59 protein-coding genes and 1 pseudogene (1 of these 60 cut by a window edge) are annotated in these 54,531 nt (G+C 71.9%); 22 read left to right on the top strand and 38 right to left on the bottom strand.

What is annotated here, in order from left to right; translation table 11 throughout:
• The 10 genes and pseudogenes from E5083_RS21905 to E5083_RS21860 form a co-directional block, all read right to left on the bottom strand.
• Positions 1-1,437: pseudogene (locus tag E5083_RS21905) on the bottom strand (putative T7SS-secreted protein); it reaches 3,276 nt to the left of the window's first position.
• Positions 1,437-2,087 (bottom strand): hypothetical protein, encoded by a 651-nt coding sequence (locus tag E5083_RS21900; RefSeq protein ID WP_135787388.1) that lies wholly within the window; start codon positions 2,085-2,087, stop codon positions 1,437-1,439. Before E5083_RS21900 ends, E5083_RS21905 begins: the two are co-directional and overlap by 1 nt.
• Entirely contained in the window at positions 2,084-2,503 is a 420-nt protein-coding gene (locus tag E5083_RS21895; RefSeq protein ID WP_135787535.1) for a hypothetical protein, read from the bottom strand. Before E5083_RS21895 ends, E5083_RS21900 begins: the two co-directional genes overlap by 4 nt.
• 86 nt (positions 2,504-2,589) lie before the next feature.
• Positions 2,590-2,985, bottom strand: coding sequence for an Imm50 family immunity protein (locus E5083_RS21890; RefSeq protein ID WP_135787387.1), 396 nt, complete (start codon positions 2,983-2,985; stop codon positions 2,590-2,592).
• Positions 2,986-2,999: 14 nt separating this feature from the next.
• A complete protein-coding gene (crcB, locus tag E5083_RS21885) occupies positions 3,000-3,374 on the bottom strand; it encodes a fluoride efflux transporter CrcB (RefSeq protein ID WP_135787386.1) in 375 nt (124 codons plus the stop codon).
• Positions 3,371-3,760 carry a DUF190 domain-containing protein gene (locus tag E5083_RS21880; RefSeq protein WP_135787385.1) on the bottom strand — a complete coding sequence of 130 codons (390 nt, stop codon included), beginning with the start codon at positions 3,758-3,760 and terminating at the stop codon, positions 3,371-3,373. The genes crcB (E5083_RS21885) and E5083_RS21880 overlap by 4 nt, the downstream gene beginning before the upstream one ends.
• Entirely contained in the window at positions 3,757-4,239 is a 483-nt protein-coding gene (crcB, locus tag E5083_RS21875; RefSeq protein WP_135787384.1) for a fluoride efflux transporter CrcB, read from the bottom strand. Before crcB (E5083_RS21875) ends, E5083_RS21880 begins: the two co-directional genes overlap by 4 nt.
• A gap of 199 nt (positions 4,240-4,438) precedes the next feature.
• Positions 4,439-5,203 carry a TIGR03943 family putative permease subunit gene (locus tag E5083_RS21870; RefSeq protein WP_135787383.1) on the bottom strand — a complete coding sequence of 255 codons (765 nt, stop codon included), beginning with the start codon at positions 5,201-5,203 and terminating at the stop codon, positions 4,439-4,441.
• On the bottom strand, positions 5,200-6,237 hold the full coding sequence (locus E5083_RS21865; protein WP_244317604.1) for a permease: 1,038 nt from the start codon (positions 6,235-6,237) through the stop codon (positions 5,200-5,202). The genes E5083_RS21870 and E5083_RS21865 overlap by 4 nt, the downstream gene beginning before the upstream one ends.
• Positions 6,238-6,350: 113 nt before the next feature.
• Positions 6,351-6,824, bottom strand: coding sequence for a carboxymuconolactone decarboxylase family protein (locus E5083_RS21860; RefSeq protein WP_135787382.1), 474 nt, complete (start codon positions 6,822-6,824; stop codon positions 6,351-6,353).
• A gap of 448 nt (positions 6,825-7,272) precedes the next feature.
• Here E5083_RS21860 and E5083_RS21855 point away from each other — a divergent pair, with 448 nt between their 5' ends.
• On the top strand, positions 7,273-8,145 hold the full coding sequence (locus E5083_RS21855) for an SCO2400 family protein (RefSeq protein ID WP_135787381.1): 873 nt from the start codon (positions 7,273-7,275) through the stop codon (positions 8,143-8,145).
• A gap of 186 nt (positions 8,146-8,331) precedes the next feature.
• Here E5083_RS21855 and E5083_RS21850 read toward each other — a convergent pair whose 3' ends face one another.
• Together E5083_RS21850 and E5083_RS21845 are read right to left on the bottom strand one after the other, a co-directional pair.
• Positions 8,332-9,030 (bottom strand): TIGR03943 family putative permease subunit, encoded by a 699-nt coding sequence (locus E5083_RS21850; protein WP_135787380.1) that lies wholly within the window; start codon positions 9,028-9,030, stop codon positions 8,332-8,334.
• The gene (locus E5083_RS21845; protein ID WP_135787379.1) at positions 9,027-10,034 is read right to left on the bottom strand and encodes a permease; all 1,008 of its coding nucleotides are present in this window, start codon (positions 10,032-10,034) and stop codon (positions 9,027-9,029) included. Before E5083_RS21845 ends, E5083_RS21850 begins: the two co-directional genes overlap by 4 nt.
• Positions 10,035-10,194: 160 nt before the next feature.
• On the opposite strand from E5083_RS21845, the gene E5083_RS21840 reads away from it, so the two are divergent.
• Entirely contained in the window at positions 10,195-11,982 is a 1,788-nt protein-coding gene (locus E5083_RS21840; RefSeq protein WP_135787533.1) for an NAD-binding protein, read from the top strand.
• Between the two features lie 24 nt (positions 11,983-12,006).
• Here the strand turns inward: E5083_RS21840 and E5083_RS21835 are convergent, their stop codons facing one another.
• Positions 12,007-13,815 carry a S9 family peptidase gene (locus E5083_RS21835; RefSeq protein ID WP_135787378.1) on the bottom strand — a complete coding sequence of 603 codons (1,809 nt, stop codon included), beginning with the start codon at positions 13,813-13,815 and terminating at the stop codon, positions 12,007-12,009.
• Between the two features lie 27 nt (positions 13,816-13,842).
• Positions 13,843-14,802, bottom strand: coding sequence for a glycoside hydrolase 5 family protein (locus E5083_RS21830; protein ID WP_135787377.1), 960 nt, complete (start codon positions 14,800-14,802; stop codon positions 13,843-13,845).
• Between the two features lie 75 nt (positions 14,803-14,877).
• Here E5083_RS21830 and E5083_RS21825 point away from each other — a divergent pair, with 75 nt between their 5' ends.
• Both E5083_RS21825 and E5083_RS21820 read left to right on the top strand, forming a co-directional pair.
• Positions 14,878-15,510, top strand: coding sequence for a TetR/AcrR family transcriptional regulator (locus E5083_RS21825; protein ID WP_135787376.1), 633 nt, complete (start codon positions 14,878-14,880; stop codon positions 15,508-15,510).
• 32 nt (positions 15,511-15,542) lie between these two features.
• Positions 15,543-16,346, top strand: a complete 804-nt coding sequence (locus E5083_RS21820) for an SURF1 family protein (protein WP_135787375.1) — start codon at positions 15,543-15,545, stop codon at positions 16,344-16,346.
• On the opposite strand, the gene E5083_RS21815 is transcribed toward E5083_RS21820, so the two are convergent.
• The 7 genes from E5083_RS21815 to E5083_RS21785 all read right to left on the bottom strand — a co-directional run bounded on the left by E5083_RS21815 (position 16,343) and on the right by E5083_RS21785 (position 22,737).
• Positions 16,343-17,572 carry a hypothetical protein gene (locus E5083_RS21815; RefSeq protein ID WP_244317603.1) on the bottom strand — a complete coding sequence of 410 codons (1,230 nt, stop codon included), beginning with the start codon at positions 17,570-17,572 and terminating at the stop codon, positions 16,343-16,345. The genes E5083_RS21820 and E5083_RS21815 overlap by 4 nt on opposite strands.
• Entirely contained in the window at positions 17,569-18,273 is a 705-nt protein-coding gene (locus tag E5083_RS21810) for a SigE family RNA polymerase sigma factor (protein ID WP_167513599.1), read from the bottom strand. Before E5083_RS21810 ends, E5083_RS21815 begins: the two co-directional genes overlap by 4 nt.
• 325 nt (positions 18,274-18,598) lie before the next feature.
• Positions 18,599-19,657 (bottom strand): aspartate-semialdehyde dehydrogenase, encoded by a 1,059-nt coding sequence (locus E5083_RS21805; RefSeq protein WP_135787374.1) that lies wholly within the window; start codon positions 19,655-19,657, stop codon positions 18,599-18,601.
• A complete protein-coding gene (locus E5083_RS21800) occupies positions 19,657-20,934 on the bottom strand; it encodes an aspartate kinase (protein WP_135787373.1) in 1,278 nt (425 codons plus the stop codon). The genes E5083_RS21805 and E5083_RS21800 overlap by 1 nt, the downstream gene beginning before the upstream one ends.
• Positions 20,935-21,091: 157 nt before the next feature.
• Positions 21,092-21,751 (bottom strand): DUF5063 domain-containing protein, encoded by a 660-nt coding sequence (locus E5083_RS21795; RefSeq protein ID WP_135787372.1) that lies wholly within the window; start codon positions 21,749-21,751, stop codon positions 21,092-21,094.
• Positions 21,744-22,343, bottom strand: a complete 600-nt coding sequence (recR, locus tag E5083_RS21790) for a recombination mediator RecR (RefSeq protein WP_135787371.1) — start codon at positions 22,341-22,343, stop codon at positions 21,744-21,746. The genes E5083_RS21795 and recR overlap by 8 nt, the downstream gene beginning before the upstream one ends.
• A 52-nt stretch (positions 22,344-22,395) precedes the next feature.
• A complete protein-coding gene (locus tag E5083_RS21785) occupies positions 22,396-22,737 on the bottom strand; it encodes a YbaB/EbfC family nucleoid-associated protein (protein ID WP_135787370.1) in 342 nt (113 codons plus the stop codon).
• Between the two features lie 241 nt (positions 22,738-22,978).
• Here E5083_RS21785 and E5083_RS21780 point away from each other — a divergent pair, with 241 nt between their 5' ends.
• The 3 genes from E5083_RS21780 to E5083_RS21770 all read left to right on the top strand — a co-directional run bounded on the left by E5083_RS21780 (position 22,979) and on the right by E5083_RS21770 (position 25,626).
• A complete protein-coding gene (locus E5083_RS21780; RefSeq protein ID WP_244317602.1) occupies positions 22,979-23,743 on the top strand; it encodes an SLATT domain-containing protein in 765 nt (254 codons plus the stop codon).
• Between the two features lie 102 nt (positions 23,744-23,845).
• Entirely contained in the window at positions 23,846-24,613 is a 768-nt protein-coding gene (locus tag E5083_RS21775) for an SDR family NAD(P)-dependent oxidoreductase (RefSeq protein WP_135787369.1), read from the top strand.
• Between the two features lie 17 nt (positions 24,614-24,630).
• Positions 24,631-25,626, top strand: a complete 996-nt coding sequence (locus E5083_RS21770) for an SDR family NAD(P)-dependent oxidoreductase (protein WP_135787368.1) — start codon at positions 24,631-24,633, stop codon at positions 25,624-25,626.
• A 30-nt stretch (positions 25,627-25,656) separates the two neighbouring features.
• On the opposite strand, the gene E5083_RS21765 is transcribed toward E5083_RS21770, so the two are convergent.
• Positions 25,657-26,022, bottom strand: coding sequence for a hypothetical protein (locus E5083_RS21765; protein WP_135787367.1), 366 nt, complete (start codon positions 26,020-26,022; stop codon positions 25,657-25,659).
• A 435-nt stretch (positions 26,023-26,457) separates the two neighbouring features.
• Here E5083_RS21765 and E5083_RS21760 point away from each other — a divergent pair, with 435 nt between their 5' ends.
• Positions 26,458-27,840 carry an aspartate aminotransferase family protein gene (locus E5083_RS21760; protein WP_135787366.1) on the top strand — a complete coding sequence of 461 codons (1,383 nt, stop codon included), beginning with the start codon at positions 26,458-26,460 and terminating at the stop codon, positions 27,838-27,840.
• Here E5083_RS21760 and E5083_RS21755 read toward each other — a convergent pair.
• Positions 27,827-29,311, bottom strand: a complete 1,485-nt coding sequence (locus E5083_RS21755) for an FAD-dependent monooxygenase (RefSeq protein WP_244317601.1) — start codon at positions 29,309-29,311, stop codon at positions 27,827-27,829. The two genes, E5083_RS21760 and E5083_RS21755, sit on opposite strands and share 14 nt — an antisense overlap.
• A 44-nt stretch (positions 29,312-29,355) precedes the next feature.
• Between E5083_RS21755 and E5083_RS21750 the strand changes: the two genes are divergently transcribed.
• Entirely contained in the window at positions 29,356-30,063 is a 708-nt protein-coding gene (locus tag E5083_RS21750; protein WP_244317600.1) for a TetR/AcrR family transcriptional regulator, read from the top strand.
• A 152-nt stretch (positions 30,064-30,215) separates the two neighbouring features.
• On the top strand, positions 30,216-30,908 hold the full coding sequence (locus E5083_RS21745; RefSeq protein ID WP_135787365.1) for a GntR family transcriptional regulator: 693 nt from the start codon (positions 30,216-30,218) through the stop codon (positions 30,906-30,908).
• On the opposite strand, the gene E5083_RS21740 is transcribed toward E5083_RS21745, so the two are convergent.
• The 4 genes from E5083_RS21740 to E5083_RS21725 all read right to left on the bottom strand — a co-directional run bounded on the left by E5083_RS21740 (position 30,905) and on the right by E5083_RS21725 (position 34,278).
• Positions 30,905-31,396 (bottom strand): SRPBCC family protein, encoded by a 492-nt coding sequence (locus tag E5083_RS21740; RefSeq protein ID WP_135787364.1) that lies wholly within the window; start codon positions 31,394-31,396, stop codon positions 30,905-30,907. The genes E5083_RS21745 and E5083_RS21740 overlap by 4 nt on opposite strands.
• Positions 31,397-31,469: 73 nt before the next feature.
• On the bottom strand, positions 31,470-32,144 hold the full coding sequence (locus E5083_RS21735) for a response regulator (protein WP_135787363.1): 675 nt from the start codon (positions 32,142-32,144) through the stop codon (positions 31,470-31,472).
• Positions 32,141-33,397: a sensor histidine kinase gene (locus E5083_RS21730; protein ID WP_135787362.1), complete on the bottom strand. Its 1,257-nt coding sequence runs from the start codon at positions 33,395-33,397 to the stop codon at positions 32,141-32,143. Before E5083_RS21730 ends, E5083_RS21735 begins: the two co-directional genes overlap by 4 nt.
• Complete coding sequence (locus E5083_RS21725) at positions 33,397-34,278, bottom strand: CPBP family intramembrane glutamic endopeptidase (RefSeq protein WP_135787361.1); 882 nt, start codon at positions 34,276-34,278, stop codon at positions 33,397-33,399. The genes E5083_RS21730 and E5083_RS21725 overlap by 1 nt, the downstream gene beginning before the upstream one ends.
• 138 nt (positions 34,279-34,416) lie before the next feature.
• On the opposite strand from E5083_RS21725, the gene E5083_RS21720 reads away from it, so the two are divergent.
• Entirely contained in the window at positions 34,417-34,914 is a 498-nt protein-coding gene (locus E5083_RS21720; protein ID WP_167513598.1) for an SRPBCC family protein, read from the top strand.
• Positions 34,911-35,786 (top strand): LysR family transcriptional regulator, encoded by an 876-nt coding sequence (locus E5083_RS21715; RefSeq protein ID WP_135787359.1) that lies wholly within the window; start codon positions 34,911-34,913, stop codon positions 35,784-35,786. The genes E5083_RS21720 and E5083_RS21715 overlap by 4 nt, the downstream gene beginning before the upstream one ends.
• Positions 35,787-35,797: 11 nt before the next feature.
• Here the strand turns inward: E5083_RS21715 and E5083_RS21710 are convergent, their stop codons facing one another.
• On the bottom strand, positions 35,798-36,547 hold the full coding sequence (locus tag E5083_RS21710; RefSeq protein ID WP_135787358.1) for an oxidoreductase: 750 nt from the start codon (positions 36,545-36,547) through the stop codon (positions 35,798-35,800).
• 199 nt (positions 36,548-36,746) lie between these two features.
• Between E5083_RS21710 and E5083_RS21705 the strand changes: the two genes are divergently transcribed.
• Positions 36,747-37,397 carry a hypothetical protein gene (locus E5083_RS21705; protein WP_135787357.1) on the top strand — a complete coding sequence of 217 codons (651 nt, stop codon included), beginning with the start codon at positions 36,747-36,749 and terminating at the stop codon, positions 37,395-37,397.
• On the opposite strand, the gene E5083_RS21700 is transcribed toward E5083_RS21705, so the two are convergent.
• On the bottom strand, positions 37,390-37,821 hold the full coding sequence (locus tag E5083_RS21700) for a hypothetical protein (RefSeq protein WP_135787356.1): 432 nt from the start codon (positions 37,819-37,821) through the stop codon (positions 37,390-37,392). The genes E5083_RS21705 and E5083_RS21700 overlap by 8 nt on opposite strands.
• A 124-nt stretch (positions 37,822-37,945) precedes the next feature.
• Here E5083_RS21700 and E5083_RS21695 point away from each other — a divergent pair, with 124 nt between their 5' ends.
• Both E5083_RS21695 and E5083_RS21690 read left to right on the top strand, forming a co-directional pair.
• The gene (locus E5083_RS21695; protein WP_135787527.1) at positions 37,946-38,824 is read left to right on the top strand and encodes a helix-turn-helix domain-containing protein; all 879 of its coding nucleotides are present in this window, start codon (positions 37,946-37,948) and stop codon (positions 38,822-38,824) included.
• Positions 38,784-39,026 (top strand): DUF397 domain-containing protein, encoded by a 243-nt coding sequence (locus E5083_RS21690; protein WP_135787355.1) that lies wholly within the window; start codon positions 38,784-38,786, stop codon positions 39,024-39,026. The genes E5083_RS21695 and E5083_RS21690 overlap by 41 nt, the downstream gene beginning before the upstream one ends.
• On the opposite strand, the gene E5083_RS21685 is transcribed toward E5083_RS21690, so the two are convergent.
• Complete coding sequence (locus E5083_RS21685; protein ID WP_135787354.1) at positions 39,004-39,195, bottom strand: hypothetical protein; 192 nt, start codon at positions 39,193-39,195, stop codon at positions 39,004-39,006. The two genes, E5083_RS21690 and E5083_RS21685, sit on opposite strands and share 23 nt — an antisense overlap.
• 91 nt (positions 39,196-39,286) lie before the next feature.
• Positions 39,287-40,570 carry an adenylosuccinate synthase gene (locus E5083_RS21680; RefSeq protein WP_135787353.1) on the bottom strand — a complete coding sequence of 428 codons (1,284 nt, stop codon included), beginning with the start codon at positions 40,568-40,570 and terminating at the stop codon, positions 39,287-39,289.
• 196 nt (positions 40,571-40,766) lie between these two features.
• Here E5083_RS21680 and E5083_RS21675 point away from each other — a divergent pair, with 196 nt between their 5' ends.
• Positions 40,767-41,558, top strand: a complete 792-nt coding sequence (locus tag E5083_RS21675) for a diacylglycerol kinase family protein (RefSeq protein WP_135787352.1) — start codon at positions 40,767-40,769, stop codon at positions 41,556-41,558.
• Position 41,559: 1 nt separating this feature from the next.
• Here the strand turns inward: E5083_RS21675 and E5083_RS21670 are convergent, their stop codons facing one another.
• Both E5083_RS21670 and E5083_RS21665 read right to left on the bottom strand, forming a co-directional pair.
• Entirely contained in the window at positions 41,560-42,168 is a 609-nt protein-coding gene (locus E5083_RS21670) for a Uma2 family endonuclease (protein WP_135787351.1), read from the bottom strand.
• 86 nt (positions 42,169-42,254) lie between these two features.
• Entirely contained in the window at positions 42,255-42,761 is a 507-nt protein-coding gene (locus tag E5083_RS21665; RefSeq protein ID WP_135787350.1) for a GbsR/MarR family transcriptional regulator, read from the bottom strand.
• Positions 42,762-42,835: 74 nt separating this feature from the next.
• Between E5083_RS21665 and E5083_RS21660 the strand changes: the two genes are divergently transcribed.
• Complete coding sequence (locus E5083_RS21660) at positions 42,836-43,732, top strand: ABC transporter ATP-binding protein (RefSeq protein WP_135787349.1); 897 nt, start codon at positions 42,836-42,838, stop codon at positions 43,730-43,732.
• On the top strand, positions 43,732-45,288 hold the full coding sequence (locus E5083_RS21655; protein ID WP_135787348.1) for an ABC transporter permease: 1,557 nt from the start codon (positions 43,732-43,734) through the stop codon (positions 45,286-45,288). The genes E5083_RS21660 and E5083_RS21655 overlap by 1 nt, the downstream gene beginning before the upstream one ends.
• 1,420 nt (positions 45,289-46,708) lie before the next feature.
• On the opposite strand, the gene E5083_RS21650 is transcribed toward E5083_RS21655, so the two are convergent.
• Positions 46,709-47,137 (bottom strand): DUF5959 family protein, encoded by a 429-nt coding sequence (locus E5083_RS21650; RefSeq protein WP_244317599.1) that lies wholly within the window; start codon positions 47,135-47,137, stop codon positions 46,709-46,711.
• A gap of 780 nt (positions 47,138-47,917) precedes the next feature.
• Here E5083_RS21650 and E5083_RS21640 point away from each other — a divergent pair.
• The 3 genes from E5083_RS21640 to E5083_RS21630 all read left to right on the top strand — a co-directional run bounded on the left by E5083_RS21640 (position 47,918) and on the right by E5083_RS21630 (position 49,831).
• Positions 47,918-48,592: a DUF4097 family beta strand repeat-containing protein gene (locus tag E5083_RS21640; RefSeq protein WP_135787345.1), complete on the top strand. Its 675-nt coding sequence runs from the start codon at positions 47,918-47,920 to the stop codon at positions 48,590-48,592.
• 45 nt (positions 48,593-48,637) lie between these two features.
• Complete coding sequence (locus tag E5083_RS21635; RefSeq protein ID WP_135787344.1) at positions 48,638-49,153, top strand: GNAT family N-acetyltransferase; 516 nt, start codon at positions 48,638-48,640, stop codon at positions 49,151-49,153.
• 123 nt (positions 49,154-49,276) lie between these two features.
• The gene (locus E5083_RS21630) at positions 49,277-49,831 is read left to right on the top strand and encodes a class I SAM-dependent methyltransferase (RefSeq protein ID WP_244317598.1); all 555 of its coding nucleotides are present in this window, start codon (positions 49,277-49,279) and stop codon (positions 49,829-49,831) included.
• Here E5083_RS21630 and E5083_RS21625 read toward each other — a convergent pair.
• Positions 49,811-51,019, bottom strand: a complete 1,209-nt coding sequence (locus E5083_RS21625) for a cytochrome P450 (protein ID WP_135787342.1) — start codon at positions 51,017-51,019, stop codon at positions 49,811-49,813. The genes E5083_RS21630 and E5083_RS21625 overlap by 21 nt on opposite strands.
• Before the next feature lie 110 nt (positions 51,020-51,129).
• On the opposite strand from E5083_RS21625, the gene E5083_RS21620 reads away from it, so the two are divergent.
• Positions 51,130-51,351: a DUF7489 domain-containing protein gene (locus tag E5083_RS21620; protein ID WP_135787341.1), complete on the top strand. Its 222-nt coding sequence runs from the start codon at positions 51,130-51,132 to the stop codon at positions 51,349-51,351.
• A 2-nt stretch (positions 51,352-51,353) separates the two neighbouring features.
• On the opposite strand, the gene E5083_RS21615 is transcribed toward E5083_RS21620, so the two are convergent.
• The 3 genes from E5083_RS21615 to E5083_RS21605 all read right to left on the bottom strand — a co-directional run bounded on the left by E5083_RS21615 (position 51,354) and on the right by E5083_RS21605 (position 54,477).
• Complete coding sequence (locus tag E5083_RS21615) at positions 51,354-52,247, bottom strand: alpha/beta hydrolase (RefSeq protein ID WP_135787340.1); 894 nt, start codon at positions 52,245-52,247, stop codon at positions 51,354-51,356.
• Positions 52,248-52,430: 183 nt separating this feature from the next.
• Entirely contained in the window at positions 52,431-53,624 is a 1,194-nt protein-coding gene (gene kynU, locus E5083_RS21610; RefSeq protein ID WP_135787339.1) for a kynureninase, read from the bottom strand.
• Positions 53,617-54,477 (bottom strand): tryptophan 2,3-dioxygenase family protein, encoded by an 861-nt coding sequence (locus tag E5083_RS21605; protein WP_135787338.1) that lies wholly within the window; start codon positions 54,475-54,477, stop codon positions 53,617-53,619. The genes kynU and E5083_RS21605 overlap by 8 nt, the downstream gene beginning before the upstream one ends.
• Positions 54,478-54,531 lie beyond the last annotated feature (54 nt).

The following is a 54,531-nucleotide window of genomic DNA, read 5'->3' as shown; positions in this document are numbered from 1 at the left end:
CAGGACGAGGCCGTCCTCGCCGACGAACACCACGCCCTCGGTGTCCGTCTCCAGCCGCTGGTCCAGCGTCGAGGACCAGGACGGCCCGAATCAGCCGCCCAGCCGGTACGACGACTCGAACTGCCGCCTGACCAGCAGCGGAAGCACGCCCGGCAGGGCCACGTCGGTCTGCGGGAGCACCATGCGGCCGGTGGCGACGTCGACCGGGTCCTTCTCGCAGACCTTCTCGCCCGGACGCCGGGCCACGTCGTCCGCGTCCTTCTCGACCACGTTGCGGGCGGTACGGCGGATGCCCTGGCTGGCGGCCTCTTCCGCGCCCTCCTTCATGGCGAGCCGGAGCCCGCCGCGCGCCAGTCCGGCGCCCTTGGTGCCGATCAGCTCCGGGATCATCCGGCCGACGAACTCCGACGGGTCCTTCTTGAAGCCGTCGATGGCCGCCTGGACCGTGCGCTCGGGGTGAGTGGCCGTGGAGACCAGGCCCGACAACGTCATGTTGACGTTCTGGAGGTAGGCCGCCGGGTGGGTCAGGTTGTAGGGGTCCGTGGGGTTGAGGCCGCGGGCGAAGTTGACCAGGCCCGCCGTGCCCTTGAGGGCGCCGCCGACGACGTGGGTGAGTTCGGTGTTGGCGGCCTGGTAGCCGTCGGTGAAGTCGTGGCCGAGGCGTTCCAGCGGCGGGGGTTCGGCGGGGGCGTGGGCGAGGGCGGCCTTGATCTTGCCCTGGGCGTCGGCGGCGGCGGTGTTGCGCTGCTTGCGGGCCTCGTTCAGCTTGTGCGCGGCAGCGTCGCGGTCGGACTTGCCCGCCTGCTTGTCCTGCACCGGCTTGGCGCCGGGGTCCTCGCCCGCGCGGGCCTTCGCGTTGTAGGCGTCGGCCTTCTTCTGATAATCGTCCGCCGCGTCGTCGAACGCCTTCGTACCCTTCTTGTACAGCTCGACGGCCTCCGCCGCCTGCTTCTGCGCCCAGGTGACCGTGTCGGCGTACCGTTCCAGCGCGTCCGCCGCCGAGCCGCAAGCCTCCGCCGCGTGGGCCCACTTGGTGGGGTGGACGCCGAACTTCTCGCGGAAGGCGTCGCCGCCCTCGCCCTTCCAGCCCGCCGAGTCGATCTTCTTCAGACCCGAGCCGACCTTGCCGAACGCCCCGTGGAAGTCCTTCAGATGCTTCGCGCTCTCGCGGATCTTCTCCGGCTTGCCGTGCACGAGTTCGTCGGCCTGCTCGGTCTGGCCGAGCTGCTGCTCGCCCGGCGTCGCGCCCAGGTCGGAGGCGACCTCGTCGCCCCAGTCCTCCACACCGTCGGCCCAGTCGTGCAGGCCGACGCGGTCCAGCCCGTCGCTGAGCTTGTCCGTGCCCTCGTCGACGAGTTCGCCGACCTTCTTCTTGCCCTTGTCGTACAGGTCCTCGGCGCCGCCCAGCAGCGAGTTGGTGAGGTCCCCCAGCCCCATCAGCCCTCACCGCCCTGCTGCTCGGCCGCCTTCGCGCGGGCCTGTGGGGACGGGCCGAAGGTGTCGTCGAGGAACTGGTCGTACTCCTGGTCCGACACGCCCACCGCGCCGTGCAGGTTCTCCGGGGTGACCGGGACCGTGCCGATCAGGGGTGCGGTCATCGCGTCCCGGCCCGCGTCCTTCCAGCCCTGCTTGCTGTTCTCCCACGCCTGCTCGAAGGACTCCTGCGAATAGTCCACCGTACGGCCCGACTTGGCGATGTCCCCCCAGCCCATCCTCTCCACCTCCTCCTCGGAGGCGTACGGGTTGCCCACCGCCGAGTTGGCCACGACCTTCACGCTGCCCTTGAGGTACTGCTCGGTCTCGTAGTACGTGCCCGCCGAGAGGTTGGTCTTCTGCGCGAACGCGTTGCCCTCCGCGATCAGGGCGCGTACGCCCCACTCCCAGCGCTCACAGAACGACTTCAGCCCGCCGGACAGGCCCTCGTGGCCCAACTCCAGCCCCGACAGCGCGATTCCGGAGAAGCCCCGGCCCGCGCCGGCCTGGCCCACCATGCCCAGCTCACCCAGTTCACCCAGCGCCTCCGTCAGCCCCTTGGCGATCTCCTCCAGGCCCTGCGCCTGGAGATCCATCCCACCCTCGCCGCTCATACCGCACCCCCGTGCCGCGCCTCGTCGTCCAGATCCACCGCCGCGCCGTCCGGCACGATCCCCGCCACCGGCGGGAACACCATCCCGTCCGACCCGTCCGCACAGTCCAACGCCACCCCGCACGGCACGCCCGCCGCGGGCACCGCCACATCCAACAGCCGTGCGCCCAGCACGCGTTGATACATCCACTCCCGCGCCGACTCCCCCCGCGCGGTCGCGTACCGGGCGAGCGCCTGCTCGTCGGAGAACGCCAGGATGAAGCGGATGCCGTTGAAGTCGGCGGTCAGCAACGCCTGTTCATCACCCAGCGGTACGAGAACCGGCGTACGGCGGAACTCCCCCAGCAGCTCCGCGAACTCCCGTCTGCGAGCCGCCACTTCCGCCGCCTGCGCGGGCGCGATACCCGAACCCGCCATCCGGTCCCCGTACTCAGACATGCCGCCATCATCACGACTACGCCGAGACCGGACAAGTTCCTACCCGTCACACCCTTGTCACGGGGTCACTCCTGGGCGTAAGCCCTCAACGCCGCCAAGTAGACGGTCTGGGCGACCGCTTCGACGGTGGTCCCGGGTGCGTCGACGCGTACGGCGACGCCGTCTCCGGCCGCCGTGAGGGCGATGTCCGCCGTGATCTCCGTACCAAAGCCGTGCAGGGTGAGGGCGCTCAGGCCGCTGAACGCCAGCTCGATCCACACGGTGTTGAAACCCTGCGCCGCCCATTTCCGGGGCGGCTCGGCGGGGTACGGCAGGTCGAGGTGGAGGGTGAGGGTGGGGCCTTCCTCGTTGAGGGTGAGCCGGCGTAGTCGTACGGCGGTGAGGGGTGGGGGTGCGGCGCCGTAAATGGCCTTCACGCCCTGGGGGTTGATGAGGTGGGCGGGCCAGGACTCAGGGGGCATCGTACGAGTCTGCCTCAGCCCCAGATCGCCTCCGCGAACGCCGTTCCCACGAACGCGGCCCCCAGGCCCGCCACCACGCTCGCCACCACGTTGGCCGCTGCCAGGAACCTCGCTCCGTCCTCCGTGAGGCGGAGGGTCTCGTAGGAGAAGGTGGAGTAGGTGGTGAGGGCGCCGCAGAGGCCGGTGCCTATGAGGAGTTGGATGTGGGAGGAGGCGGCGCCCGCTACGACCGCCCCGGTCAGCAGGCCGAGGATGAAGCAGCCGAGGACGTTGACGGTGAAGGTGCCCCAGGGGAAGACGGCGTCGTGGCGTTTCTGGACGGCGCGGTCGGTGAGGTAGCGCAGCGGGGCTCCGGCCATGCCGCCGAGGATCACGAGGAGCCAGTTCACGCCTTCTTCTCCTTGCCCGAGTGACGCCGGGAGTGGCGGCCCGAGTGGCTGCCGGCGTACCGGATGACCTGGCAGTCGTCCATGATCACCAGCCCCGACTCCACCAGCTCGTCCAGGTGCGGCAGGAACGCCCGTACGCGCTCCGGGGTGTCGACGATGACGATCGCCACCGGCAGTTCCTCGTTCATGGAGAGCAGCCGGGCGGTGTGGATCAGGGAGGACGCGCCGAAGCCCTCGATGCCCCGGAACACGCTCGCCCCTGCGAGGCCGGCCGCGTGCGCGCGGTGCACGATCTCGCTGTAGAGCGGCTTGTGGTGGTAGGTGTCGTGCTCGCCGATGAAGATGGTCACCCTGAGGGCGTCACCGGTCAGCCGTGTCGTGGTCATCGCTGCCTCCAGGCCAGGACGCGGCGCGTGAGCGCGACCGCGAGTCCTACCGAGCCGAGGGCCGCGAGCAGGGTCGCGGCCAGATAGGCGAGGGCGGTGCGCGCCTCACCGGCGTTCACCAGCCGCTCGATCTCGACGGCGTACGTGGAGAACGTGGTGAAGCCCCCCAGCACCCCCGTACCGAAGAACGGCCGGACCAGCCGGTGCGCCGTCCACACCTCGCTGATCAGCACCATGAAGACGCCGATGACCGCGCAGCCGGTCACGTTGACCAGCAGGGTCGTCCACGGGAAGCCGGGGTTCTCGACCGGCCACAGCAGCGACGCCGCGTAACGGGCCGTCGCGCCGATCGCCCCGCCGACCGCGACCACCGCCACGACCGGGCCCTGACCGCGCCACGCCTCCTGCCACTGGGCGGGAGAACGCAGATCGATGTCGGGGTCGACGGGTTCGTTCGTCGTGGGTCGTGGTGCTGTCATGGGCGTACGTCTCCTACTCGCCGGGGCCCGCGCACGCGGGCGCACTCCATCGCAAGTAGGGACTGTTGGCGGCGTCGATGCCGCGGTTCGGGTACGGCGAGCCCCACCGCCGCGCCGCGCGGGTGAGACGCGGCCGGTCACCAGGGTATCGCGGGGGCGGGGCGGGGTGCAGCGCGGGCAGTCGCGGCTACGGCTTCCGCTACGACGGCGTCAGCGGGAGGTCGTCCGTGTACGCGTTGACCGGCTGGGCGATGGGGTGGGTCTCCTGGACGTCCAGCGCGGCCTCGGCGGTCTTCGTGCCGAGACGGCCCGCGGGGTGCCAGGTGCCGGTGACCGCGAGCCAGGTGTTGGCGGGCGGGGCGTCGGGGCCGTGGACGCGGACCTTGACGGTCTGGGAGTCGGCGGCGCAGCAGGTGAAGATGATCCGGGTCAGGTACCAGCCGCCGCCCGCCCCGGCCGGGGTGACGAAGCCGGTGAGCTGGACCTGCCTGCCCTTGATCGCCCGCGTGGGGTCCTGCTGGACGCGCTGGGTGAAGCCGGTGAGGGTCAGGGGGAGCGGGGAGGTCGCGGGGAGGGCGGGGAAACGTTCCTTCGGGGTGGTGGCGACCGGTTTTCCGTTGGAGTGGGCCGCTGTGTACGCGCCGAGGGCGGGTGGGGCGTAGAGGAGGAGGCTGAGGGCGGGGAGGGCGAGGAGCCAGGCGACCTTGGGGGCGGTGGAGTGGTCGTGGGCGTGGGCGTGCTGGTGCTCGTGGTCGGGGGCGTGGGGCTCGTGGGGGTCTTCGCTTCGGCGCAGGTCGAGTACGGCGTTCACCGCGGCGAGGAGCAGCAGGACGACGCCGGACGCGATGAGGACGGGGCGCAGGCCCTCCTTGACATAGCGCAGGTAGAGGTCGGTGAAGAGGGCCGTGTGCAGCAGGCCCGCGCCGATGAGGGCGAGGAGGGCGGTCTGGGCGAGGCGTCTCACAGCAGCGCGCCTCCGATCAGGGCGCTGGCGGCGACGGCGACGACCGTGGTCGCGGCGGAGAACCGTACGGCGAAGGCGCGGCCGAAGGTGCCCGCCTGAAGGGCGATCAGCTTCAGGTCCACCATGGGGCCTACCACCATGAAAGCGAGCCGGGCTGTGGGGGAGAAGCCTGTGAGTGACGCCGCCACAAAGGCGTCCGCCTCCGAGCAGACGGCGAGCAGGACGGCGAGCCCGGCGAGGAACAGTACGGAGAGCCAGGGCGAGCCGGAGAAGGTGTCGAGCACGGTGCGCGGTACGGCGACGTTGAAGGTGGCCGCCGCCATCGCGCCCAGCACCAGGAAGCCCCCGGCGTGCAGGAAGTCGTGCTGGAAGCCCTGGCGGAACTCGGCCCAGCGGCTGTGCCCGTGCTGGTGGCCGGTGTGCCGTACGGCCGGGCGCAGCCACTTCTCCTTGCCGAAGCAGAGCCACAGCCAGCCCATCACGGCGGCGGTGGCCAGCGAGGCGGCCAGGCGGGCGGCGACCATCGCGGGGTTGCCGGGGAAGGCGACCGCCGTGGCGGTGAGCACGATCGGGTTGATCGCGGGCGCGGACAGCAGGAAGGCGAAGGCGGCGGCCGGGGTGACGCCCCGCCGGATCAGGCTGTTGGCCACCGGTACGGACGCGCACTCGCACCCCGGCAGCACCGCGCCCGCGACCCCCGCGACCGGCACGGCGAGCGCGGCCCGCTTGGGCAGCACGCGGGTGAACAGGTCGGCCGGGACGAACGCGTTGATCGCGCCGGACAGCACGGTGCCCAGGATCAGGAACGGCAGCGCCTGCACGGTGATCGCCAGACAGACCGTGCGCCACGCCTGTACGGCCGGACGGTCGAGCACGCCGGCGCGAGCGAGCAGCAGCACCGTGATCCCGACGGCCGCGGCGGCGGTGAGGGCGAGCAGGGGGCGTACGGGGCTGGGGCGGGCCGGTGGAGCGGTGGGGGTGGCGACTGTCGCCGCCCTGTCGACCACTCCCACCAGCTCATCCGTTTTTCCCATTTTCACTCCGGATGTCGGTGTTTGGCCGACGATAAGCGAGGGGCGTGTGCGGGATGGGGTGCACACGCCGTCTCGCGTCCGGATGCGTGAGGAGGTTGCGGGGCGGGTGGGGCTCAGGCCGGCCGGCCGACCTGGTAGTCGCCGGCGGGCATGCGGATCATGACGTTCATGCGGTTGTAGGCGTTGATGAGGCCGATGAGGAAGACGAGCGCGGCGAGCTGGTCCTCGTCGTAGTGCTTGGCCGCGTTCGCCCACGCCTCGTCGGTGACGGCGCCCGGGGTGTCGGCGAGGCGGGTGCCCTGCTCGGCCAGTTCGAGGGCGGCGCGCTCGGCGTCGGTGAAGACGGTGGCCTCGCGCCAGGCGGCGACCAGGTTCAGCCGGAGCGGGGTCTCGCCCGCGTGCGCGGCCTCCTTGGTGTGCATGTCGAGGCAGAAGCCGCAGCCGTTGATCTGGCTGGCGCGGATCTTCACCAGTTCCTGGGTGGCGGCGGGGAGGGTGGAGTCCGAGACCACCTTTCCGGCGGCGTTGAAGTGCTTGATGAGCTTGGCGGTGGCGGGGATGGCGAAGGCGTTGAGGCGGGCGGTCATGGGTGCGCTCCTGGGGGCCGGGTTCGGTGGGTTCGTGGTTACGACGGGTGGGGGGGCGGGGGTGTGACATGGGGGGGGTGTGAGGTGGGTCACTGGGGGTGGGGGCACGTGGGGGGGGGCACGTGGGGTGCGGGGACATGGGGTCGGGCCATATGGCGTGAGGCCACACAGGGTGCGCCGACGCTGGGTGCGCCCATGCGGGGGTGCGCCCACGTGACGTGGGCGCACCCGGCGTAGGAGCACATGGCTTCCGGTCACATGGCGTGCAGCCACACAGGGCCCGGCCACACGGGGTGCGACCACATAGCTTCCGGCCACCCATATTCCAGCCACCCGGAATCCGCTGGGAATGTGTGCAGGAGAGCCACATGGGGCGCACACACTCTGCTGATGGTCCCGTTACGGTGGCGGGCGCTCACCCGCGCCCGTCGATCCAGGAAGACCGCGAATGGACTACTGCTCCGCCTGCCGTCGGCATCTGAACGGCGCCCTGGTCTGCCCCGGCTGCGGCGTCTGCGCCTCCCCGGACCTGGCCCCGATGCCGGTCCGTACGAGTCCGTACGCCGTACGGCAGCCCGGCGACGAGGACGTACCCGCGTCCCGTCACGGCAGGTCGGTGCCCCCGCCGGCCGCCCCGCAGCGTCCGGCCGAGGTGCCCTCGGGCAGTGGCCGCGCGGCCCGGCGCCGTGAGCAGTCCCGTTGGCGGAGGACGCGTCGCCGGGCCGCCCTGGTGACCGCCGTGGCCCTGGTCGGTGGTGGCCTCACCCTGGCCGCAGCCCTGAACCACCAGCCGGCCGACCGTACTCGCCCCACCGCGGCCCAGGGTGAGCAGCCGATGGGCGGTACGGGCCCCGAGGCGACGGCCGGTCTTCCGGTACCGACGACGTCCCCGACCGGACGCCCCACCGCGGCCCCGAGCACCCCGCCCCACACGAGCGCCAAGCCCTCGGCAGCCCCCCGCTCCAGCACCACCCCCACCCCGCATAAGGCCACCCCGAAGGCCACCAAGCCGTCCCCCTCCGCGCCCCCCTCAACGCACCCCCACTCCCGCTCCCTGCTCCCCCTCCCCCACGACCCGGCCCCGGTCTCCACCACCCCCACCTCCCCCCTCACCCCACCGCAGCAGTCCCCCACCCCCACGAAGCCCACCCCCACGACGGACGCCACGACGCCCTCCCCCACCGAGCGCACCGACCCCCCGTCGACCACGCCCTCCGAGCCACAGTCCCCGACCCCCACGGACTCGCACTCCCCTACGGCAACGGCGACCCCCTCCACCTCCCCCTCCCACGTCTGCCTCCTGGTCCTCTGCCTGAGCTGACCACGCGGCGAGGTCGAACACCGCCGAGGCTGAAGCCTGAGCCGACGGTCAAGAGGCGAACGGGGCCGGCCGGGCATCAGCCGCTTCCGGTGGAGCAACCTCCGCCGAGCGCCGATCCAGCCCTCCCGGAAGACGACCCGCACCCAGGAGCCGGTCACACCCCAGCCGAGCCGGCTCCAACACCCCTCACCTATTCCACGTCTCGTCATAAGGATCGGCCGGAGTAGCCACCGGACGCGCCGACGTCACCCGGAGATACGGGATCACCCCGTTGTTCACCGGGTCCCGTGTCACGCGGGGCGCGTACACGCCCGTCACCTCCATCCACGCGTCCGGGCGTAGGACCGGCGGGAGTTGGCCGGTGAGGGCGATCTTGACCGGCTGGGCGTCGGCGGCGCAGCAGTTGAGGGCCATGCGGACGAGGTAGGGGGTGCCGTGGGCGTCGAGGGCGAGGAAGCCGGTGACGCGGACGGTGCGGCCGCGCAGGGAGTGGGTGTAGGCGGCGCGGGAGGCGTAGTCGACGACGCTCAGCCGGACGGGGTTCGAGGCGGGCAACGGGTCCAGGCCGTACGGGGGTTGGAGTGCCGTACCCGTACGGACCGCGCTGTACGAGCCGAGGGCGGGCGGGGCGATGAGGATGAGGGCGAGGACGGGCAGGACCAGGAGCCAGGCCACGCGGGGTTCGCGATGCGCACCACCAACAGCGGCCCGCTTCCGCTCGTACCAGACCGTCGCCAGCGCGGCCGCGATCAGGACCACTCCCGCCGCCAACACCAGTGGCCGCAGGCCCGACTTGACGTACCTGAGGTACAGATCCGTCGTCCCCGCGTGCAGCAGCGCGCCCCCCAGCAGGAACATCACCGCGGCCTGCGCCTGACGGTTCACAGCAGCACCGCCCCGGTGAGCAGCGCGCCCGTGATGGCCAGCGCGAACGTCGCCGGGGCGAAGCGCAGCGCGAAGCCTCGGCCGAAGGTGCCGGCCTGCATGGCGAACAGTTTGAGGTCGATCATCGGGCCCACCACCAGGAACACCAGCTTGGCCGTCGGGGAGAAGTCGGTCAGTGAGGCGGCGACGAACGCGTCCGCCTCCGAGCAGATGGACAGCACCACGGCGAGCACGGCGAGGGCGAGCACCGCGAGGAACGGGTTGCCCGCGGCCGTGCGCAGCCACTCCGCCGGGGCGACCGCCTTCAGGGTGGCCGCGGCCATGGCGCCGACCACCAGGAAACCGCCCGCGTGCATGGTGTCGTGGCGTACGGAGTTCCAGAAGGTCTCCGCCTTCGTCTCGCCCTCGTGGGCGCCGTGTGCGGGCGGGCGGAGCCAGTCGGCGCGGCCGAGCCGTTGCCACAGCCAGCCCATCGCGCAGGCGACCAGCAGGCTGGCGGCGAACCGGGCGAGGACCATCTCGGGGTTGTTCGGGAAGGCGACAGCCGTGGCAGTGAGCACGATCGGGTTGATCGCGGGCGCGGACAGCAGGAACGCCAGCGCGGCCGCCGGGGTCACGCCCCGCCGTACCAGCGCGCCCGCCACCGGCACCGACGCGCACTCGCACCCCGGCAGCACCGCGCCCGCGAGCCCCGCGACCGGTACGGCGAGCGCGGCCCGGCTGGGCAACGCGCGGGCGAAGAAGGCGGGCGGGACGAAGACGGCTATGGCGGCCGACAGCAGCACCCCGAGGACCAGGAAGGGCAGCGCCTGCACGGTGACGGCGACGAACACCGTCATCCAGCTCTGCATCACCGGGGTGCCGAGCGCGCCCCGGATCGGCGCCTGGGCGAGGACGGCGAGGAGCAGTACCAGGGTGAGGACGAGGGGGGAGCTGAGCCGGGCGCCCCCGGATCGTTCGCGGGGTGGCTCGGTACCCGGCAGGGCGTCTTCGGTGATGGCCACGGGTAAAGACCTCCGGCTGAGTGCGGCTGCCAGGGCGTACGCGGCCGCGGGTCGGGCCGTTCAGGTGATCGCTGGAACCGGCCGCCTTCTTGGGGCAGTCTTTTCCCTCGTGGCGAACAGCGTTCCGTATCAGGGCGGTTCAGGTGGCGCGGCGGCGCCGATGGTGGTGTGCGGGGACGACGGTCTCGCGCACCGGCTGTCCGCCGAGTTGCGCGGAGTCTACGGCGAGCAGGTCGTGCTCGTCGTGCCGCCGAACGCCCGTACCGCGCGGCGGCCGGTGGTGGGGCGGCCCCGGTCGGCTCCGGCGGCGCTCTTCGACCGGGTGGTGTCGGTGGCGGTCGGCCGGGGCGGGCCCACACCGGGCGGCGACTCGGCCGCCGTGTCCCAACGCCCGGGCGGAGAAAGGGTGCTGGAGGCCGAGTTCCTCACCGAGCAGGTGCTCGCCGAGGCCGGAGTGGAGCGGGCGGCCGCGCTGGCGCTCGTGTACGAGGACGACGAGACCAACATCCGGGCCGCGCTGACCGCCCGGCGGCTGAACCCCCGGCTGCGGCTCGTACTGCGGCTCTACAACCGGCGGTTGGGCCAGCACATTGAGGAACTCCTCGATCAGGCGGCCGTGTTGGTGGGCGAGTCCGAGGAGGCGCTACGGGACGCGGCCACCTCCGTGCTCTCCGACGCCGACACCGCAGCGCCCGCGCTCGCCGCGACCGCCGTCGCCGGTACGGGCAAGGTGATCCAGGCGGAGGGGCTGCTGCTGCGCGCGGTGGAACGGACCGCGCCCCCGGCCGGGAGCCCCGCGCCGCCCGGCCTGTGCACGCTGGCCCTGCTGTCCTCCGACGGCGACGACGAGGGGCCGGTGCTGCTGCCCGACGACGCGGAGGTACGGCGGGCCGGCGGGCGGTCCCGCGTGATGCTGGAGCGGTTCTCGGCGGCGGAGGGCGCGGCGGCGGGGAACGGGCTCGGCGTCGGCGGTGTCCCGCCGCTCTCCTCCTTGTTCTCCAAGCAGTTGAGGTGGTCGTTGGCGGTACTGGCGGGCTGTGTGATCGCGCTGGCGGTGGCCCTGTCGATCGTGACCGACATCCATCCCGTCAAAGCCTTCTACCTGACCCTGCTGGACCTCTTCGCCATCGACGACCCCGCGCTGGGGGAGCCGTTGGGCCGCAAGATCCTCCAACTCCTCTCCGGTCTGGTCGGGTTGCTGCTGCTCCCCGTGCTCCTGGCCGCCGTACTGGAGGGGTTGGGCACCTTCCGTACGCAGTCCGCGCTGCGCAAGCCACCGCGCGGACTCGGCGGGCATGTCGTCCTGCTGGGGCTGGGGAAGATCGGGACGCGGGTGCTGATCCGGCTGCGCGAGCTGCATGTGCCGGTGGTGTGCGTGGAGGGCAACCCGGAGGCGCGCGGGCTCGCGGTGGCGCGGCGGCTGCGGGTGCCGGTGGTGATCGGGGACGTCACGCAGGAGGGCGTACTCGAGGCGGCCAAGATCCACCGGGCGCACGCCCTCCTCGCGGTGACCAGCGCGGACACCACCAACCTGGAGGCGGTGCTGTACGCGCGTGGCGTCCGCCCCGACCTGCGCGCGGTACTGCGGCTGTACGACGACGACTTCGCCACCGCCGTGTACCGCACCCTGCGCGTCGCCCACCCGCTGGCCACCACCCGCAGCCGCAGCGTCTCCCACCTCTCGGCCCCCGCCTTCGCCGGAGCCATGCTGGGCCGCCGCGTCCTGGGCGCGGTCCCGGTGGAACGCAGGGTGCTCGTCTTCGCGTCGGTGGACGTGGCGAACCGCCCCCAACTGGAGGGCCGCACCCTGGCCGCCGCCTTCCAACCCGGCGTCTGGCGCGCCCTCGCCGTCGAGAACGCCCCCGACACCCCACCCGACCACCTCCTCACCAAGGACGACAGGGTGGTGATCGCGGCGACGCGCCGGGGGCTGGCGGAACTGGGTTGAGAAGCCCTACTTCTCCGAGCCCCCCTACTTCCCCGATCCCCCCAAGTGCCGCCGAGCGAAGTCCATCTCCAGCCGTACCTGCTTGATCCGCTCGTCCACCACCAGCGACCCGTGCCCCGCGTCATACCGGTACACCTCGTGCGGCGCACCCCGGTCGCGGAGACGCTCCACGTAGTTGTCGATCTGGCGGATCGGGCAGCGGGGGTCGTTGACGCCGGCGGAGATGTAGACGGGGGCCTTGACCTGGTCGACGTAGGTCAGCGGGGAGGACGCGGCGAAGCGGTCCGGGACCTCCTCCGGGGTGCCGCCCAGGAGGGTGCGGTCCATGGCCTTCAGCGCCTCCATCTCGTCGTGGTAGGCGGTGACGTAGTCCGCGACCGGCACCACGGCGATGCCCACCGTCCACGCCTCCGGCTGGGTGCCGATGCCGAGGAGGGTGAGGTAGCCGCCCCAGGAGCCGCCGGTGAGGACGAGGCGCTCGGGGTCGGCGAGGCCGGAGGAGACGGCCCATTCGCGCACCGCCGCCACGTCCTCCAGCTCGATCAGGCCGACCCGGTGCTTGAGGGCGTCGGTCCAGGCGCGCCCGTACCCGGTGGAACCCCGGTAGTTGACGCGGACCACGGCGTACCCCTGGTCCACCCAGGCCGCCGGACCCGCGGCGAAGGAGTCGCTGTCGTGCCAGGTAGGGCCGCCGTGCAGGTCGAACACGGTCGGGAGGGGGCCGGTGGCCCCGGCGGGCTTCTGGACGAGGGCGTGGATACGGCCGCCGGGGCCGTCCACCCACACGTCCTCCACCGCGACGGAGGGCGGGCTCTTCAGGCCGGGCGGGTCGAGTACGACGGCACCGCTGGTGGAGCGGACCACTGGCGGCTCGGCGGCGGAGGACCACAGGTACTCCACGCTGCCGTCGGGCCGGGCGGTCGCCCCGGAGACGGTGCCGGGCGGGGTGGGGATACGGTCCAGCTCACGGGTGGCGAGGTCGTAGCGGAACAGCTCGCTGCGGGCCTCGAAGCCGTGCGCGATCAGCAGGGCGGAGCCGTCCGGGTACCACTCGGCGGCCACGTCGCCGGGCAGGTCCAGCGGGAGGTCGGTCTCGGTGCCGCTCGCCACGTCCCAGACCAGCGGCTCCCAGCGGCCCCGGCGCTGGTGGCCGATGAGGAGGCGGGTGTCGCCGTCGACGGGGGCGAAGCCCAGCACCTCCAGGCCCAGTTCCTCGGTGCCGCCGCGGGTGTCGTCCAGGTCGGCGACGGCCGTGCCGTCGGGGCGCAGCACGCGCAGGGCGCTGTGCATGGCGTCGCCGTGCTCGGTGTGCTCGATCGCGATCAGCGTGCCGTCGTGCGAGAGGTCGCCGACGCCGGCGGACTCGCGGTGCCGGTAGATCTCCACCGGCGCCTCACCGGCGCGCGCGAGGTGGATCGTCGTACCGTCCTCGTCGGTCGACCGGCCGACCACGGCGGTCCGGCCGTCCCGGCCGAGGGCGAGCCCGGCCGGGTAGGAGGGCGCGAGGCCCGGTACGGCCGTCTCGTCGGGGCCGCCCCCGAAGGGCTGGCGGCGCCAGACCCCGAACTCGTCGCCGTCCTTGTCGTCGAACCACCAGATCCACGCGCCGTCCGGCGAGAGCACGCCGTCCGTGGTGCCGTTCGGCCGGTCCGTCGCCTGCCGCTGCGCACCGCTCGCGCGGTCCCAGGCGTACAGCTCGTAGGTGCCGGTCGCGTTCGACACGAACAGCGAGCGGTCGGGCGCGTCCTCGGCCCAGTCCGGCAGCGAGACCCTCGGCGCGCGGAACCGCTTCTCCCAGTCGGGCATCTCCACAGCTTCGTCAGCTTTGTCCATGCCCCCTAGGATCACCCGTCCACCGCCCTACGGGACACCCCTGAGCTGGGCAATGAGGTCGCGGTACGTGGCGAAGGCGGGTTTGGGCGTGTAGTCGTCGCGGACCAGCCCGAAGTGGTGGAACAGGCCGGGCCCGTGGCTGTCGGCGTCGCGCAGGGAGAAGAACGCGTAGGCGTCGACGCGGAGTTCGTCCGCGAGAGCGGCGACCGTGCGGACGACGGTGTCCAGGGTGGCGGCCTGACGGTCCTCGGGGCGGCCGGGACCGGTGGGCCAGCCGTTCTCGCAGACGCGGAGCGGGACGCCGGCCGGGATGCCGGCCTTGGGCAGGTGGGTGTCGCGGAAGGAGCGCAGTACGGCGGTGACCGCGCCGGCCAGCTTCTCGGCGGGCAGCGGGCGGAACACGTCGGGGAAGAAGTCGACGCCGACGTAGTCCAGGCTCGCCCGGAACTCGTCGTCGGCCAGGGCGGCCAGGTCGGACCAGAAGGTGTCGGCCGGGTCGAAGACCGGTACGGCGTTGAAGCCGACCGCGACCGGATGCCCCAGCGCGCGGACCTCCCGCTTGGCGGCGACGACACCCCGCACCAGGGCCTCCAGGACCCCCGGCACGCCGCCGTCCAGGGTCGGCAGCCGCACATTGGGTTCCTCGCAGATCTGGACCGACGCCAGCCGGGGCCCGTACGCCCGGACCGCCTCGCGGACGAACTCCGGCCAGCCGTCCAGGGCCCCGGTCGGCTCCCGGAACTGCAGGACGAGGTCGAGCCGGCGGCCCCGCCCGAGGTACTGCTCCGGGCCGGCCGGAGTGGGCGGCGGCGGGGGCACGGTCGCGGCGAAGGACCGGTAGGCGCGGACGGTGAGCGTCGGCGCGTCGCCCTGGAGCGCGTCCAGCGCGGCCCTCACTCGGCCGGGATCGTCCGGCGTGACCGGCTGGACGATCCCCTCGTCGTCCCCCAGCAGCCCGCCCGGATAGATGCCGAAGGTCAGTCCCATGGCCACCCCTCAGGAGTTTGGCGTCACCCTATTTTTGGTGTCGCCACAATTTTGGGGTGACGCTACCATGAGCCCGTGGGGCTACGAGAGACGAAGAAGCGGCAGACCCGTACGGCCATCGCCGACGCGGCGCTGGAACTGTTCCTGGAGCACGGCTTCGACCGGGTCACCGTCGCGGAGGTGGCCCGGCAGGCGGGCGTCTCCACCAACACGGTGTTCAACTACTTCCCGGCCAAGGAGGACCTCTTCTTCGACCGCGAGGCGGAGGTGGAGCAGCGCCTGGCCGTCCTGGTGCGGGACCGCGCCGTCACCGCCTGCCCGGTCGAGACGGTCCGCGACGACCTGCTGGACGCCCTCGCCCGCGACGAGCCCACCCTCGGCCTGCGCCCCGGCGCCGGCCGCTTCTGGCAGGTCGTCCTGGACAGCCCCGCCCTGCGCGCCCGCGAACGGGAGATCGGCGAGCACGCCGAGACCGCCCTCGCCGCCGCCCTCGCGGACCACCCGCCCCTCACGCCGTACGGACCCCCGCTGCCCGGCCTGCTCGCGGGCGCGCTGGCCGGTACCTACCGGGCGGTGCTGCGCGAGATCCGGGACGGGGTGCTGTCCGGCGAGGCCCCCGCCCGCGTCCGGGACACCGTCACCCCCGAGGCCGCCCGCGCCTTCGACGCCCTCTGCCGGGGCCTGCACCCCGTACCGGGCCCGGAGTGAAGGCGACAAAGGGGGCGCCGTACCTTTGGAGCGTGTACCGGTTTCTGCTGACACCCCGCTGGTGGGGCATCAACGTCTTCGTGCTGCTCGCCATCCCGTTCTGCGTGTTCATGGGGTCGTGGCAGCTCAGCCGGTTCGAGGGGCGGGTGCAGGACCATCGCGCCGCCACGGAACAGGCGGCGGACTCCCGCCACGAGGAGGCGGTGCCGCTCGCGCGGATGCTGCCCGTGGACAAGGCCACCTCGGGACGGCGGGTCGTGGTGAGCGGCGAGTACGGCAGGCAACTGCTCTCGCCCGGCCGTGAGCTGGACGGGAAGACCGGCTTCTACGTCGTGACCCTGCTGCGCACCGCCAGCGGCGAGTCCCTCCCCGTGGTCCGGGGCTGGCTGCCCGGTACGGCGGACCCGGCGAAGGCGCCGAAGCCCCCGGCCGGGAAGGTCACCGTCACCGGCGCGCTCCAGGCCCCCGAGTCGCCGGGCAGCAACGGCGTCCCCGCGACCGGCGGACTGCCCGCCGGGCAGACCAACGCCATCGCCCCGGCCTCCCTGGTCAACCTGGTGCCGGACAAGCTGTACGCGGCCTGGGTCACCCTCGACCGGGGCGACGCCGGGATGAAGGCGGTACCCGCCACCGCGCCGGCCGGGACCGGGCTCGACCTGAAGGCGTTCCAGAACCTCGGCTACACCGGCGAGTGGTTCGTCTTCGCCGGCTTCGTGGTCTTCATGTGGTTCCGCCTGCTGCGCCGCGAGGCCGAGGCCGCCCGCGACGCCGAACTGGGCCTGGCGCCGGACGGCACCGCCGCCCCCGAGGACGCCGGCACCCCGACCACCGTCTAACCCTCGGACTGCATCCCGGTGTAGTACACCGTCCCCGCGCACGCGTTCGGGACGGCGGCCGTCGCCGCCGCGCCGGCGGCCGCGCTGTACGTGACCTGCACGCTGCCGTCGGCCGGGCCGTCGACGGTGAGGAGCTGCGGGGCCGCGCCGACCGTGCCGCCGGTGTCCGTGGTGCCGGCCGTCGTACCCGTGTCGCCACTGGGCGAGGGGTCGGGCGAGGGTCCGCCGGTGGCCGAGCCGCTGCCGCCGGTGGTGCTGTCGCCGCCGCCCGGCACCGGGCAGGTCTCGGAGGGCACAAAGGCGAACTTCTCCGCGTACGCGCCGCCGGGCCGCAGCACCAGCGAGGACACCGAGAGCGCCGGGTCGGGCAGCCCGCTCGCCGCGTCGCCGGACACATGCGCGGCCACGCTCAGCTTGGCCTGGTCGGCCGCACCGACCGCCACCGCGCCGACCTGGCCCGCCCCGGTGACCGCGCAGGCGGTGCCGGAGACGTTGGCGACGCGGAAGCTGCCGTAGACCACGCCGGCGGAGTCGGGTCCGCTCGCGCTGCCCGTGACGCCGAGCTGGGCCGGGGTGCAGCTCGCGGTGCCGGAGGCGAGGCTCGCCGAGGGGTCCGCGGCGCCGGGCGCGCCGGACTCGCCGCCGCCCTTCTTGCCGGGCTCGTCCTTCTCGTCGCCGTCCTTGCCGGTGCCGGGCGCCTCGCCCGTGCTGCCGCGGGTGCCGCCGGTGGCGCCGCCGGAGGTGCGGCCCTTGCCCTCGGTGCCCTGCGTCGACTCGGACTGGCCGGCCATCGCGGTGTCGGGGTCGGTGCCGGACGTGTTGGAGACGTGCACCAGGGCCGGGATCGCGGTGCCGAGCAGCAGGGCGGCCGCCGCCATGCCGACCGCCGCGTGCCGCTTGCGGGCCCGGCGCGCGGGAACGGCCCGCCGCAAGTGCTCCAGCGAGCCGGTACGGGGCGCCACGTCCTCCACGGCGGAGTGCAGCAGCCGGCGCAGCGCCTGCTCGTCCGCCCCGAGGTCGTCGTCCAGGCCGTCGAGCAGGCCGTCGAGCCCGCCCAGCTTCTGTGTCTCCGCCGTTGGTGTCTCCGCGTCGGCGGAGGCGTCCGGACGGGCGGACTCCTCCCGGCGGCTGCCGTCGTTCACAGTTTCGTTCCCAGCGTGCGTCGGCTTGTCGTTCCGGTCGGCCCCCGTGGCTGACTCGTCGGCCGGCTCGTCCTGCTCGCTCATGTCTTGGCCCCCATGGACACCCGCAGCGCGGCGATGCCCCGTGAGCCGTACGCCTTCACCGAGCCCAGCGAGATGCCGAGCGTCTCGGCGACCTGGGCCTCCGTCATGTCCGCGAAGTAGCGCAGCACCAGCACCTCGCGCTGGCGGCGCTGAAGGCCCTTCATGGCCTTGATGAGCGAGTCCCGTTCGAGCTGGTCGTACGCCCCCTCCTCCGCGCTCGCCATGTCCGGCATCGGCTTGGAGAGCAGCTTCAGGCCGAGGATGCGGCGGCGCAGCGCGGACCGGGAGAGGTTGACGACCGTCTGGCGCAGGTACGCCAGGGTCTTCTCCTTGTCCCGGACGCGTTTGCGGGCCGAGTGGACGCGGATGAACGCCTCCTGCACGACATCCTCGCAAGAGGCGGTGTCGTCCAGGAGCAGGGCCGCGAGACCGAGCAGGGAGCGGTAGTGCGCCCGGTAGGTCTCGGTGAGATGGTCGACGGTGGTGCCGGCGGCCGCGTCACCCGCGGTGTCGTCGGCGCCGTCGCGCTGGCCGGGTATGCGGGTGGGGCGCGCGGCGGGCATCGGCGCGATCACCGGCATGCCGCCGGGCACACGCGGACGGAGTGCCGCACGGGGCGGCCGGAGCGCCGCCGCGCCGCGGGCTGCTGGGGATACGCCCGGCTCGAAGAGAGCCGGTGCGAGTTCGAGTACCTCTGCCACGCCAGTTGGACACGCGTACCCCCGGCAGGGTTGTACGTGCCGGGCGTCACATTCACGACGACCGACAGTTCCTCAAGTGCCGCCATGCGCCCCGCTCTTCCCCTACGCCTAGTTGAAAGGGCGTCACCACGCCCCACCGCGACGCCCCGCGCCCGGAATCCACGTCCCGCCGCACCAGGGTGAGGGCAAAGACGCTCCCGGTGCTCGCGCGGTTGCGGAGAACTGGGAGGGAAATCCTCTGTCGTGACGAAGGCCGGGTACAAGTGGTTTGGACCATGGTTCCGGCCACATTCATCAGGAGAATCCCATGAACATCACAGGATTCTCACATCATTTCAGCGGCCACCAGTTCGGCGATCTGGGCGGTGTTGAGGGCGGCGCCCTTGCGCAGGTTGTCGCCGCAGACGAAGAGTTCGAGCGCGGTCGGGTCGTCCAGCGCCCGGCGCACCCGGCCAACCCAGGTGGGATCGGTGCCTACGACGTCGGCCGGGGTGGGGTACTCCCCCGCCGCCGGGTCGTCGCACAGGACCACGCCGGGGGCGGTGGCGAGGATCTCGCGGGCGCCGTCCACCGTGACCTCGTCCTGGAAGCGGGCGTGGACGGTGAGGGAGTGGGTGGTGAGGACCGGGACCCGTACGCAGGTGACGGCGACCGGCAGGGCGGGCAGGCCGAGGATCTTGCGGGTCTCGTCGCGGACCTTCATCTCCTCCGAGGACCAGCCGTCCTCGCGCAGCGACCCGGCCCAGGGCACCACGTTGAGCGCGACGGGCTCCGGGAACGGCCCGGTCAGCTCGCCCACCGCCCGCCGTACGTCACCGGGCGCGGTGCCCAGGTCGGTGCCGGCGACCAGGGAAAGCTGGGCGCGCAGCGTCTCGATCCCGGCCCGCCCGGCCCCGCTGACCGCCTGGTACGAGGAGACCACCAGCTCGCGCAGCCCGAACTCGGCGTGCAGCGCGCCGAGGGCGACGATCATCGACAGGGTCGTGCAGTTGGGGTTGGCGACGATCCCGCGCGGCCGCGTCCGGGCCATGTGCGGGTTGACCTCCGGGACCACGAGCGGCACCTCGGGGTCCATCCGGAAGGCGCCGGAGTTGTCGACCACGACCGCGCCGCGCGCGGCGGCGAGCGGCGCCCACCGGGCGGCGACCTCGTCGGGTACGTCGAACATGGCGACGTCGACGCCGTCGAAGGCGTCCTCGGTGAGGGCGGCGACCTCGACCTCCTCGCCGCGCACGGCCAGCTTGCGGCCGGCCGAGCGCGGGGAGGCGAGCAGCCTGATCTCGCCCCAGATGTCCGCCCGTTGGGACAGGATCTGGAGCATCACCGCTCCTACGGCTCCGGTCGCCCCCACGACCGCCAGTGTCGGGCGACCGGTGCGCGCCATCAGCGGCCCGTGCCCCCGTAGACGACGGCCTCGTCGGTGTCGGAGTCGAGCCCGAAGGCGGTGTGCACGGCGCGGACGGCCTCGGGGACCTCGTCGGCACGGGTGACGACCGAGATGCGGATCTCGGAGGTCGAGATCAGCTCGATGTTGACGCCCGCGTCGCTGAGCGCCTCGAAGAAGGAGGCCGTGACGCCCGGGTTGGTCTTCATACCCGCGCCGACCAGGGAGATCTTGCCGATCTGGTCGTCGTAGCGCAGGGAGTCGAAGCCGATGCCGGGGCGGTTGCGCTCCAGGGCGTCGATGGCCTTGCGGCCCTCGGTCTTCGGCAGGGTGAAGGAGATGTCGGTCAGGCCCGTGGAGGCGGCCGACACGTTCTGCACGACCATGTCGATGTTGATCTCGGCGTCCGCGATGGTCCGGAAGATGGCCGCGGCCTCGCCCGGCTTGTCCGGCACGCCGACGACGGTGATCTTGGCCTCGGAGGTGTCGTGCGCGACACCGGAGATGATGGCCTGCTCCACCTGCTGTACCCCTTGCTCGATCGGCTCGCTGCTGACCCACGTGCCGCGCAGCCCGCTGAAGGAGGAGCGCACATGGATCGGGATGTTGTACCGGCGGGCGTACTCCACGCAGCGGTGGAGCAGCACCTTGGAGCCGGACGCGGCCAGCTCCAGCATGTCCTCGAAGGAGATCCAGTCGATCTTCCGGGCCTTCTTCACCACGCGCGGGTCGGCGGTGAACACGCCGTCCACGTCGGTGTAGATCTCACAGACCTCGGCGTCGAGCGCGGCGGCGAGCGCGACGGCGGTGGTGTCGGAGCCGCCGCGGCCCAGCGTGGTGATGTCCTTCTTGTCCTGGCTCACACCCTGGAAACCGGCGACGATGGCGATGTTGCCCTCGTCCAGCGCGGTGCGGATGCGGCCCGGCGTGACGTCGATGATGCGGGCTTTGTTGTGGACCGAGTCGGTGATGACACCTGCCTGGCTGCCCGTGAACGACTGGGCCTCGTGACCCAGCTTTTTGATCGCCATCGCCAGCAGGGCCATGGAGATACGCTCTCCGGCGGTCAGCAGCATGTCGAATTCACGTCCGGCAGGCATCGGAGACACCTGCTCGGCGAGATCGATCAGCTCGTCCGTCGTGTCGCCCATCGCGGAGACCACGACAACCACCTGGTTGCCGTTCTTCTTGGCTTCCACGATCCGCTTGGCGACGCGCTTGATGCCCTCGGCATCGGCTACGGAGGAGCCTCCGTACTTCTGCACGACAAGGCCCACGTGCGCTCCTCGCTCGGTTCGTTTGTGTCGGCTCAGTCTATCGAGCGTCCGAAATCCACCATCGCGCTCCCGCATGGTGAGACGTCGTCCGCCCGGACCCGAACCTGCCCAGCGGCACGCGGGCCACGCGGAAAGTGCCCCGCGTCACAGCAGCGCGCTAGCGCACCTGGCGGATGCCGAGCGGGGTGCCGATCTCCTCGGCCATGACGCGTCCGGCCTCCCGCTCCAGCGCGTCGTCGCCCAGGTCCTGGTCGGTGTCGAGGCCGTCCAGCTCCTCCAGGGGCTGGTTGAGGCGGACGTGGATGAGGACGGACTGCAGGGCGCGCAGCACGGCGGAGGCGGTGGGGCCCCAGTTGGAGAAGTAGGAGAACTGCCACCACCACAGCGCCTCGGCGGTGCGGCCGGCCCGGTAGTGGACCATGCCGTGCCGCAGGTCGGTGATGACGTCCGCGAGGTCGTCGGAGATCCGGGCGGCGACCGGCGCGGTGCGGGGCGCGTACGGGTCGAAGACCTCGGAGTAGACGTCGACCGGGTCCAGCAGGCGGGCCAGGTTCTCGCGCAGGCCGTCCGCGTCCGGCTCGGGGCCGGGGTCGGGCTCGTAGCGCTCGTCGGGGAGGAAGTCCTCGTGCGCGCCGAGGCGGCCGCCGGCCAGCAGCAACTGGGAGACCTCCAGCAGCAGGAAGGGCACGGTGGAACCGGGCTCGTCGCCCTTGGCGACCTCGGTGACGGCGACCAGGAAGCTCTCGATCTGGTCGGCGATCTGGACGGCGAAGTCGTCCGGGTTCTGCGACGTGGCGTGCAGCGTGGCGTCAGACATCTAGGAGTCGTCTCCCCTCGAAGGCGCGGCCGAGGGTGACCTCGTCCGCGTATTCCAGGTCCCCGCCGACCGGGAGGCCGCTGGCCAGTCGGGTGACCTTCAGACCCATGGGCTTGATCATGCGGGCGAGGTACGTCGCCGTGGCCTCGCCTTCGAGATTGGGATCGGTGGCGAGGATCAGCTCGGTGACGGTGCCGTCGGCCAGGCGGGCCAGGAGTTCCCTGATCCGCAGGTCGTCCGGGCCGACGCCCTCGATCGGGCTGATCGCGCCGCCCAGGACGTGGTACTTGCCCCGGAACTCACGGGTGCGCTCGATGGCCACGACGTCCTTGGGCTCCTCGACCACGCAGATGACCGAGGGGTCGCGGCGCGGGTCGCGGCAGATGTTGCACAGCTCTTCCTGCGCCACGTTTCCGCAGGTCGCGCAGAAGCGGACCTTGGCCTTGACCTCCAGCAGGGCGTGCGCGAGCCGCTTGACGTCCGTCGGCTCGGCCTGCAGGACGTGGAAGGCGATCCGCTGCGCGCTCTTGGGACCGACGCCGGGGAGCCGCCCCAGCTCGTCGATGAGGTCCTGGACCACGCCTTCGTACAACGGACTGCCTTTCCTTCAAGACCTTGCGGTACGTACGGTAGTTGCCCCGGCGTCAGAAGGGCAGACCGGGGATGCCGCCGCCGCCGAGTCCCTCGGCCAGCGGGCCGAGCTTCTGCTGCTGGAGGGCCTGCGCGTTCTCGTTCGCCGCCTGTACGGCCGCGACGACGAGGTCCGCGAGGGTCTCGGTGTCCTCCGGGTCGACGGCCTTGGGGTCGATCTTCAGCGCGCGCAGGTCGCCGGAGCCGGTCACGGTCGCCTTGACCAGACCGCCGCCCGCCTGGCCCTCGACCTCCGTGTTCGCCAGCTCCTCCTGGGCCCGCGCGAGGTCCGCTTGCATCTTCTGGGCCTGCTGGAGCAACTGCTGCATGTTCGGCTGGCCGCCACCGGGAATCACGGGGTGTCTCCTGTCTGTCTGCTGCTTGTCGGGCCGCTTCTCTGCTCGGCACGAGCCTACGTGGTCCACGCGGCCCTCGCGCTGCCACTCTTTCGGGTGAGCCCGCCTCCGGCCCCCTACCTGATCAACCCCCTCTTCCGGGCGTACCACCCCGCGAACGCGGCTCCCCGCCACCCATTGAGCGGTAGGAAGGACATCCCGCGCCGCCCCGGGGTGTCCCCCGGCCGCGCGACAGATGTTCATGTCCAGTAGGGAGGGCCGGGTGGGCCAGCCGGAGATGCAGCCCGAGGGTCCGCCGCAGGACGGACCGGACGCGGGCCCGGACGGGCCCCGGCCGGGCGATCCCGCCGGGCGGACCCTGCCGCTCGGTGACTGGGGGGAGCCCGCGCAGCGCCTGGACGAGTTGTACCGGTGGGTGGAGGGGGGGGCGCTGCGCACGGCGGACTGGTACCTCGCGGACCGGCTCTGGCGCCGCCGTGCGGCTCGCGCCCTGCGCGGCGGTACGGCGGCCGGGCTGGTCGTCGGCGCGGCGCTCCCCCTGCTGGACACGACCGGCGCGGTGTCCGGCTGTGCCCCCTGGGGCTGCCTGGCGCTGCTGCTGGCGGCGGCCTGTGCCGGTGTCGACCGCGGCTTCGGTCTCACCTCGGGCTGGCTGCGGGACATGGCCGCGGCCCAGGCGATCGACCGGCGTCTGCGGACCCTCCAGTTCGACTGGGCGGCCGAGAGCGCGCGGGAGGTGCTGGGTCCCGCCGAAGGCACGGCGGCCGAGGCGGTGGACCGCTGCCTGGGCATCCTGCGCCGCTTCTCGGAGGACGTGGCGGAGGTGGTCCGTACCGAGACCACGGACTGGCTGCTGGAGTTCCGTACGGGCCGCCCCCCGCTGTCGGTCCACACCGCCCCGTCCGCCCAGCGGCCGGACCCCACGGCTCCCGCGCCCCGGCACTTCCCCCCGCCGGGCGGCACGCGGCCCAACATGCCGCGCCAGCGCCCGCCGGAGCCCCGATAGAAATTCCCGCTCACGGGGGTACGAATTTTTCCCCTTTTCGCGTGCTCGCGGCCGGTGTGAGGGTGACAGGTGCATCACTCCGAAAAGAACGGGACAGCGGCCATGAGGCAGATACTCGAAGGCAAGACGGCGATCATCACCGGCGCCAGCAAGGGCATCGGACGGGCGACGGCGGAGCTGTTCGCCGCCGAGGGCGCCAATGTCGTGATCACGGCTCGCAGCCAGGGCGGGCTCGACGAAGTGGTCGAGGCGATCACCGCCGCGGGCGGGAGGGCCCTGGGTGTCGTGGCCGACTCGGCCGACCCGGCGGCGCCGGGCACCGTCTTCGGCAAGGCGATCGAGGCGTTCGGACAGGTCGACATCCTCGTGAACAACGCCGGATACGGCGACATGTACGCGATCGAGGAAACGACCGACGAGCACTTCGAAGAAGTGGTCAACATCAACTATTTCGGTGTTTTCCGTTTCTGCCGCGAGGCCGTACAGCATTTCATTCCGCGCAACGAGGGCGTCATCGTCAATGTGACGTCGGTCAACGGCGAACTGCCGGTGTGCGGTGTCGCGTACACCTCGACCAAGGGCGCGGTGAACACGATGACCAAGAACATCGGCATCCGGTTCAGCGGCACCGGCATCCGGTGCAACGCGGTCGCGCCGGGCGTCACCGACACGCCCATGGCGCAGGCGTGGGCGGCGGGTGACCTGCCGGGCGGGTCGACCATGCTCGAGTTCGCCGAGACCTACTCCAACCCCAAGCTGCCGGCGACGCGTCCCGAGGACCAGGCGAACGCCATCCTGTACCTGGCCAGCGACATGAGCCGCGCAGTCACCGGCCGGGTCCTCACCGTCGACAACGGCGCGTACATGTGAGCCGGGAGGTACGGAGCATGGCAACGGCACAGCACCCGGTCGGTTCCGGCTTCGGAGCCCACAGCACCGCCCGGGACGTCCTCGCGGACATCGACCTGACGGGGAGGCTGGCGGTCGTCACCGGCGGCTACTCCGGCCTCGGCCTGGCCACGACCCGCGCCCTGACCGGCGCGGGAGCCCGGGTCGTCGTCCCCGCCCGGCGTCCCGCCACCGCCGAGGCGGCCCTGGCCGGGCTGGACGGGGTGGAGGTCGGCCCGCTCGACCTCGGCGACCTGGACAGCGTCCGCGCCTTCGCGGACCGCTTCCTCGCCTCCGGCCGCGCGATCGACCTGATGATCGACAACGCGGGGATCATGGCCTGCCCGGAGACCCGGGTGGGTCCCGGCTGGGAGGCCCAGTTCGCCACCAACCACCTCGGCCACTACGCCCTGGTCAACCGGCTCTGGCCCGCTCTCGCGCGGAGTGCCGGGGACGGCGGAGCGCGGGTCGTCTCGGTCTCCTCCCTGGGCCACCAGCTCTCGGACATCCGCTGGGACGACCCGCAGTTCGAGCGCGGCTACGACAAGTGGCGGGCGTACGGGCAGGCGAAGACGGCGAACGTGCTCTTCGCCGTGCACCTCGACGCGCTCGGCCGGGACTCCGGCGTACGGGCCTTCGCGCTGCATCCCGGCAGCATCATGACCGAGCTGCAACGCCACCTTCCGGCGGAGGAGTTGAGCATCCCCGGCGGCTCCGGGGCGACCGAGCCCGAGGGCCGGCGGCTGAAGAGTCCGGAGCAGGGCGCGGCCACCCAGGTGTGGGCGGCGACCTCACCCCGTCTCGCGGGGCTCGGCGGGGTCTACTGCGAGGACTGCGAGGTCGCGGAGGTCCGGCCCGCGTCGCCGGGCGGCGGCATGTGGGAGGGCCTGGGTCCCGGCGTACGGGACTACGCCGTCGACCCCGGGGCGGCGGCCCGCCTGTGGCGCCTCTCCGCCGGTCTGACCGGTGTCGACGCCTTCGGGACGGCGCGGTGAACCGGGCGGTGTGATGCGCGGGGGCGCGGGCTACGGCCTCTCGGCGGACCGCCGGTAGATCAGACTCCCGGCGCCTCCGGTGTCCTCCCGCTTCAGCCGGCCGTCCGGCAGGAGTGTGAGGAGGCTGGGGGCGCCAGGGGTGCACGTGCCGGACGTGACGTCGGCCGCGCCGAGCCGTAACGGCCCGTCGACGTCGGGTGGTTGAGCCAGCTCGGCGGCGAACGCGCAGTGCCGGTGGGCGTCGTCCACGACGAGCGACAGCACCCGCTCCCCCACCTGCCCCTGGCCGAGGGTGAGCCGCCGGGTACCGGCACCGTCGACGCGAGCCTCCCACTCCCCGAGAAACCCCTCCGGGACCAGGCCCGCCGAGTCGGGCACGGTCGCCGTGTCCGACACCCCTCCACCCCGCACCAACGCCACCACAGTCCCCCCGGCCCCCAACAAAACGATCAGCCCCACCAGGACGAGCAGGACCGACCCCCGCCTTCCCCGCCCCTCGTCACTCCCCTCCGGATGCTCATACGCGGCCACCGACCGCGCCCTGCCGTCCCCCACCGCCGTATGTTCCCGCCCCTCACCAGCCGGGCCCCCACCCGTCCCGAACACCCAGTCCCAGTCCTCCCCCGGCCCCAACTCCCGCATGACACAACCGCCTTCCCCCGAAGCGCGCCGACGGCCCGAGGATAGTGCGGGCATACGGGGCAGGGCCGCCCCCTGCTCGACGCCCCGCGAAACCCGCCCCCACTCACGACACCCTGTCGCACATCCCACCCCCGCCCACAACATTCCGCCGATGTCGCGAAGACACCCCCACCCCCTACCCTCACCCGCATGACGCCTCAGCCGAACCCGGAGCAGACCCCCACCCCCGACCCCAGGGCCGGCGCAGCCGTGAAGGCCGCCGACCGGGCACACGTGTTCCACTCCTGGTCCGCGCAGGACCTGATCGACCCGTTGGCCGTAGCGGGCGCGGAGGGCTCGTACTTCTGGGACTACGACGGCAAGCGCTACCTGGACTTCACCAGCGGCCTGGTGTTCACGAACATCGGCTACCAGCACCCGGAGGTCGTCGCCGCGATCCAGGAGCAGGCGGCGAAGATGACGACGTTCGCGCCCGCCTTCGCCGTGGAGGCCCGCTCGGAGGCGGCCCGCCTGATCGCGGAACGCACCCCGGGCGACCTGGACAAGATCTTCTTCACCAACGCCGGCGCGGACGCGGTAGAGCACGCGACGAGGATGGCCCGCCTGCACACCGGCCGCCCCAAGGTGCTCTCGGCGTACCGCTCGTACCACGGCGGCACCCAGCAGGCGGTGAACCTGACCGGCGACCCCCGCCGCTGGCCGTCGGACAACGGCAGCGCGGGCGTGGTGCACTTCTGGGCGCCGTTCCTCTACCGGTCCCGTTTCTACGCGGAGACGGAGGAGCAGGAGTGCGCCCGCGCGCTGGAGCACCTGGAGACGACGATCGCCTTCGAGGGGCCCGGCACGATCGCCGCGGTGATCCTGGAGACGATCCCCGGTACGGCCGGAATCATGATCCCCCCGCCGGGCTACCTCGCCGGAGTACGGGACATCTGCGACCGCAACGGCATCGTCTTCATCCTGGACGAGGTGATGGCCGGGTTCGGGCGGACCGGTGAGTGGTTCGCGGCGGACCTCTCGGGGGTCGTCCCCGATCTGATGACCTTCGCCAAGGGCGTGAACTCGGGGTACGTGCCCCTGGGGGGCGTCGCCATCTCCCCCGAGATCGCGGACACCTTCGCAACGCGCCCGTACCCCGGCGGCCTGACGTACTCCGGGCACCCGCTGGCCTGCGGGGCGGCCGTCGCCACGCTCAACGTCATGGCCCGCGAGGGCATCGTCGAGAACGCCAAGCACCTCGGCGAGAAGGTACTCGGCCCCGCCCTCGCCACCCTCGCCGAGCGGCACCCCAGCGTGGGCGAGGTCCGCGGTACGGGCATGTTCTGGGCCCTGGAGCTGGTCAAGGACCGCGAGACCCGCGAGCCCCTGGTCCCCTACAACGCGTCCCCCGTGACCAACGCCCCCATGGCCGCCTTCGCCGCCACCGCCAAGAAGAACGGCCTCTGGCCCTTCATCAACATGAACCGCACCCACATCGTCCCGCCCTGCAACATCACCGAGCCGGAACTGAAGGAGGGCCTGGCAGCGCTGGACGCCGCGCTGACCACGGCGGACGAATTCACCTATAGCTGAGCAGGTCGGACCCGGCCCACTGACGGAGGGCAGGTTCCAGGCCGACGGGGTCGGTGGTGTCCGAGGCCCACACCACCACCCCGTCCGGCCGGACCAGCGCGCCCGCCACCCCGGCACCGTCGTCCCGCACCACCCGCGCCCGCCCGGCAGCCAACTCCCCGAACACCGCCCCCGCCGTACGGTCCAGCAGCAGGAAGCCGCCCTCGTGGGCGTGGTCCGACAGGCGGGTGCCGTCGCTCAGCAGCACGTCGGGGACGTAGCGGCCCGTCCAGGGGTGGGCGCCCGGCAGGGACACCCGTTGCGTCACGCCCGCGATCTGCTTCACCGCGTACGTCGTCCCGTCCCGCGTCCCCAGCAGATCCGCCAACACCCCCCGCAGCGCACCCGACTTGGGGTCACCCCGCAAGACTCCGATCTGGGCCCGCGTCCAGTCGAGGACCCACGCGCCCACGGGCCGGCGTTCCGCGTCGTACGTGTCCAGCAGGGCCTCCCGAGCGCGGCCCGAAGCCACTGCCGCCAACTTCCAGCCCAGGTTCACCGCGTCCCCCACCCCCAGGTTCAACCCCTGCCCCCCGAACGGCGGGTGGACGTGGGCCGCGTCGCCGGCGAGGAACACGCGGCCGGAGCGGTACGTGGCCGCCTGGCGGGTGTTGTCCGACCAGCGGGTCGGCGCCGCGCGCAGCCCCGTCAGCGTGACGTCCGTACCCGAGACGCGGCGCAGGCTGGACTGGACGTCGGCCAGGGTGACCGGCGCCGAACGGTCGGCCGGACCCCCGTCGAACTCGACCGTGGCGACGCGGCCGGGCTGGGGGCCGTAGCGGTAGACACCCTGGGGGGACCAGGACCAGCCGTCGGCGAGCTTCTCCGGGTCGGCCATGTCCACCACCGCCTGGTAGCCGGTGATCTCGGGATCGGTACCGGGGAACGGGATGCCCGCGAGGCGCCGTACGGTGCTGTGCCCGCCGTCGCAGCCGACGACCCAACCAGCGCGCAGCGAACCGGTGTTGGTGCCGACCACCACCCCCGAACCGGTGTCCTCCAGCGCGGTCACCTCCACGCCCCGCCGCACATGGACCCCCAGCCGTTCCGCATGCCCGGCGAGCAACTCCTCCAGCCGGGGCTGGGGAATCATCCGCGCCCCCTCCACAGCGGTGTGCGCGGCCAGCTCGGGGTCCGCCCAGTCCACCAGGCCGGGATCGAGGGGCATCCCCGCGAAGTGCCCCGTGAACCGGAACCCAGCCACCCCCAGCGTCTCCCGCTGAATCCGCTCCAGGGCGGGCAGCAGACCCCGCCGGTCCAGCGCCTCCGCAGTCGGCACGTTGATCGACTGCGCCCGCATCGCGGGGTCGGGCGAGTCCCGCCGTTCCAGCACCCGTACCGACACCCCACCGAGCGCCAGCTCGGCAGCGAGAGCGAGCCCCACAGGCCCCGCACCGACCACGATCACATCCGCATCTCTCTTCACGAACACCGTTCTATGAACGAACAGCGTTCGTGTCAAGCTACACTTGTCCCGTGAACGCGAAAGAGCGCCGCACCGCCCGCCACCGGCCCGCGCCCGCCGAAGACCCCCGGCCCCGCCGCCGCAAGGACCCGATCACCGTGGACCAGGTGGTCGAGACCGCGCTCGGGATCATCGCCACGGAGGGCTACGACGCCCTGACCATGCGCAGGCTCTCCGCCGCCCTGGACACCGGCCCGGCCTCGCTCTACGCCCACGTGGTCAACAAGGCCGACCTGGACGAACTCCTCATCGGCCGCCTCTGCGCCCGCCTGACCCTCCCGGACCCGGACCCCACCACCTGGCGGGACCAGCTACGAGGCGTCTGCGAGGCCCTGCGGGACCAGTACCTCCAGTACCCCGGCATCTCCCGCGCGGCCCTCGCCATGGCCCCCACCGACCTGGAGGCCCTCCGCGTCAGCGAGGGCATGCTCGCGATCCTCCTCACGGCCGGCATCGCCCCGCAGCGCGCCGCCTGGACCATCGACGCCCTGCTCCTCTACGTGGCCGCCCACTGCCTGGAGCTGTCGGTGGCCCACCGCAAGGCGGAGGACGGCGACGAGATCTGGCCCGCGGACAAGACCGACCTCCTCCACCGCCTGACCACCCTCCCGGCGACGGCCTTCCCCCACACCACCCGCCACGCGGCGGAGCTGACCTCGGGCACCCCCCACGACCGCTTCGACTTCACCGTGCGCCTGATGATCGACGGCCTCGCCTGAAGCGACCGTCACACCATCCCCCCACACATAAAGGGCACCGGGGCTGATGCCCGGCAGGGGTGAACGCGTAAGGTGACGTGCTCGTAAGGGGTTGTGGGAATAGGCACGGACGTACGAGAACGGCCCCATTCGTGTGAGGAGACTCCGGGACGATGCCCGGCTACGGCGCTGTGACGCGCAGTACCTTGCGGCAGCAGATCGCCGACGCGCTGCGCGACGAGGTGCTGGCCGGGCGGCTGCTGCCGGGGCGGGCGTTCACGGTGAAGGAGATCGCGGACCTGTACGGGGTCTCCGCGACGCCGGTACGCGAGGCCCTGGTCGACCTGTCGGCGCAGGCCCTGCTGGAGGCCGACCACCACCGGGGTTTCCGCGTCCCCGAGTACTCCCTCGCCGACTACCGGGGCATGATCGAGGCCCGTTCGCTGGTCACCGAGGGCATGTTCCGCGTCCTCGGCCAGGGCCACCCCGCCTTCGCGGACCCGAAGAACCCCGAGACCGCGGCCGCGCTCGCGACGGTACGGCGACGCGGCGAGGAGGCCCAGCGGGCGAACGCGGCCGGTGACCTCACCGTCCTCATCGGGTACGACCTCCGCTTCTGGCGCGAGCTGAGCGTGCTGTTCGGCAACCCCTACCTCGCGGAGTTCCTGCACCGCCTCCGCGTCCGCTCCTGGGTCTGCGCGGTCCAGCACCTCCGCCGCCTCCCCGAGGTACGCGGCCGCCTGTGGGCCGGCCACATAGACCTGGTCGACGCCCTGTCGTCCCACGACCCCGAGGCCGCCCGCGCGATCGTCGCCGCAGCCAACGCCCACGCCCTACAAATGGTCGAGGAACTCGCGGAGGGCTAGCGGTGCATCTCGGCCGCGTCGACCATCAGATCGAGCGCCCGCTGCATGTACCGCTGCCACAACGGCTTGAACGGCCCCCGCAGCACCCACCCACGCCCCCGGCGCGGCAGGAACTCATAGGTCCACCGGATGTTCGTCCCCGTGCCGTCCGGCAGGAACGAGAACTCTCCGCGCACCCCCTGCGCCAGGCCGTCGAGCACGTTGGTGAACCCGGTGAGTTCGTAGGCGAAGCCATGCGGGGCGGTGTACTCGGTCAGCCGCTCGGTGACGTGCGACCCGTCGGTGAAGTGCGGCTCCCGCGCGACCCCGGCCCGGTCCCACGTGTCGTGCTGCCCCTCGATGTGGCTCACGCCGGGGAAGAAGCGGTCCGCCTTGAACACCTCGGAGAGATCGATCGGCGCGATGACGGCGAACGCGGTCGCGGGTGCGACCGGCGTCCGGGCGTAGACGGTGATGGACACGGTCCGGTCTGTGCGGGTGATCAGCATGAGACAAGCATCTGCCGGTACGGCGCACGCAACCAGGCCCCGACTACCCGGGTACCGCCGGTACCTGGCTACGTCACTGGTCGGGCAGCGCCACCACCCTGTTCTGGTAGGCCCAGACGACCGCCTGGAGGCGTGAGGACGCGCCGAGCTTGGGCAGCATCCGGGCGAGGTGGGACTTCACCGTCGAGGCTTCGATGTGCAGTTCGGCCGCGATGTCGCTGTTGCTCATGCCCTGGGCGAGCAGCCGCAGGATGTCGAGTTCGCGCAGGGTGAGGATGCCGTCGGCGGCCGTGCCGGGCCGCACGGTGACGGGTTGCGGCGCACGGCGTACGGCGAAGGCGCGCAGGACGCGCCGGGTCAGTCCCTGGTCGATCAGGCCGCGCCCGAGCGCGACCTCACGGATGGCGTGGGCGATGACGTCCGGGTCGGAGTCCTTGAGCAGGAACCCCGCGGCCCCGGCCTCCAGCGCACCGAAGACGTATTCGTCCAGGTCGAAGGTGGTGAGCATGAGCACCTCGACCGGGTCGTGCTGTACGGCGCGCGCGACCTCCACGCCGTTCATGCGGGGCATGCGGATGTCGAGGCACGCCACGTCCGGGCCGAGCTGCCGGATCATCCGCAGCGCCTCCGCACCGTCCTCGGCGACGCCGACGACCTCGATGCCGTCCTCGGCGGCGAGGAGCGCGGCGAGCCCCTTGCGTACGAGCGGCTGGTCGTCGGCGATCACCACCCGGATGCCCGTGTTCACGGCCGTACCCCTTCCGTCGGCAGCCGTTCGCGCGGCAGCTCCAGCGTGACCTGCCAGCCCCCGCCGGGCGTCGGCCCGTAGTCGACGCTCGCCCCCACGAGGGCGGCCCGCTCCCGCATGCCGATCAGGCCGAAGCCCCCTCCGCCGGACGCGGGGACGGGACCCGGAGCGCGGTCGTTGCGCACGGTGAGGGCGACGCGGTCGGCGCCGGTGCCGTCGAGCGTGACGGAGCAGCGCGCGCCGGGGGCGTGCAGGGCCGCGTTCGCCAGGGCTTCCTGGACCATGTGGTAGCCGACCACCTGCGCGAGCGCGGAGACCCCGGCGCCCGGATCGGCACCGTCCGGCCGGACGGTGAGGCCGATGCCGGGACCGTCCGGGTGCCGCCGTGGTGCGAGCAGGTCGGGGATGGCCCGGAGGGAGCGGTCGGCGAGCGGGGCCATGTCGTCGTCGCGCAGCAGCCCCACCATGCGGCGGAGGTCGGCGAGGACGGCCATGCTCTGGGCGCGGATGTCGTGCGCCGACTCCCGAGCGGCGGGCCGGTCGTCGACCTGCCGTTGCAGGGCGGCCGCGAGCATGGCGATGCCGGAGAGGTGGTGGGCGGCGATGTCGTGCAGGTCGCGGGCGAGGGCGAGGCGCTCGGCGGCGATGGCCGAGGCGACCAGGGCTTCCTTCTCGCCGGTCAGCGCGGCGATCTCCCGCTCGTGGGCCGCGCGCACCGCACGCCGGCCGACGACGACCAGGGCGATGAGCATCGGCACCCCGACCACGATCAGCCCCTGCCCGGCGCCCAGGCCCAGCGCGCCGAGCGGCCCGGCGGTGCCGGAGCGTACGGCGTTCACGGCGGTGGCGGCCGTGACCCCGGCGAACAGCGCCGCTGCCGCCTGGTTCCGGAGCCGGTGGCCGGTCGTCACGGCGAGCAGATAGGCGGCGGCGATCTCGGGCACGGCGGTCACGCTGACCAGGTCGCCCGGCGCGACCCCGGCGAGCAGTACGGCGGCGAGGAGGACAACCCCCGCACTGGTACGGGGTGTTCGCGCGCTCGCGGCGACCGCGCCGGACTGCACCGCCACGGCGGCGAGGATCGCGCACCACGCTGCGGAGCCGACGGCGGGCACGGCGGACGGGCTGCCTGGCGGGCCCGCGACGGGCGGCACCGCCAGCAGGATCGCGAGGCCGAGGACGAGGCAGCAGACCCCCGCGACCACGGCGCCGCTGAGCGCTTCCCGCCCGGCCGTGCTCGGCGAAGTGGTCATCACCGGGAGTGTAGGGGAGCCGCGTGGCGCTCGGCCGGGACCGACGGCCGCTCCACCGCCGGCCGTCCGAGCCGGCCCCGCGTGACCGCGATGATCGCCAGCGCGGCCACCACGGACCCCACGGACATGACCGGAATGGCGACACCGGCGAGGCTGGGGAAGAGGTCCGGCCAGAGCACGGAGACGAAGGTGTTGACGCTGACGTGCATGAGCATCGACAGGGGCAGCGACTCGTTCGTGCGGTTGAACATCCACGACATCACGACGTTGAACGACACGCAGAACACGGTGAACGCGAGCAGCCCGGCCCAGCCCCGGTTGCCCTCCGCCCAGTCCGTGAGGAAGAGCGGGTAGTGCCAGACCGCCCACACCGGTCCGAGGATCGCGGCGGACTTCAGCGGCGAGTACCGCTGCTGGAGCCGGCTCAGGGCGAAGTCGCGCCAGCCGGGCTCCTCGGCGAGCCCGGTGGTGACCAACTGGAGGACGAGCACCGGGAGATACGCGCCGAGCAGGGTCGGAGCGGCGATCCGGCCGCCCGCGAAGACGGCCCCGACGACCAGCAGTCCGGCGGGCACGGCCAGCAGCGCGACGGCGTACCACCGCGCGCCGACCCGCCACCGGAACAGCCGCCCGGCCCAGGCGCGCAGCCCGGCACGGCCGTCGGTGACGGCGGTGACGATCAGGGCCGAGCCGATCGGGCCGAGGTACGCGCCGGGCAGCACCCCGAGCAGTTGGGTGGTCCCGAGAACGGCCGGATAGTCGGTATCGATGACGCCCAGCCCTTGGTTGGAGAGGACGTAGTTCAGCCAGCCCAGCCAGCTCAGCGCGCAGGCGAGCGTGAAGAAGGCGGTCAGTGGATGCGATCGGATGAGCGAGGACATGCGCGCGTCCCTCCCGGACGGTGACGACTGACCATCCGACGGTAGGAATCGCCCCACCCCGCCTTCGAGCCCCGTTCTGCCGAACCTCACCGCCTGCACCTTTCGATGCAACAACGACTCTCTCCCGAAGGGCTCCCCATGCCGGACCTGATGGAACTGTCCGAACTGCGAGCGCGGCGCGAGCGGTGGATCGACGCGCCCCCGCAGACCGTGTACGACCTGATCACCGACGTGGCGGCATCCGCCGCGTGGACCCCCGATCTGGTCTCCGCGCAGTACGAGACCGAGGGCGTGCCGCAGGTGGGCTCCTGGTTCACCGCCGTCAACGCCGATGTACGGCACGACCACGAGTGGGTGACGCGGTCACGCGTCCACGCGGCCGAGGCGGGGCGCGAGTTCGCCTGGTACGTCGTCGTCCAGGGCGTGGACGCCACGCTGTGGCACTACCGCCTCCGGCCCCGCGACGGAGGCACCCTCGTGACCGAAAGCTGGCAGGTCGAACACCTCTTCCCGGTCATGGGCACGAGCCGGGAGGAACTCCTCGCCCTGAAGGCGCACAACACGGCGGGCATGGAGGCGACCCTGAACGCCCTCGCCGACGCGGCCACCGCCCGCCACACCCGGAGCCCCCGATGAGTCTGCGGCAGTTCGAGTACGCGTTGGCCGTTGCCGAGGAAGGGTCCGTCACGGCGGCGGCCGAGCGGTTGCGGGTGGCTCAGCCGTCTATGTCTCAGCAGATCAGGGGGTTGGAGCGGGAGCTTGGGGTGGAGTTGTTCGCTCGGACGCCGAGCGGGCTGACGCCGACCGTGGTGGGGCGGGCGTTTTTGCGGGAGGCGCAGGTTGCTGTGAGTGCGGCGCGGCGGGCTGCGGCGACCGCGCGGGCCGGGGCGGCCGAGTTGGTGGGGGAGCTGACCGTCGCTGTGCAGATGGGGTTCGGGACGCGGCAGCTTCCCGGGGCGCTCGGGGCGCTGCGCAGCCGGTATCCCCGGCTGGAGGTCAGCCTTTCCGAGGAGCCCAGTTCCGCCGAGCTGGACCGGCTGTGTCGGCGGGGTGTGCTGGACCTGGCCCTGATGGCTAAGTGCGACCGGACTCCGGCGGATGCGCACCGCCTCGGGGAGGAGGAGTTTGTCGTGGTGCTGCCCGCCGACAGCCCTCAACTCGCTCACCCCCGCATCGAGTTGCGTGACCTCAAAGGCGAGCCCTGGGTCCGGTTCGACCGGGACAGCGCGCTGGACGGTGTCCTCGTGGAGGCGCTGCGGGAGACCGACCCGGAGCCCGGCACCGTCGCGCGCGTGTCCCAGACCGCGACCGCCGTCCGCTGGGCCGCGCAGGGACTCGGCGCCACCCTCGTCCCCGCCTCGGCCGTCCCGGAGAGCCACCAGCACCTCGCGCGCCCGGTGTCCCCCGCCGTGGCCCAGCCTGTCATCGCCGTGGTCCGGAATCCGGCCGGCCCGGCCGAGACGGCCCTGCTGGAATTCCTCCGCCAGGAGAATTGGTCCGGCACCTGACGAAAAAGAATTCAGCCCCGAGGGAATTCCCCACCGTCGATCACGAAATTGCTTCCGGTCACCCAGCTCGCCTGATCCGACACCAGGAACAACACCGCCCGGGCAATGTCGTCCGGCACCCCGTCCCGCCCCAGCGGTACGAGGGACACCTCCCCGCCCTGCGAAGGGTCCAGCCGAGCCCACTGCTCCCGCGTCGCCTCCCCGCCGGGCGTCGTCACCCGCCCCGGCGTGACCGTGTTGACCCGCACCCCGGCCGGCGCCAGCTCGGCCGCCAGCCCCCTGCTGTAGTTCTCCAGCCCGGCCTTGGCCACCGTGTAGTGCAGGAACGGCGGGAACGCGACCGGCACGGCGGCGGACGAGACATGCACGATCGCCCCCGACCCCCGCTCCCGCATCCCCGGCGCCAGCAGGGCGTCCAGCCGCACCGAGGCCAGCAGGTTCAGGTTCAGCGTCTCCAGCCACACCTCCTCCGGGATGCCGAGCGCGGACTCGTACGGGCTCGCCCCGCCCGCGTTGTGGACCAGGATGTCCACCCCGCCGAGCACGTCCACAGCGGCCGCCGCCAGCTCCTGGGCCCCCTCCCGGCTCCGCACGTCGGCCGCGACGAAGGACGCCCCCTCCGGCACCGTCCCCGCCGCCGAGCGCGCCGTGGTGAGCACCTCCGCACCCTCGTCCAGCAGCCGCCGCACGATCCCCGCCCCGATCCCCCGCGACCCCCCGGTGACCAGCGCCCGCTTCCCCTTGACATTCTCGGTCGCCATTTCAGCTTTCCTCTCCTCGGCAATTCACGAAGATCTCTCCTCGAGTCGCTTCACCGTAGGCCCGGAAAAGAAGGGGAATCAAAGACCGAATAACAGCAGGGGCCATAGGGCTTTCCTATGGCCCGCCGTACGGACTACGCTGCCTGGTCCACCCGTGTGCGAGGAGACCCCCCGCAACGGACGATGCGAGGAGTCCTTCTTGGCCTGTGACCTGTGGCTGGTGCCGCTCGTGGATGTGCTGTGCCACACGCCGGACAACCCGTTCGCCGAGGAACTGGCCGTCTACAACGACGCGTTGGCCGCCGCCGGGCTCCCCCCGGTCCCGGTCTACCAGTACATGCCGGGGCTGAACGGCGAGGTCGCCCCCGTCGCGGGATTCGACTACGACGCGCTGCACTTCCTGCGCCGCGCCCATCTCCTCCAGCTCTGCGGCCTCCCCGTCACCCCTGTGGGGGAACTCGGCGGCGATTACGAGCAGTTGCTCGAAATGTTCGAGACAACCGCCCAGCAGTCCCACCTGGTCTGGCACTACGACCACGCCGGCGCGTACGTCCCGCTCGACTTCGCCCAGCCCCTCTCCAACGACGAACTCCTCGCCGGTGGCGGCCCCTTGGGCTCGTCCCACGCGCTGCTACGGGAGCTGGAGCAGGTCGCCCCGGCCCTCGGCATCGACCCGGCCAACCCGCCCGCCGCCCCGGCGCCCCCCTCGGCCCCCACCGAGCTGGAGGAGCCCGCCGTCCCGGCGCCCTACGACCCGAGCCCCTTCGCCCGCGAACGGCACGTCTGGCTCGGCCTGCACGCCGCCGCGACCCGCTCCCTCGCCCAGGGCTCGATGATCGTCTTCAGTTGAGCTGGTGCGGCTGCGGCGGCCCCTGGCTCCCGTCCAGCAGCGCCGCCCGCAGCAGCAGCGTGTGCACGAACCGGTCCGGCGCGGTCGGGGGAAAACGCCAGCCCAGCGGCCAGGTCTGCCCGTCCAGCGCCGGGACCGGGATGTAACTCACCCGGTACGGGCCACTGGTCAGCCGGGTGACCTCGGCGGGCCAGGAGTGATGGGCCGTACTCCCCGGCGCGACCAGGAAGTACACGCACCTGCGCCCACTCCCCGACTCGACCACCGGCCCCGGATCACCCCCGGTCATCCGCGCCATCCGGTCCGCGATGTCGCGGCCCCGGTCGCCGTCCAGCCGTACCGCGTCGAACTGCACTCCGGCCCTGCGCAGTTGGATGCCCATGGCGGGAACCCATTGGATGCCCGCGTGACTTTGCGTATTCATGCAATCAGTTTCGGCACGCGACGCTACGGTTTCCATGACTCTCCGTCGACCCATCAGAACGGTCGGGAGTCGGGGGCAATCGTTGAAGACCGGTTGAGTTCGGTTGAGTCCAGGGGTGATCGCAATGGCGCGAGCGGCGAACAAGATGGCGGCGAGCGGAACGGCGCGCATGATCGCCAAGTTCGCGAAGGCCCGACGCGAGCAGATGGGTCTGACACAGGAGGAGTTGGGCCGTCTCATCGGCTACACCGCGTCCGCGATCAGCGCGATGGAGACATGCGCGCAGCCCGCGAGCGACAAGATGCTGATGGAACTTGAGCGGGTGCTCGGGGATGGCATGGGCATCTTCGAGATGGCCCGCAAGTTCATCCTGATGGACAAGTACCCGGCGCAGTTCCAGGACTTCGCCCTCATGGAGGCGGAGGCGGTCTCGCTGTCCTCCTACGAGACGTACGTCATCGCTGGCCTGTTCCAGACGGAGACCTATGCGCGTGCGCTGATCGGCGGCGGTTCCCCTGCGCTTCCGAAGGCCGAGGTGGACGAGCTGGTCGAAGCCCGCATCGCACGGCGGACGCTCTTCGACCGCACCAACCCAACGCCTCTGATCGAGACGGTCCTTGACGAGTCCGCCCTTCTTCGTACGATCGGAAGCCGGGACATCATGCGCGAGCAGTTGTACGCTCTCGCCGAGGATGCTGAGCGGGACAACGTGAGCCTGCAAGTGCTGCGCCTAAACCGAGGAGCGAAGGGCGCTCACGCGGGCACCTTCGGTGACATGACACTGGTCACGACTAGCGAACACCACCACGTGGTCTACCTGGAGGCTCACGACGAGAGCGTACTGGTCAGCGATCCCGTTAAGGTGGCGCGTCTAACCCACCGGTATGCGAAGATCCGATCACAGGCTCTGAGCCCCGACGACTCGGTGAGCCTCATCCGGAAGTTGGCGGGAGAAGCGCGAAATGACCAGCACCCTGCGGTGGTTCAAGTCGAGCTACAGTGACGGCGGCGGCGGCAACTGCATCGAGACCGCGTACACCTGGCACAAGTCCTCGTACAGCAACGCCAGCGGTGGCAACTGCATCGAAGTCGCTTCCTGCACCAGCACCATCCACGTCCGTGACTCCAAGCGGCCCGACGGCCCCCTCCTCGCCGTAACCCCCACCGCGTGGACCACCTTCCTCACGGACGCGCGACGAGGCTGATCTCCGGCGGCCACAGCACGCCCGAGCCCATCAACAGGGACGGGCCGAGATGGAGCGGGCACACCGGCAACGACGACCGGTTGTGCCGCCGTACCTCGAACACCGCGGGGTCCCCGCACTCGGACACCTCGCCGTAGGGCCCCCCGCACATCTCCCGGTCGCTGCTCATGTGGCAATTCCACCGCGCCGGAACGCGGAACGCCCGCCGAACGCGCCCATAGGGCGGACCGGCGGGCGTTCCCACGTACAGACGGCGTGACCTAGAGGAACGAGTTGATCTCGATCGTCTCGTCACGGCCGGGGCCGACACCGATCGCGGAGATCGGCGCGCCGGACATCTCCTCCAGCGCCTTCACGTAGTTCTGCGCGTTCTTCGGCAGGTCGGAGAAGGACTTCGCCTTGGTGATGTCCTCGGACCAGCCCGGCAGCGTCTCGTAGATCGGCTTCGCGTGGTGGAAGTCGCTCTGGGAGTACGGGAGTTCCTCGACCCGCTTGCCGTCGATCTCGTAGGCGACGCAGACCGGGATCTCCTCCCAGCCGGTGAGCACGTCGAGCTTGGTGAGGAAGAAGTCGGTGAGGCCGTTGACGCGGGTCGCGTAGCGGGCGATCACCGCGTCGAACCAGCCGCAGCGGCGGTCGCGGCCGGTGGTGACACCGCGCTCGCCACCGATGCGGCGCAGCGCCTCGCCGTCCTCGTCGAACAGCTCGGTCGGGAACGGACCGGCGCCGACACGCGTGGTGTACGCCTTGAGGATGCCGATGACCCGGCTGATCTTCGTCGGACCCACGCCCGCGCCGGTGCAGGCACCGCCGGCGGTCGGGTTGGAGGAGGTGACGAAGGGGTACGTGCCGTGGTCGATGTCGAGCAGGGTGCCCTGACCGCCCTCGAACAGCACGACCTTGTCGTCCTCCAGCGCCTGGTTGAGCACCAGGACGGTGTCGGCGACGTACGGCTTGAGCTGCTCCGCGTAGCCCAGCAGCTCTTCGACCACCTGGTCGGCGGCGATGGCGCGACGGTTGTACAGCTTGGTGAGCATCTGGTTCTTGACGTCGAGCGCCGCCTCGACCTTCTGGGTCAGGATCGACTCGTCGTAGAGGTCCTGGACCCGGATGCCGACGCGGTTGATCTTGTCGGCGTAGGTCGGGCCGATGCCCCGGCCGGTGGTGCCGATCTTCCGCTTGCCGAGGAAGCGCTCCGCGACCTTGTCCATGCTGACGTGGTACGGCGTGATGATGTGCGCGTTACCGCTGATCAGGAGCTTCGACGTGTCGACGCCGCGCTCGTTCAGACCGCTCAGCTCGGAGAGCAGGACCGACGGGTCGACGACGACGCCGTTGCCGATGACCGGCGTACAGGAGGGCGAGAGGATTCCGGAGGGGAGGAGGTGGAGCGCGTACTTCTGGTCGCCCACGACGACCGTGTGGCCGGCGTTGTTGCCGCCCTGATAGCGCACTACATAGTCCACCGAGCCACCGAGCAGGTCGGTCGCCTTCCCCTTGCCCTCGTCACCCCACTGAGCACCGAGCAGCACAAGTGCGGGCACGCGCGTACACCCCTTCCGGGCGGGGCATGTCCATGGTCGGGGTGTGGGCGTATGGTTCATCGCCGCTTACCACCGCGACCGTCTTTGGCCGCACGACCGTCGGACCGGATGCCCCGGAATAGACGAAGCCCCTGGCGCAATAGCGCAAGGGGCTCTTGCACAAAGATGCTACCCGAGGAAGCGAGGCAGGACCGAGGTGGCGACTTCCGCGACGTCCGATCAGCTCCTTGTGATCATCGATCCGATGGCCCGGCACACGGACGGGGAGTCCGTGCGGATAGCGAAAGACGTGCTCAGCGCGGGTGCGGCGGCGAAGGTGTGCCTGCCGGACGGGCCGGAGGAATTCGCCCGCGCGCTGGGGCGGCGCGGGTCGCGGCGGCCGGTGGTCGTCGGGGACGATCGAGCGCTTGTTCGAGCGGTGGGGTTGCTGCACCGGCATCGCGAGCTGGCCGGATGTGCGCTGTCCGTGGTGCCGGTGGGGTCGGCGGGGCTGGCCCGTTCGCTGGGGGTCCCTGGGGGTCCGGTCGCCTCCGCGCGGGCGGTGCTGGAGGGGGTTTCGCGTCAACTGGACCTCCTGGTGGACGACAGCGACGGTGTCGTCCTCGGCTCGCTGGGCATACCGCCCGCGTCCGTCCCGGCGGAACCGGTCGCCGCCGGGCCCGGCCCCTGGCTCCGCACCCTGGTCCGCACGCTCGCCGCCCGGCCTGCGCGGCTCCGGGTGGAGGTCGACGGGGTCACGGTCATCGACCTCGACCGGCCGGTGGAGTCGGTGTCGGTGACGCCGGGGAGGCGGGGGGTGGCGGAGGTGGAGATCCGCCCGGTCTCTTTGGGCGCCGAGTCCGCCCCGCTCCGCTCCTGCGGCCGCACGGTCACCGTGACGGGCGAGGACTTCCACTACCGAGCCGACGCGGAGACCTCCGGTCCGGTGCGGAGGCGGACGTGGCGGGTGGCGGAGGGGGCTTGGGGGTTGGTGGTACCGGGGCCTTGAGTCAGGGGGTGCCGGGTGCCCGCGGGGCCCGGAAGCCGCTGGTGTCCAGCAGGCAGTCGAACGGCTCCGGGATGTAGAGCTTCTCGCCGAACGGCTGGGTGCAGCGCGACTCGTACCCCTTGGCGGAAGGCGTCCACAGGACGGTGGCCCGCTCCTCCTGCATGTCCAGGATCAGGTAGACCGGCACACCCGCCCGGCCGTAGACCTCGACCTTGTCCGTCAGGTCGTCGTCACGGGTGGATGCCGAGGTCAGCTCCGCGACGAACGACAGCGCCTCGCCGTCCAGGCGGTTGCTGACTGTCTCGTACACCTGACTCGGCGCCGCGTGGACGTCCGGCCCGTAGGCGCGCTCGTCCTGCGGAAAGACGTACAGGAACGGGGCGGACCCGATGGTGTGCCCAGCGGGGAGGGCGGGCGTCAACTGCCGGCAGACCAGCTCCATCACCCGGTGGTAGTAACCCTTGGACCACGGCGACAAGACGATGTTCCCCTTGATGATCTCGGCCTTGTAGCCGACAGGCACGACGAGGTCGTCGAGGTCGCTCAGCAACGCCTCGAAGTTCCGGGGCCCGGTGCCGCCTATCGTCGGTCGCTCAGTCATCAACGTCATGATGCGCCCTCCCTGTGACCCAGACCAGCCACGACTCAGCGTAGCCAGTCGCACACATGGAGGTGAACCAGTCGGGGAAACCGGGGTCAGCCCCGGTCGGACGCCTGCTCGCGGTGGCGCCGCCAGCGTTCCATGATTCCCGCGAGGTCCTCCTCGATGAACTCGAAGAACTCGAGGGTGTCGGCGAGCCGGCGGCCGGCGGGGGTTTCGGGGCCGAGGCTGGTGATGCCTTCGCGGAGGGCGTCCTCCCAGCGCTTGATGATGGCTTCGCGGCTGGTGAGGGCCTCGTACCACTGGTCGCTGTGCACGCGGTAGCGCTCGCGGCGTGAACCGGGTTCACGCTCGCGGGAGACCAGGTGGACCTGGGAGAGGTAGCGCACGGCACCGGACACGGCCGCGGGGCTGATTTGGAGAAGTTCCCCCAGCTCCGCCGAGGTGAGCGTCCCCGTGTCGGAGGACAGCAGCGCCGCGAACACCCGCGCCGGCATGCGCGGCACCCCCGCCTCCACCAACTGCGCCGCGAACCGCTCCACGAACCGCGACACCGACTCCGGATCGCGCCCGTCCCCACTCTCCACGCCGGTCTCCGTCATGCCCTCAACCCTAACTCGGATTCATACGCTTCCTTAACTTCACAAATTTCTGAAGGAAGCGTACGTTCGGAATCATGACCAAGGCAATCACGGTCTCGGGGCTGCACAAGTCCTTCGGCCGTACCCACGCCCTGACCGGCCTCGACCTGGAAGTCGAGGCCGGCGAGGTGCACGGCTTCCTCGGCCCCAACGGCGCCGGCAAGTCCACCACCATCCGCGTCCTCCTCGGCCTGCTGCGCGCCGACTCCGGCGCGGCCCAGCTCCTCGGCCGCGACCCGTGGTCCGACGCGGTCGAGATCCACCGCCGTATCGCGTACGTCCCCGGCGACGTGACGCTGTGGCGCGGCCTCTCCGGCGGCGAGGTCATCGACCTCTACGGCCGCTTGCGCGGCGGGCTGGACGCGGGCCGCCGTGCCGAACTGACCGCCCGCTTCGAGCTGGACCCCACGAAGAAGGGCCACACCTACTCCAAGGGCAACCGGCAGAAGGTCGCCCTGGTCGCCGCGTTCGCCTCCGACGTGGACCTGCTGATCCTGGACGAACCGACGTCCGGGCTGGACCCGTTGATGGAGGAGGTCTTCCAGTCGTGCGTCCGCGAGGAACGGGACCGGGGCCGTACCGTCCTGCTCTCCTCGCACATCCTCAGCGAGGTGGAGTCCCTGTGCGACCGGGTCAGCATCGTACGGAAGGGACGCACGGTGGAGAGCGGGTCGCTGGCGGAGCTGCGGCATCTGACGCGGACGAGTGTGCGGGCGGAGGTGGCTTCGGCGGTGTCTTTAGAGGGCCTGGCCGGGGTGCACGACCTGGAGGTGCGGGGGGCTCAGGTGCGGCTTCAGGTGGACACCGCTGAACTGGACTCCGTGCTGCGGGTATTGAGCGCGGCGGGGGTGCGGTCGCTGACGTGTACTCCGCCGACGCTGGAGGAGCTGTTCCTGCGGCACTACGAGGGTGCTGTCGAGGTGGCGGTCTGATGAGTGCGCTGGTGGGGACGGGGGTGTTGTTCCGCTTCGCGCTGCGGCGGGACCGGGTGCTGATTCCGGTGTGGGTCGTTGTCAACGCCCTGATGGTGCTGTCGATGCCGGGGACCCTTAGGGGGCTGTACGCGACGGAGGCGGAACGTTCTGCTCTGCGTTCGCAGATGGCCGGCAACGCTTCGCTCCGGGCCCTGACAGGGCCCCTACTGGACGATTCCCTAGGGGGCCTGACCGCGTGGCGCGTGGGGGTGTACGCGGGGCTCTTGGCCGCCGTGATGAGCCTGCTGATCGTCATCCGGCATACGCGGGACGAGGAGGAGAGCGGACGGCTGGAGGTCATCGCCTCGGGGGCGGTGGGACGGCGGGCGCCGCTGAGTTCCGCGCTGCTGGCTTCTTTGGCGGCGAACGGGGTGCTGGCGGTCGTTCTGGTGGCGGGGCTGGCGTCGCTGGGGGTGGCGGGTGCGCTTGCCCTGGGGCTGGGTGTCGGCCTGGTCGGGCTGGTCTTCGCGTCGGCGGCTGCGGTGGCGGCTCAACTGACGCAGAGTGCGCGGCTGGCGCGGGGTCTGACGTCGGGGCTGCTGGGGGCGGCGTTCGTACTCCGTGCGGCGGGTGATTCTGCCTCTTCCTGGCTGACGTGGGCGTCGCCGCTGGGGTGGCTGGAGAAGGTGCGGCCGTACGCGGGGGAACGGTGGTGGGTGCTGGGGCTGTTGGCGGTGGCCTGCGTGGGGCAGGGCTTGCTGGCGTACGCCCTGGCCGGCCGCCGGGACCTGGGCATGAGCTTCCTCCCCACCCGGCCGGGCCCCGCCGTGGGCCGCCTGAGCAGCGCGGGCGCCCTGGCGTGGCGCCTCCAGCGGGCTTCCCTGCTCGGCTGGAGCATCGGCTTCTTCCTGGCGGGGGTGGTGTACGGCAGCCTGACCTCCGGTGCGGCGGACCTGGTGGCGGGGAACTCGGGGGCGCGGGAGGTCCTGGAGCGGATGGGGGGCGCTGCGGGGGTCACGGACACGTTCCTCTCGGCGATGATCAGCATGCTGGGGCTGGTGGCTGGGCTGTACGTGGTGGGAGCAGTCCTCCGCCTCTCCGCGGAGGAGTCCTCCGGCCGAGCCGAACCCTTGCTGGCCTGCGCGGTAAGCCGCCTCCGCTGGGCGGCGGGCCACCTGGCGATCGCCTTCGGCGGTGTGGCCGTCCTGATGCTGCTGGCGGGTCTGGGCTTCTGGGCGGGGTACGGGGAGCGCCCGGGCGCGGTGGTGGGGGCGTGCCTGCTCCAGGTACCGGCGGCGTGGACGCTGGGGGCGGTGACGGTGCTGCTCTACGGGTTCGTCCCTAGGGCGGCGGTGGCGGGATGGGCGGTTGCTGGGGCGGTCCTACTGATCGGCTGGGTCGGCGCGGCCCTGAACGCTCCGGGCTGGCTGCTCGGGGTCTCCCCGTACGACCACCTCCCCAAGCTGCCGGGGGCGGAGATGGCGTGGGGGCCGGTAGGAACGCTGATCGCCCTAACGGCCCTCCTTACGGCTGCGGGCCTCACGGCCCTACACCACCGGGACATGACGGCCTGAGCCCACGCACGGGTGAGGCTCCGACGGGGGTGGGGCGTCACCCGTGCGGGTGATTCCGGTCCAGACTGCCGGGGTTACTGGCCCCGACTCGACTCCCACCACCGGGACCCACCCCAGCGTCGCCGCCACGGAGGTGAGCGAGGCACCATCCCCTGCGGAGCTGAAGAGGGGGGGTGTCGCTGACCGGGGCCAGAGCGGCAGCAGCGGAACTCACGGGGCTGAGCCCACGCACGGGTCAACCTCCGACGAGGACGGGGCCTCACCCGTGCGAGTGATTCCGGGCCGGGGCGGCAGCCCCACCCAACTGAGCCACCAGGGCCCCGACTCTGCCGCCGCATGCGTGTCGCTTGCCCACGGGGCGGCCCACACCGGCGAGATGCAGCCCATGCGTAGCTGCAAGGGGGGCGGCGCCGGGGTGGCCCAGCACCAGCGGCGCTTGACGCCCCGAACGATTCCGACCCAGAACGCCAGGGCTGCCGCCCACGACTCGCCGCCACAGCAGTGGGCCACACCAACGAGACACCATCCGGGCCGTAGCTGACCGGGGGGCTGACCAGGGCGGGGGCGACGGCAACGAGACTCGGCGGCCCGAGCCCACACGCGAGTCAAGCCCCCACGAAGACGCAGCACCACCCGCGCGAGTGATTCCAGACCAGAGCGCCGGGACTACCGCCCGCGACCCGACTCCCACCAGCCGCCGGACACGCCCACGCGTCGCCACCACAGAAGTGGGCCACACCGGCGAGACGCCGTCCCCTGGGCGGAGCTGAGGAGGGGGGCGCTGACCGGGGCCAGAGCGACAGCAGCGGGACTTACCGGGCTGAGTCCACGCGCGGGTCAACCTCCGACGAGGACGGGGCCTCACCCATGCGAGTGATTCCGGGCCGGGGAGACCGGCCTACCCACCGGAGCCCCAGGGGCCCGGCCCCTACCGCTGGCCGGGACCCGCACGCGTGCCGCTGCCACGGAGCTGCAAGGGGGATGGGGTGGCGGTGCCGCCGACCCTGGGCCAACGTCAGCGGGACTTGGCGAGCTGGGACCACGCACGGGTGCCGCTCCGAGACCGGTAGGACCCCACTCGCGCGGGCGATTCCGGCCCAGACCGCCGGGGTCGCCGCCCGCGACTCAACTCCCGCCACCGGGGCCCACCCCAGCGGAGCAGAAGAGCGGGGCCGGGGTGACAGCGGCGGGACTCACCGGGCCGAGCCCACGCACGGGGTCAACCTCCGGCGAGGGCGGGGCTTCACCCGTGCGAGTGATTCCAGTCCGGGGAGACCGGCCTACCCGCCGGAGCCCAGCGGGACCCGCACGCGTGCCGCCGCCACGGGCGAGATGCCCTCCCATCCACGAGGTGCGGCGGTACTGCCGACCCCGGCCGGGGCGTGGGCCAACCTCAGCGGGACTTGGCGGGTCGGCCCGGCTACTCCAGCAGCTTCGGCACCCAGTGGTCCCGTACCTGTCGTAGACGCCGACGGTGATCGTCGATCCAGCCGTCCGGAAGCCCCACGGGCACCCGCACGGTGGCCATGGACCCCGACTCGTCCTCCACTACCACCTCCGGGCAGTCCCGCTCCCCGCTGAGCTGAACTTGGACGGACGCCCCCCTGTCCATATCCATCCAGTGCACGTCCTCCCCGGCGTCCAGCCGGTCCAACGCCTCGGCCCACCTCGCCAACTTGCGCGTACCCAGCCACACGTTGAGCCGCCCCGACACGAAGGGCGTCGCCACAACGATCTCCGCCTTGAGCCCACCGCTCCACGTGGGCTCGACCCCAAGAATGTCGACGCGGACGCTGTTGCCTTCGTCATCGGCGAGACAGATCAGCTCTGTGGGCGGGTCATCGGACACGGCTGGCCTTTCGTGGCGGGCGGTGATCAATCCTCGCGTGACCAGGGGCGCCGTTCATCTGATTTTGCCGGGAGGGAGCTGGGCCGAGACCTGGGGCCACGCCGCAGCGGAGGGCGGCCGGCAGGCGCGGGTGGGCCGGGGGCGCGGGGCGGGAAAGGTGCGGAGGCTCTCCTCGTTCGGGGCGCTTGCCTGCGCCCCGGACACGTAGGGGTGACGCTTCGGCGACGGCAGTGCTTCACTCGTGCGGGTTGATTCCGACCGGGGCTGGGGGGAGCGGGGGGCGTACGTGTTGCTCGGGGTCGTGGGGGAAGCGGAGTTGTTGCGGCGGGCTTCGGGGGCGCGGGTCGTATCGCTTGGGCAGGGGATGGGGTTGCTGCCCGATGCGACGGGGGTGGTGTCGGAGGCGGAGTTGGGCGCGTGGTCGGCCTTGGGGGCCGTGGCTCGGGTGGAGGCGGAGTACTTCGGGGGGCTGGGGGAGCAGTGGGCCACCGTCTGGGAGGGCGGGGAGGTCGTACTGGGGCCTCTGCACTTGCCGGAGGGCGAGGAACTTCCCGCTGAGGGCAGCCCGATTTCCCGTGCGCTGCGGCGACTTGGGGTGGTCGCTGGGGCCGGGGAGGACGAGTTCAGCGCCGTGGGGCTGGGGCGGCACCGGGCGACTGAGGACTGGCTCAACTGACCCGGTTTCCGCCAATTTGGGTGGTGGGATCAAGCCGTTTCGCCTCGGTGGGGGGCGAGGGCTGCTACCTGTGTGGTGGGGGCGGGCGGAATTCAGGGGGACGCATGAAGACCAAACTGTTGCTGGCCGGGACGGCCATCGCGGGGCTCTCACTGAGCGGCTGCGCCATCCAGAACAAGTCGGCGACGGCCGAGTACGGCATCGACACGAAGGTGACCGCGCTGAGCGTGACGACCAAGGGCGGCAACATCGACGTCGTCCCAGGTGACGGCACCGGCGCCCACGTCACGGAGAAGATCCGGTACGCGAACGACAAGCCCCGTACCGAGCACTCCGTGAGCAACGGCAAGCTCACCCTCACCGCCCCCCGCTGCGACGACTGCGGCGTGAACTACACCGTCTCCGTACCGCCGGGCACGACCCTGACCCTGGACACCGCCGGCGGCAACATCACCATCCGCGGGGTCAACGGCGCGACGAAGGCACGAACGGGCGGCGGAAACGTACAGGTCATCGACACCGCCCCCAAGACCCTCTCCGCCCGCACGGACGGCGGAAACATCGAGGCGTCCCTGAAGAAACCCCCAACCACCCTCACCGCGGAAACCGGCGGCGGCAACGTCAAGGTCACCCTCCCCCGCACCCCCTACGCCGTCGACACCACCACCAGCGGCGGCCGCAACACGGTCTCGGTCCCCACCGACCCCGCCTCCCCCCACCACGTGACCATCCGCACCGGCGGCGGAAACATCGACGTCAACCTGGCACCCGACTCGTAAGAGTGGACCTTGCGGTGCCGCCGCCGGGTCACCAAGACTGTGCCGATGCTGATCCGCCGAGAAGCGCCCGCCGACGAACCCGCCGTACGAGCGGTCACCACCGCCGCGTTCGCCAAGCCGGAAAACCCGGACCCCGTAGAGGCCGGCCTCCTCGATCAGTTGCGGACCTGCGGGGCGTGGCTTCCGGAGCTGTCGATGGTCGCGACCGGCGACCAGGGCGAGATCGTCGGCCACGTCGTCTGCACCCGCGGACACGTCGGCACCCACCCGGCCCTCGCACTCGGCCCCCTCAGCGTGCACCCGACGCACCAACACCGCGGCGTCGGCCTGGCGCTCGTCCACTCCGTACTGGGCGCGGCGGACGCAACCAACGAACCCCTCGTCGCCCTCCTCGGCAACCCCGCGTACTACACCCGCTTCGGCTTCCGGCCGAGCACGCGATACGACATCACCCCACCCGACCCCAACTGGGCCGACTACTTCCAGATCCGCACCCTGACCTCATACGAACCGCCCCTACGGGGCACCTTCGCCTACCCAGAGCCGTTCAACAACCTCTGACTTCTCGTCACCGGTGAATTCGAAAAACTCCCGCAATACCCCGCGCCCCCCAATTCCGGAACCCCACGAATTTCCCCACCGGATATCGCGCCGCACGGCATCCCGCAGGGGCCCGGTGCCGAGGTGCTCGGGGAGCCGGGGAGTGCGCTCGATCTGGGGCCGGCCGAGGGGGAGAACGCGGTCTACCTCGCGCGGCGGGGGGTGCGGGTGACCGGGGTGGACTTCTCGGGCGCCCAGGTGGCCCGCGCCCGGCGGTTCTGGTCCGATGTGCCGGGGCTGGAGTTCGTGCACGCCGAGGTCTGCGCGTTTCTCGCGGCCGACTCCCGGCAGTGGGACGCCATTTACTCGACCTGGGGGGCGGTCTGGTTCACCGATCCCGACGTGCTCTTTCCGCTCGTCGCCCAACGCCTCGCTCCAGGCGGCGTGTTCGCCTTCTCCCACCGTGAGCCGATCGTGGGGCAGTACGGCGCGCAGGAGATGGGCGGGCGGTGGCTGGAGGGGCGGTCCGCCGAACTGGTCGTTCACCGGTGGCAGTTCACCGCTCCCCAGTGGGCCGACCTCCTCAAGCGGCACGGCTTCCTCGACGTCCAGGCCGAGGTCGTCCCCGGTCAGGAACCCGGGGAACTCGGCACGCTGATCGTCCGGGGAACCCGGCCCTCAGGCGACGGTCACCTTTAGCTCCTCCAGCCCCCGCATCACGAACCCCGGCTTTCGGGGTGGGGTCGAGGCCAGGGTCAGGGTGGGGGCCTGGGTGAGGAGAGACCTCATGGAGGCGCTCAGTTCCAAGCGGGCCAAGGGGGCGCCGATGCAGTAGTGGGTGCCTGCGCTGAAGGAGATGTGGGGGTTGTCCCTACGGGGCAGGTCCAGGGTCGTCGGGTCGTCGAAGACTTCCTCGTCGCGGTTGGCCGAGCCGAAGAGGAGGGCGAGTTCGGCGCCGCGAGGGATCACCGTGCCGGCGAGTTCGATGTCGTCCAGGACCCAGCGTTCGAAGAGCTGGAGGGGGGTGTCGTAGCGGAGGAGCTCCTCCACAGCCGTGCGGATGAGGGTCAAGTCCGCTCGCAGCAAAGCCAGTTGCTCCGGGTGCTGGAACAGCGCCAGCCAGCCGTTCGTCGTCGCGTTCACCGTCGCCTCGTGGCCCGCGTTCAGCAACAGCACCGCCGTGGAGATCATCTCCTGCTCGGTGAGCCGGTCGTCCTCGTCGTGGGCCGCGATCAGGGCCGAGATCAGGTCGTCCCCAGGGTCCGCGCGGCGCGCCGCGATCAGGCCCCGTAGGTACTCCGAGAACTCCACCGACGCCCGTACCGCCCGCGCCGCCACCTCCGGCGACGGATTCAGCTCGTACATCCCGCAGATGTCCGCCGACCAGGGCCGCAGCGGCGCACGATCCCCCTCCGGGATGCCCAGGAGTTCCGCGATCACCGCGACCGGCAACGGTTCCGCCACGTCGGCCAGCAGATCACCCCCGCCCGCCGCGACCAGGCCGCCCACCAGCGAGTCCGCCAGCCCGTGCACGTACCCCCGCAGCCGCTCCACCGTGCGCGGGGTGAACGCCTTGGAGACCAGGCGCCGGATGCGGGTGTGGTCCGGCGGCTCCAGATCGAGCATGCCGTGATCGTTGAGCGTGTGGAACGGCTCGTGCTCGGGAGGCGGAGCCGTACGCCCGAACTCCTCGTGCGTGAAGCGGTGTTGGTACGTCCGCCCCAGCCGCCGGTCCCGCAGCAGCGCCGACACGTCGGCGTGGTGCGGCACCAGCCACTGGTCCGTCGGCTCGTACCGGATCACCCGCCCGCGTGCCCGCAGCTCGGCGTAGGCCGGGTAGGGGTCGGCGAGGAACTCGGGTGACCAGGGGTCGAAGGTGGTGCCCATGGGGGGACGCTAGTCCGTGCGGGCCCCACCGGGGTAGATGACATGTGTCATCCCCAGGACGTGCCCCTGGGCACTGCCCCTAGGGGACCCCGTCTTCCTAGACTCGCCCCATGTTCAAATCCCGCAAACCCGGACAGGACGACGCCTGGGAAGGCACCGTCACCGACAAGTCGCGCGGCATGCTCGACGGCGCGAACATGTACCACTTCGTCGAACTCCGCCTGGATGGCGGCGAGTCCACGAAGGTACGGATCGGGCGGCAGCTCTGGAAGTCCCTGGCCGTCGGCGACCGCCTGATCAAGCGCCCCGGCGACGACCCGGTCAAGGCGTAGACCTAGAAGGCCAGTTGGGCAATCTCCTCCGCCACCACGGCAGCCGCGTCCGCCGCCGGGTCGATCAGCGGGAAGTGCCCCACGTCCTCCAGCAGCGTCACCCCCACGACCTCCCCCGCCCTGGCCGCCGCGTCCGCGAAGGACTCCGCCACCTCGTAGGGGACATCCCGGTCGGTACGGCCCTGCACCAGGGTTGTGGCGATGCCGGTGGGGAGCAGCAGCGCCGGGTCCGCGTGCGGGACACGCTCCGCGAACGAGTGCTGCCCGCCCAGGAGTTGGCCGACCGCTCCCTCACAGACGTCCAGCTTCTCCGCCAGCCCCAGATCCGCGATCGGCGCCAGCGCCACGACCCCGCGCAACGGCGCCGGCCGGTCCGTACGCCAGGGTGAGTCCGCCGGGAGCACGTGCCGCGCGGCCGCCCACAGCGCCAGGTGGCCGCCCGCCGAGTGCCCGGTGAGGACGATCCGCCGGGCGTCCGCGCTCGGCAGCGCCTCGCGGGCCAGCTCCGGCAGCGCGTCCAGCGCGGCGGCGACGTCGTCGAAGGTCTCCGGCCAGCGGCCCGCCGGGGGTACGGACGCCGGTTCGCCGCCCGTGTTCTGCGCCGGGATGCCGGGCCCGCCGCGCCGGTACTCCACGTTCGCCACGGCGAACCCGCGCCGCGCCAGGAAGTCCGCGAACGGCGTGATGTGCCGCCGGTCGTACCGCGCCCGCCATGCCCCGCCGTGCAGGATCACGACCAGCGGCGCGGAGGCCGCCCCGGTGCGCGGGGCGTAGAAGTCGATCACCTGGTCGGGGTGGTCCCCGTAGGGGGCGCTCGCGTCGGGGTCGACGGGCGGATGGGAGAACGCCGACTCCTCCTCGGCGGCGGCACGGGCTGCGCTTGCGTCCTCCGGCATGCTCCAACCTTCCAGCTACGTAAGGGGTTTGGCGGACCAGGCCAGCGTGGGGATTCGGCCGTTGGCCGGGACGGTATCAGGCCCGTGACGTGCGCGGACACGGGGATGTCACCCAGGGTGAGGCAAAAGGGGGCTGTGCGGAGTTCGTCCCTCCGCACAGCCCCCCGACGCCCCACTACAGCGCTACGCCAGCACCTCGCCGAGCACCCGCGCCGCCCGCTCCGCGTCCGCGAAACCGACGTACAGCGGGGTGAAGCCGAAGCGCAGCACGTCCGGGTGGCGGAAGTCGCCCACCACACCCCGGTCGATCAGCCGCTTCATCACGTCACCGGCGTCCGCGCAGCGCAGCGCGACCTGGCTGCCCCGCTCCTCGTGCCGCAACGGGGTCACGCACTCCACCCGGCCGGGCTCGGTGTACGCGGCCACGCACTCCAGGAAGAAGTCGGTCAGGGTCAGCGACTTCGCCCGTACGGCGTCCACCGAGACCCCGTCCCACACCTCCAGGGCCGCTTCGAGCGCCAGCATGGAGAGGATGTCCGGCGTGCCGACCCGCCCGCGCCGCGCGCCCGGCACCGGGGTGTACTCGGGGTTCATCCCGAAGGGTTCGGCGTGCGAGTTCCAGCCCGGCAGGGGGGAGTCGAAGCGGTCCTGGAGGTCGCTGCGGACGTACAGGTACGCGGGCGAACCGGGGCCGCCGTTCAGGTACTTGTAGGTGCAGCCGACCGCCAGGTCCACCCCGTGCGCGTCCAGGCCGACCGGCAGGGCGCCCGCGCTGTGGCAGAGGTCCCAGACGACCAGCGCGCCGGCGTCGTGCACGGCCGCCGTCAGGGCGGGCAGGTCGTGCAGGCGGCCGGTGCGGTAGTCGACGTGGTTGAGCAGGACGGCCGCCGTGCGGGGGCCGAGGGCGGCGGGGATCTCGGCGGGGGTGAGGGCGCGGAGTGTGCAACCCGTCATTCTTGCCGCCGAGTTGGCGATGTAGCCGTCCGTGGGGAAGGTCGTGGCGTCGACCAGGATCTCTGTCCGGCCCTCCCCGGCCATCCGTACGGCTGCCACAAGTGCCTTGTAGACGTTGACACTCGTGGAGTCCCCGACCACAACTTGCCCTGGCCCGGCGCCGATCAGCGGGGCGATGCGGTCGCCGATCCGCTCCGGCGCGGTCCACCAGCCCGACTCGTCCCAGGAGCGGATGCGCAACTCGCCCCACTGGCGGGTCAGTACGTCCCGCATCCGGTCGGGTACGTGCGCGGGGAGCGCGCCGAGGGAGTTGCCGTCCAGGTACACGCCCTGGTCGAGGACGAACCGGTCGCGTAGTCCGGCGAGCGCGTCGGCCGCGTCCAACTCCTTGGCGCGCAACGCCAGTTCCGTACGGTCAGACATGGGACCTCGCCGTCCACAGCTCGGGGAACACGTTCTTGCGGGCCCGCTTCTCCAGCCAGGCCACTCCGGCGGAGCCGCCGGTGCCGGCCTTCGAGCCCATCGCGCGGCGGGTCGCCACGAGGTGGTCGTTGCGCCATCGCCACACCAGCTCGGCCACGTTCGTCAGGGCTTCCCCTAGGCGGGCGAGGTCGGTGTCGGGGTCACCGGAGTACACGGCCGTCCAGGCGGCCTCGACCTCCCCTACGGGCTCGTACCGCTGGGACACGTCCCGGTTCAGCACCTCGGCGGGGATCGCGTGGCCGCGCCGGGCGAGCAGGCGTACCGCCTCGTCGTACAGGCTCGGCTCGCACAGCGCCTTCTCCAGCTCGGCGTGCGTACGGGGCGTTCCCCGGTGCGGGACGAGCATCGACGCGGACTTGTCGCCGAGCAGGAACTCCATGCGGCGGTACATCGCCGACTGGAACCCTGACCCTTCCCCCAGGGCGGACCTGTACGAGTTGAACTGGGCCGGGGTGAGCTGGGCCAGCGGGCGCCAGGAGGCGTTCAGGGCGTCCAGCTCGCGTACGGAACGCTTCAGCGCGGCGATCGCGGTGGGCACGTCGTCCGAGCGGAGCGCCTTCGCGGCGGTCTCCCACTCGTGCGTGATCACCGTGAACCACAGCTCCATGACCTGGGTCGTGACCAGGAAGACCATCTCTCCGGGGTCGTCGGAGAGGGTGTGCTGAAGGTGGGTGAGCACGTCGGCCCGGACGTAGTCCTCGTACGGCGTCGTACCGGCGAAGTCGAGATGCGGGGTCTCGGGCTCAGCGGCCTCTTCGGCGGCCTGGGAAGGGGGGTGAGCCTGGTGGGACATCGCTGTCTCCTGTTTGCACTCCGGGTAGCGGTCCGCCCCTGCCGATGCCGGCAC

The sequence above is a fragment of the Streptomyces bauhiniae genome (assembly GCF_004784475.1).
Classification (GTDB): Bacteria; Actinomycetota; Actinomycetes; order Streptomycetales; family Streptomycetaceae; genus Streptomyces; species Streptomyces seoulensis.
The sequence above is the reverse complement of the archived record's forward strand: the minus strand, read 5'-3'. Positions and strand labels throughout refer to the sequence as shown.

Bases quoted from the DNA above. Each gene is read 5' to 3' on its own strand.
- E5083_RS21900 (WP_135787388.1), bottom strand. From the start codon at position 2,087: ATGAGCGGCGAGGGTGGGATGGATCTCCAGGCGCAGGGCCTGGAGGAG.
- E5083_RS21895 (WP_135787535.1), bottom strand. From the start codon at position 2,503: ATGGCGGGTTCGGGTATCGCGCCCGCGCAGGCGGCGGAAGTGGCGGCT.
- E5083_RS21890 (WP_135787387.1), bottom strand. From the start codon at position 2,985: ATGCCCCCTGAGTCCTGGCCCGCCCACCTCATCAACCCCCAGGGCGTG.
- E5083_RS21880 (WP_135787385.1), bottom strand. From the start codon at position 3,760: ATGACCACGACACGGCTGACCGGTGACGCCCTCAGGGTGACCATCTTC.
- crcB (WP_135787384.1), bottom strand. From the start codon at position 4,239: ATGACAGCACCACGACCCACGACGAACGAACCCGTCGACCCCGACATC.
- E5083_RS21865 (WP_244317604.1), bottom strand. From the start codon at position 6,237: ATGGGAAAAACGGATGAGCTGGTGGGAGTGGTCGACAGGGCGGCGACA.
- E5083_RS21860 (WP_135787382.1), bottom strand. From the start codon at position 6,824: ATGACCGCCCGCCTCAACGCCTTCGCCATCCCCGCCACCGCCAAGCTC.
- E5083_RS21855 (WP_135787381.1), top strand. From the start codon at position 7,273: ATGGACTACTGCTCCGCCTGCCGTCGGCATCTGAACGGCGCCCTGGTC.
- E5083_RS21840 (WP_135787533.1), top strand. From the start codon at position 10,195: ATGGTGGTGTGCGGGGACGACGGTCTCGCGCACCGGCTGTCCGCCGAG.
- E5083_RS21835 (WP_135787378.1), bottom strand. From the start codon at position 13,815: ATGGACAAAGCTGACGAAGCTGTGGAGATGCCCGACTGGGAGAAGCGG.
- E5083_RS21830 (WP_135787377.1), bottom strand. From the start codon at position 14,802: ATGGGACTGACCTTCGGCATCTATCCGGGCGGGCTGCTGGGGGACGAC.
- E5083_RS21815 (WP_244317603.1), bottom strand. From the start codon at position 17,572: ATGAGCGAGCAGGACGAGCCGGCCGACGAGTCAGCCACGGGGGCCGAC.
- E5083_RS21805 (WP_135787374.1), bottom strand. From the start codon at position 19,657: ATGGCGCGCACCGGTCGCCCGACACTGGCGGTCGTGGGGGCGACCGGA.
- E5083_RS21795 (WP_135787372.1), bottom strand. From the start codon at position 21,751: ATGTCTGACGCCACGCTGCACGCCACGTCGCAGAACCCGGACGACTTC.
- E5083_RS21780 (WP_244317602.1), top strand. From the start codon at position 22,979: ATGTCCAGTAGGGAGGGCCGGGTGGGCCAGCCGGAGATGCAGCCCGAG.
- E5083_RS21775 (WP_135787369.1), top strand. From the start codon at position 23,846: ATGAGGCAGATACTCGAAGGCAAGACGGCGATCATCACCGGCGCCAGC.
- E5083_RS21770 (WP_135787368.1), top strand. From the start codon at position 24,631: ATGGCAACGGCACAGCACCCGGTCGGTTCCGGCTTCGGAGCCCACAGC.
- E5083_RS21760 (WP_135787366.1), top strand. From the start codon at position 26,458: ATGACGCCTCAGCCGAACCCGGAGCAGACCCCCACCCCCGACCCCAGG.
- E5083_RS21745 (WP_135787365.1), top strand. From the start codon at position 30,216: ATGCCCGGCTACGGCGCTGTGACGCGCAGTACCTTGCGGCAGCAGATC.
- E5083_RS21740 (WP_135787364.1), bottom strand. From the start codon at position 31,396: ATGCTGATCACCCGCACAGACCGGACCGTGTCCATCACCGTCTACGCC.
- E5083_RS21730 (WP_135787362.1), bottom strand. From the start codon at position 33,397: ATGACCACTTCGCCGAGCACGGCCGGGCGGGAAGCGCTCAGCGGCGCC.
- E5083_RS21725 (WP_135787361.1), bottom strand. From the start codon at position 34,278: ATGTCCTCGCTCATCCGATCGCATCCACTGACCGCCTTCTTCACGCTC.
- E5083_RS21720 (WP_167513598.1), top strand. From the start codon at position 34,417: ATGCCGGACCTGATGGAACTGTCCGAACTGCGAGCGCGGCGCGAGCGG.
- E5083_RS21715 (WP_135787359.1), top strand. From the start codon at position 34,911: ATGAGTCTGCGGCAGTTCGAGTACGCGTTGGCCGTTGCCGAGGAAGGG.
- E5083_RS21710 (WP_135787358.1), bottom strand. From the start codon at position 36,547: ATGGCGACCGAGAATGTCAAGGGGAAGCGGGCGCTGGTCACCGGGGGG.
- E5083_RS21700 (WP_135787356.1), bottom strand. From the start codon at position 37,821: ATGAATACGCAAAGTCACGCGGGCATCCAATGGGTTCCCGCCATGGGC.
- E5083_RS21695 (WP_135787527.1), top strand. From the start codon at position 37,946: ATGGCGCGAGCGGCGAACAAGATGGCGGCGAGCGGAACGGCGCGCATG.
- E5083_RS21690 (WP_135787355.1), top strand. From the start codon at position 38,784: ATGACCAGCACCCTGCGGTGGTTCAAGTCGAGCTACAGTGACGGCGGC.
- E5083_RS21685 (WP_135787354.1), bottom strand. From the start codon at position 39,195: ATGAGCAGCGACCGGGAGATGTGCGGGGGGCCCTACGGCGAGGTGTCC.
- E5083_RS21670 (WP_135787351.1), bottom strand. From the start codon at position 42,168: ATGACGTTGATGACTGAGCGACCGACGATAGGCGGCACCGGGCCCCGG.
- E5083_RS21665 (WP_135787350.1), bottom strand. From the start codon at position 42,761: ATGACGGAGACCGGCGTGGAGAGTGGGGACGGGCGCGATCCGGAGTCG.
- E5083_RS21660 (WP_135787349.1), top strand. From the start codon at position 42,836: ATGACCAAGGCAATCACGGTCTCGGGGCTGCACAAGTCCTTCGGCCGT.
- E5083_RS21655 (WP_135787348.1), top strand. From the start codon at position 43,732: ATGAGTGCGCTGGTGGGGACGGGGGTGTTGTTCCGCTTCGCGCTGCGG.
- E5083_RS21640 (WP_135787345.1), top strand. From the start codon at position 47,918: ATGAAGACCAAACTGTTGCTGGCCGGGACGGCCATCGCGGGGCTCTCA.
- E5083_RS21635 (WP_135787344.1), top strand. From the start codon at position 48,638: ATGCTGATCCGCCGAGAAGCGCCCGCCGACGAACCCGCCGTACGAGCG.
- E5083_RS21625 (WP_135787342.1), bottom strand. From the start codon at position 51,019: ATGGGCACCACCTTCGACCCCTGGTCACCCGAGTTCCTCGCCGACCCC.
- E5083_RS21620 (WP_135787341.1), top strand. From the start codon at position 51,130: ATGTTCAAATCCCGCAAACCCGGACAGGACGACGCCTGGGAAGGCACC.
- E5083_RS21615 (WP_135787340.1), bottom strand. From the start codon at position 52,247: ATGCCGGAGGACGCAAGCGCAGCCCGTGCCGCCGCCGAGGAGGAGTCG.
- kynU (WP_135787339.1), bottom strand. From the start codon at position 53,624: ATGTCTGACCGTACGGAACTGGCGTTGCGCGCCAAGGAGTTGGACGCG.
- E5083_RS21605 (WP_135787338.1), bottom strand. From the start codon at position 54,477: ATGTCCCACCAGGCTCACCCCCCTTCCCAGGCCGCCGAAGAGGCCGCT.